The following is a 55935-nucleotide window of genomic DNA, read 5'->3' as shown; positions in this document are numbered from 1 at the left end:
CCCGGTGGCGAACACCTCGGTGACGGTGCCGTCCTCGGCGCCGCCCCGCAGCTCGGCGAGGGTGATCGGGCGCTCCACCGGGGTCAGCCCGAACTCGCCCGCCAGGGCCAGGATCGAGTCCCGGGTGACCCCGTCGAGGATGCTGCCGAGGGCGGGGGTGACCAGTTCGCCGGCCGAGGTGACCAGGCACAGGTTCATCGTGCCGGACTCCTCCAGGTCCCCCTCGCCGCCGGTGTCGTCCAGGAACAGCACCTGGTCGCAGCCGTTCTTCCGGGACTCGATCTGCGCGGCCAGGCTGGAGGCGTAGTTGCCGCCGCACTTGGCGGCGCCGGTGCCGCCCCGCCCGGCCCGGGTGAAGTTGCTGCTGACCCACAGCGTGATGCCGGTGACCCCGCCGGCGAAGTACGGGCCGGCCGGGCTGGCGATGACCGAGTAGGCGATCTGCTCGGCCGGCCGGACGCCGAGGAAGGCCTCGGTGGCGAACATGAACGGCCTCAGGTAGAGGCTCTTCTCGTCGGCGGTGTCCGGCACCCACGCCTCGTCCGCGCGCACCAGCTCCTCGACGCTGGTGAGGAAGTCCTCCTCCGGGAGCACCGGCAGGGCGAGCCGTTCGGCGGAGCGGGCGAAGCGGCGGGCGTTGAACTCCGGGCGGAACAGCCAGACGGAGCCGTCGGCGTGGCGGTAGGCCTTCAGCCCCTCGAAGATCTCCTGGGCGTAGTGCAGCACGGCGGCGCTGGGGTGCAGCGAGTACGGCACCAGCGCGGAGACCCTGCGGTCGTGCCAGCCCTCGGCGGGCGTCCAGGTGGCCGAGGCCATGTGGTCGGTGAAGAACCTGCCGAAGCCCGGCGCGGCGAGGATGGTGCGTCGCTCCTCCTCGGAGACGGGACCGGTCGTCCGGGACAGAGGGAAAGCGCGACTCATCGTCAACTCCTCGAAACCGCTGTGGAATCTGTACGAACCGGCGCCAATCATCAGCGCCATACCCGTCATGCTAACGGTCGTCAGTCGAACGTGATACGGCACGACCCGGTCGGACCCGGAGCCGCCGCCCCCGGGGCGGGGCGGCTCCGGGGCGTGCGCCCTACCGGTGGCCGGCGTGGAGGTCGCCGACCAGGCCGTCCAGGGTGTCGCGCAGGGCGCCGGAGTTCGCCTCGCCGAACCAGGTGGTGCGCACCCGCTCGTTGCTCCCGCCCGGGGTCTCGTGCTCGGCCGCGAGCCGCTCCAGCGACCGCGTCGCGTCGCCCAGCGAGCGGCCGACGTCCTGGTAGAGGCCGCGGACGAAGCGGTCGGCGTCCGCGGCGGGGATGCCCTGGTCGGTGGCCCAGGAGACGAGCGTGGCGAGGAACGCGTAGTGGGTCGTCTGGGTCGACGTCACCGCGGACAGCACGTTGAGGGCCGCCTCGTCCGCGACCGGCAGCGCCCCGCCCAACAGCTCGAACAGGGCGTCCGCGTCCGGGTGGGAGGGCTGGACGACGGTGAGGCAGCGGCGCTCCCGGACGGTGGGCAGCGGGATCGCGTGGGTCAGCGCGGCCCCGGTGGCCAGCACCCGGCGCAGCTCCTCGGAGGAGACACCCGGGATCACGTTGACCACGACCCGGTCGTCGGGGACGACCAGCCCGGTCAGGGCCGCGCGCCAGTCCTGGCGGCGCAGTGCGACGATCACCAGCTCCGAGCCGTCCACCACCTCCTGGTTGTCGGCGCACACCCGCACGCCCTCGTACCGCCCGGCCAGCTCGGCGGCGGTCCGGGCGCCGCGCGGGGAGAGCAGCACCTGCGGCCCGGGCTCCTCCCCGTACCGCAGGCCCGCCACGATGGCCCGGCCGATCTCGCCCACTCCGATGATGCCGACGCGCTTCACGGTGGTCTCCTCCGTCAGTCGTGATGATCTTCTCCGTGAGCAGTGTGGCCGGTGCGGCGGCCGGTGCACAGGGCCTCCGGCCGCTCCCGTCCGCCGTCGTACCGGCGCGAGCCGCACGGGAACCCCAACGGCGGTGCGCGACCACCCGGGTGCGCGGCGTGGTGTGCCGCCCGGGCAGCGCTGTGAGCAGGGTGGTCCCGGCCCCCCAACTCTCCGAAAGGGCAGGGACCATGGGCATATCGCCGTCCCGCCGCTCGATCTCCTCCGCCGTCACGGTGGCCCTCGCGGCCTGCGCGGTCGCGGTCGCGGTGTCCCCGGCCCTGGCCGCCGAAGCCGGTGGCCGACCGGGCGGCGGGGGGAAGCCGACGGTGGTCCTGGTGCACGGCGCGTTCGCGGACGCCTCGGGCTGGGACGACGTCGCCGAACGCCTCCTGGACGACGGCTGCCCCGTCGTCGCCCCGCCCAACGAGCTGCGCGGCCTGTCCGGCGACGCCGCCGACGTGGCCAGTGTGCTGAAGAGCATCAGCGGGCCGATCGTGCTGGCCGGGCACTCCTACGGCGGCGCCGTCATCACCCAGGCCGCCGCCGGGAACCGCAACGTGAGGGCCCTGGTCTACGTGTCGGCCTTCATGCCCGACGTGGGCGAGTCCCCGGCCGGGCTGTCGACCAGGTTCGCCGGCAGCGACCTCGCCACCGCGCTCAACCCCGTGCCCTACACGGACCGCGGCGGCAGCGGGACCGACCTCTACGTCCAGAACGGGAAGTTCCACTCCGTCTTCGCCGCCGACCTGCCGGAGTCCCGGACCAGGCTGATGGCCGCCGAGCAGCGCCCCGTCACCCAGGCCGGGTTCGCCGAGAAGGCGACCGCCGCCGCCTGGCACGACATCCCGTCGTGGGTCGTGGTCTCCCGGCAGGACCGGGCCATCGCCCCCGACCTGGAGCGCTTCGAGGCCAAGCGCGCCAACGCGCACACCGTCGAGGTCGACTCCTCGCACGTGTCGATGATGTCCCACCCCGACGTCGTGGTGCGACAGATCCGCGAGGCCGCCGGGGCCACCGGTGACGGCGGCGCCTCCGACGGCTCGGCCCCGGCCGAGCTCGCGGCGACCGGCTCGCACGGCCGGGCCGTCACCGCGGTCGGCGCCGTCGGCGCGGCCGCGCTGGTGTCCGGCTCGGTGCTCACCCGCGTCGCCCGCCGCCGCGTCGCCCGCTGAGCGGCCGGCCCGCCGACGGCCGGGGGCAGCCGCCTCCTCCCGGCCGTCCGGGCCGGTCAGCCGTGCGGGACGAGGGCGACCGGGCACCGTACGTGGTGGATCGCGGCGTGCGCGACCGGGCCGAGGTGGGCGCCGAGCAGCGTGCGGCGGATCCGCCGGCCGACGACCAGCAGCCGGGCCTCGGCCGCCGCGTCCACCAGGGCGACGGAGGGGCTGCCCTGGACCAGGTCCGAGGTCACCGCCACCTCGGGGCGGCGCTCCAGCCACGGGTCCAGCTGCTCGACGAACCGCGTCCGCTCGACGGCGGAGAGCTCGCCCGCCAGCCCGCCGATCGCCTGGAGCGCCATGTACTCGGTGCCCACCGGCGGCGACCAGACGTGCACCACCCGCAGCGGTGCCCGGCGCCGGGAGGCCGCGTCGAAGGCGAAGGCCAGCACGTCGTCCATCGGGTGGGCCAGGTCCAGGCCCACCAGCACCGGCCCCTGGGACTCGACCGGGTCCGCCCGGACCAGTACCACCGGGCAGCCCGCCCGGCGCAGCACCTCCTGGCTCACCGAGCCGACCAGGAACCCCCGGACGGCGCCCAGCCCGCGCGAGCCCAGGACGAGCAGGGCGGCCGAGTTCCCGGCCGCCTCCAGGGCCTCGGCCGGGTCGGTCGGCACGACCGCCCCGGTGACCGGCCCGTCGCCGGCCGCCGGGCGCAGCTCCCGGGCCCGCCGCTCCAGCCGGTCCAGGGCCCCGCGGTACGTCTCCTCGCTGCCGACCACGTCCCGGTGCGGCCACGGCCAGGCCTCCAGGAGGTCCAGCGGGCAGCCCCGGCGGCGCGCCTCGTGGGCGGCCCACTCGGTGGCGGCGAGGCTCTCGGGCGAGCCGTCGAAGCCGACGACGACGGATCCGGTCATGCTCTGCTCCTCGCTCCTCATCCGCGCAGCGCGTCGAGGGCGGCGCGCAGCCGGCGCGCCGCCTCGTCGGCGACCTCGGCCAGGGCGTCCCCGGCCAGCGCGACCAGGGTCTGCGGGTCGACGGCCTCCACCACCGTGGCGTCGCCGTCCGCCCGGACCACCACGTTGCAGGGCAGCAGCAGGCCGATCCGGGGGTCCGCCCGCAGCGCGCGGTGGGCGAGGGCGGGGTTGCAGGCGCCGAGGATCAGGTGGTCCCCGACCTCCACGCCGAGCTTCTCGCGCAGCGTCGCCCGGACGTCGACGGTGGTCAGGACGCCGAAGCCCTGCTCCCCGAGCGCGGCGGTGACCGCCTCCACCGCCTGGGCGAACGGCCGGTCGAGCCGCACGCCGAAGCCGTACTGCGCCATGGTTCCTCCCGGGGATCGCAGCCCCGCCGCCGGGCGCCCGTCCGCGGGCGGGCGACAGGCCCCAGTATCGGCGGGCCCCGGGCCGGCCGCCTCTCGGCGCCCGCCTCCAGGCTCCTACCGCGGGCGGGCCGGCCCCGCTGCCCGCCGGGCACTGTCCGAGGCGGTTCCTAGGATCGGCCGTGCCGCCCCGGGGAGGGGCGGAGGGACACCGGGGAGGGTGTGGTGACGGTGCGCAGGCCGGTCGACGGCGAGGTGTCGGTCCACTACGGGCAGATCTACGTGGAGAGCGATCCCGACGACGACGGGCCGGATCTCGCGGAGGCGTTCGGCGGCCAGCGCAACGGGCTGTGCGGCGCGGCCGTCCCCGGCCGGCTCTGGCTGTCCACCGGGCTGCACACCGGCCAAGTCGGCTTCACGGTGGAGGTCCACGACCAGGCCCCGCCGCTGGACCAGGTCTGGGAGGACGTGGTGGAGGCGTCGTTCCGCCCGGCCTCGGCCCGGAGCCTGCTGGTGGAGTGGGGTGGCCACCGTGCCTGGGAGCTGGACCTCGCGGAGGCCGACCACCGGGTGCGCTACTGCGCCCGGGGCATGGACGAGGGCCGGCGGAGCGACACCCGGGGGGAGGGCGAGCCTCCGGCGGACCGCTATCTGCTCCAGTTCTGGCCCGCCCCGCCCGCGCCGGACCGCGTCCTTCGGCAGGGCTCGCGGGACGCGGCGTACTGGCACGGGTACGCCCGGCAGCTGCCCCCGCCGCCCACGCCCGAGGAGCGGGCGGCCGAGGAGCTGCGGGCCCGCCTCGCCCGGGAGCGCGTCGAGCGGGAGAACCGGGCCGCCGCCGAGCTGTGGGAGTGGGGCGGGCGGCGGCCGAGCGAGGCGCTGCGCAAGGTGTCGGGCAACGTCCGCGGGCTGCTGGCCTTCGATCCGCAGCTGCTGCACGCCCTGGACGACGCCGGCCCCCGGGCCCAGCGCGCCACGGCGCGGTTCGCCGCCCGGCGGGCCTGCATCGCGGCCGGCCTCGCCGGGCTCGACTGGATCGACGCCGCGCTCGCCGCCCTGGACGAGGACCGCCCGCTGCCGCCGCCCTTCGACGGGCTGTCCACGCCCTGGAAAGCCCTGGCTGCCGACCGGCGGGTGCCCGACCGGACGGTCGGCAGGGCCGTCCCGCCCGAGCGCGAACTGTTCCGGCCCCCGCACCGGGACCCCCACGCGCCGCAGCCCCACCCGGGGCCGCCGCCGGAGCCCGGTCCGCAGCCCGCGCCCCCGGCGCCGCCCGCCGGGGGCGCGGGCTTCCGGGGGGCGACCCTCACCTTCGGCCCGCCCGACCCCGGGCTGCGGATGTCGCAGCCGCACATGGCGCTGCCCGCCGTGTTCGGCGCGGCCGAGCCGGACCCGCTGCGCGCCGCCATCGACGCGGTGTACGCGGCCGTGGTCACGTACGGCGAGGACCACCCGGCGCTGCTGGCGCAGGTGCGGGCTGCCCTGGCCGGGCACGGCTGAGCGCCGGGCGGCGGGCGGGGCCGGGGCCGCTGCCCCGTGCACCCGGGACAGCGGGCGGCGCAGTCTTCAGGGGTCCGGGGGCTCGTGCGGCGAGAGGGCGGACGTGGCGGCACAGGGCACGCGAGGAGTCCGACGGGGGCCGCGCTCTGCTCCGGCGGAGCGGCACCTGGGCCGCGGCCGGGCTGTGCGCGCTCGTGAGCCTGGCGGGCGGGGCCCTGTGGGTCGGCTACGTGCTGAGCCACCTCGGCACGCCCGGGGTGCCGGTGCACGACCTGGTGGTGCTCGGCTACGGGCTGTCCGCCGTCGTCGGCGGGGTGGTGCTGCACGGCCCGCCCGGGCGAGCAGTGCCGCGGTGTCCGTCCGGGTGGACGGGGGCCGGCTGGAGCTCGACGTCGAGGACGACGGGCAGGGCCCGGGCCACCGGCTGTCGGCGAGCGCGGGTGTGGGGCCGCAGCCGGTGTCCGAGCGGGCCGCGGAGATCGGCGGCAGCTGCACCGTGTACGCCCTGCGGCAGGGGACCAGGGTGCACGCGGTGCTTCCGTGCCGGCCCGCGAGCGGTTGACGGGCCGTCGCGGGGCCGCAGGGCGGCGCGCGTGACAGGGAGGGCCCCGGCGCGACGGGCGCGGCCGGGGCGGGACGGGGTGCCGGAAGAGGGAACGGGGGCCGGCGCCGGGACGGCTCCGCCCCGTTCCGGCGGTGCCCTCGGCGCCCGGGGCAGGGCCCCGGCACGCCCGGAGGGCGGCGACGACGCTCACCGCGGCGCAGACCGCGGCGACACCGGCGGCCACCCGTGCCGCGTCGGTGGTTCTGTCGGTCACGGGATCCTCCACGGGGGTCTCCGCCGGCGGGTCCGCTCGGACCTGCCCCTCCATGCCACCGCCGTCGGCGGCCCCAGCCGCCTGGGGCCACGGGCCCTTCCCGGTCCCGTCCTGCGCGGGAACGGCGGTCCGCGGCCGGCCGCCGACGCCCGGGGGCCCCGCCGGCCAGGCGCCGGGGAGCGGCACGGCGGGGCGGGGTGTCGGCGGGAACGGGTTCGTTCACTAACATCGACAGTAGTCCCGGCGATGTCCGCGAGGTGCGGCACGCTGCCCCGTGCACGCGGCTGACCAGGGAGTTCCCCGAAGGGCCGCGGGGCGACGCACGGAGCGCGCGAAGCGGCGGGGACCGAGGAAGGGCGATCGGAGAAGGTGCACGACCATGACCGCTGAGACGACGGACGCCGGGCACGGGCCGGTGACGGGCGCTCCGCTGCGGCGGCGCGGCGAGGCGCTGGAGAGCGCCATCTACGAGGCGGTCCTCCAGCAGCTCACCACCGACGGCTACGCCCGGCTGACCATGGAGGGGGTGGCCGCCGCCGCGCAGACCGGCAAGGCCGCGCTCTACCGGCGCTGGTCCTCCAAGGAGGAGCTGGTCAAGGACGCGCTGCGGGCCAGCCTGCCGCCCTCCGGCCCGGCCCCCGACACCGGCAGCCTGCGCGGGGACCTGCTGGAGGTGGTCACCAGGCTGCGTGCCGCGATGTTCAGCGAGCTGGGCGCGGCGGTGCGGGCCGTCATGAGCGAGCTCGACCACCAGCGGGCGCGCGCCTTCGTGGAGATCGTGCTGGAGCGGGTGGTCGAGCCGACCACGGCGCTGATCGCCGAGGTGCTGGACCGCGGCGCCGCGCGCGGCGAGGTCCGCGCCGGGGCCGTCACCCCGCTGGTCACCGACCTGGTGCCGGCGCTGATGCTGTACCGGATCAAGATGTGCGGCGGGGACGTGGTGCAGCTCGATCCGGCCGAGATCGTGGACGAGCTGCTGCTGCCGGTCGTCCGCCCCTGAGCGGGGCGGCCCCGGGGCGGACGGCCGGCGGCGGGCAGCCGGGGCTCAGGCCCCGCTGTGGCGGAGCATGTCCTCGCGCTCGACGACCTTGACCCGCTCGCGCTGCTCGGCCTCGCCGAGCGCGCGCTCGTGGGCGTCCAGCAGCTTCCAGCCGTCCCAGGTGGTGAAGCGCACGCCCTGCGCGCGCAGGTGCTCCTCGACGGCCGCCGGGTCCGGCTCGACGGCACCGGGCAGGCGGTCGGCGGCGTGGTCCTCCAGCAGGCAGGCGACGGTCTCGTTGGCGTCGCCCTTGGTGTGGCCGATCAGGCCGACCGGGCCGCGCTTGATCCAGCCGGTGACGTACGTGGCGGGGCGGTGCGAGCCGTCGCCGTCCAGGACCCGCCCGGCCCGGTGCGGGACGGTGCCGGAGGCCGGGTCGAAGGGCAGCTTGGGCAGCTCGTCCGAGTAGTAGCCGACGGCGCGGTAGACCGACTGCACGTCCCAGTCGGTGAAGCTCCCGGTGCCGCGCACGTTGCCGGTGCCGTCCAGCTCGGTGCGCTCGGTGCGCAGGCCGACCACCCGGCCGTCCTCGCCGAGCACCTCCACCGGGGACTCGAAGAAGTGCAGGTACACCCGGTGCGGGCGGTCGCCGACGTCGCGGATCGCCCAGTTCTCCAGCGTCGAGGCGACCAGGTCGACGTGCTTGACCGCGCGGCGCTCGGCGATCGAGCCCTCGTCGTACTCGATGTCCTCGGGGGCGACGATCACCTCGATGGTGGGGGAGTGGTCCAGCTCGCGCAGCTCCATCGGGCTGAACTTGGCCTGGGCGGGGCCCCGGCGGCCGAAGACGTGCACCTCCACGGCCCGGTTGCGCTTCAGGCCCTCGTAGACGTTCGGCGGGATCTCGGTGGGCAGCAGCTCGTCGGCGGTCTTGGCGAGGATCCGGGCGACGTCCAGGGCGACGTTGCCGACGCCCAGCACGGCGACCTTCTCGGCCTCCAGCGGCCAGGTCCGGGGCACGTCGGGGTGGCCGTCGTACCAGGAGACGAAGTCGGCCGCGCCGTAGGAGCCGTCGAGGTGGATGCCGGGTATGTCCAGCGCGCGGTCGGCCATCGCGCCGGTGGAGAAGACCACGGCGTCGTAGAAGCGGTGCAGGTCGTCCAGGCCGAGGTCGCCGGGGTAGTCGACGTTGCCGAACAGTCGGACCTGGGGCTTGTCGAGGACCTGGTGCAGGGCCGTGACGATGCCCTTGATGCGCGGGTGGTCGGGGGCGACCCCGTAGCGGATCAGCCCGAACGGGGCGGGCATCCGCTCGAACAGGTCGATCGAGACACCGGGCTCCCGGGCGGCGTCGGACTTCAGCAGGGCGTCCGCGGCGTAGATGCCGGCGGGGCCGGCTCCGACGATCGCGACTCGGATCGGGCGGGGCATGACGAGTGGTCCTCCGGTCGGGCGCGATGCAAACGTGGTCTGAACCTTTGTAGCAAACCCTACGGATGACCTGGGAAGTAGGCCGGGGTGATCTATGGGGCCATAGAGTCCGCCTATGGCCCGGGGCGGGTGGGGACGGCCGGAACGCGGCCTACCGCAGGCCGGGTGCGGGCCGGTAGCGTCGCCGGGTGACCACGACCCTCGACTCCGCGGCGGCGGGCCCCGGTCGCTCCCGGCCGCCGCTGGTGACGAGGGCGCTGCTGCTGCGCCTCGTCTCCCTGTTCGGCTGCACCACCGGGTTCAACCTGCTGCTCTCCGCCGTCCCGCTGTACGCCCAGGAGTCCGGCGGCGGCGGGCACGCCGCGGGACTGGCCACCGGTGCGCTGATGCTGGCCACCGTCGTCGGCGAGCTGGCCACCCCGTCGCTGGCCGCCCGGTTCGGCCACCGCCCGGTGCTGGCGGTCGGGCTGGTGCTGCTGGGCGCGCCCACGCTGGTGCTCGTCTGGAGCGGCGGCATGGCGGTGGTGGTGGCGGTCAGCCTGTTGCGCGGGCTCGGTTTCGCCGCGGCGCTGGTGGCCGGCGGGGCGCTGACCGCCGCGCTGATCCCGGCCGAACGGCGTGGCGAGGGGCTCGCCCTGGTCGGGCTGGTCTCCGGGCTGACCGCCCTGGCCGGTCAGCCGCTCGGCGTCTGGCTGGCCCAGCACGTGGGCTGGAGCTGGGTGTTCGCGATCGGTGCGGCGGCGCCGCTGGTCGCGGTCGGGTCCGTCCCGGCGCTGCCGGACCGCACCGGCGCGGCCGGGCCGGCGGTGGGGCTGCGGGAGGGGCTGCGCAGCGGCGCGCTGCTGCGGCCGTCCCTGGTGTTCGGGGCGACGGCGCTCGCGGCCGGGGTCCTGGTCACCTTCCTGCCGCTCGCCGTGCCGTCCGCCACGGCGGTGGCGGTGGCGCTGCTGGTCCAGCCGGCGGCCGCGACGGCGACCCGCTGGCTGGCCGGGCGGCACGGGGACCGGCGCGGTTCGGCCGGGCTGGTGGTGCCCGGCCTGCTGGTCTCGGTGGCCGGGGTGCTCCTGCTGGCCTCGACGGGCAGCCCGGCCGCGGTGGTGGCGGGGGCGGTGGTGTTCGGAGCGGGCTTCGGCGCCACCCAGAACGCGACGCTGTCGCTGATGTACGCCCGGGTGCCGCCGACCGGGTACGGCACCGTGACGGCGCTGTGGAACGTCGCCTTCGACGGGGGCATGGGGGTCGGCGCCGTCGCCTTCGGAGCGGTCGCGGGCCGGACGGGCTATCCGTGGGCCTTCGTGCTCACCGCGGCGGTGATGCTCGCCGCGCTCGTCCCGGCCCGGCTGGACCGGGGGCGCGCGGAGCGGACGCGGGCCGGAGGATGACCTCCCAGGAGGTCGCGGCGCGGTCGGAGCAGGGCCGGGCCGTCACTCCCGCGGGAGGGTACCGACACGCACGGCGCCCTGCTGTTGCTCGACTTGCCACCGGCCGGGCGCTTGGATGGCTGCGTCCTGGTCACCGCCCGGACGCGGCCAGAAGGCCCCCGGCCAGCCGAGGAGTCACCACCGTGCACGACACCCCCGACCCCGCCGCCGTGGCCCGTCGGATCGCCGAACGGCGCGAGCGGCTGGGCATGAGCGAGGAGGCACTGGCCAACCGGGCCGCGATGGCTCCCCGCTACCTGCGGTGCCTGCTGGACGCCGGGCCCGGCTTCGACCCGCCGGGCTTCGTGCGGATCGCCGCCGCCCTCGACAGCACCCCCGGCGAGCTGGTGTCCGGACGCGCCGACGCCCCGCCCGGCCAGGGCGGCCCCGGGCCGCGCCCCCGGCTGCTCGACCTCACCGAGCCGGAGTGCTGGGAGCTGGTCGGCGGCCACGGCATCGGCCGGATCGCCCTGCCGGTCGAGCCGGGGCCCGTGGTGCTGCCGGTCAACTACGTGGTCGACGACGGCTCCTTCGCCTTCCGCACCGGCGAGCACGGTGCCGCCGCCCCGGAGGAGGGCGCCGCGGTCTCCTTCCAGGTCGACCACGTCGACGAGTACCTCGGCCGCGGTTGGAGCGTGCTGGCGCTCGGCCCGGCGCACTACGTGCACGACCCCGCCGAGCTGGAGCGGCTGGCCGGCCTGCCCGGCGCCGCGCCCTGGGCGGGCGGGGCGCGGCCGTGCTGGGTGCGGATCCGTCCGGAGGAGATCAGCGGGCGGCGGCTGGTCACCGGCTGAGGCCTCCGCCCGCCCCCGCGCGCCCCTCCCGCGCACCCGCTCCCGGCGCCCCGGTACGGCCCGTGGACGGGCGCCGCGAGGACTGGTAAGCAGGCCGCAGGCGGCCGGGCCGTCCAGGCCGCCGTCCGCGACGTACCAGCAGGAGAGCAGGGGCGATGCGCAGAATTCTGATCGTCGGCGCCGGGCAGGCCGGGCTCCAACTGGCTCTGGGGCTCCAGGCCCACGGCTACGACGTGACGGTGCTGACCGACCGCGGCCCGGAGGAGGTGCGCGGCGGGCGGGTGATGTCCAGCCAGTGCATGTTCGACTCCGCGCTGCGCACCGAGCGGGCCCTCGGCCTGGACCTGTGGGCGGACCTCGCGCCGCGGATCGAGGGCCTCGGGGTGTCGCTCCCCGGGCCGGACGCGCGGCGGGCCGTCGACTGGGTCGGGCGGCTGGACGGCTACGCCCAGTCCGTCGACCAGCGGCTGAAGATGTCCACCTGGCTGGAGCTGTTCGCCGAGCGCGGCGGCCGGGTCGAGCTGCGCCGGGTGACCGCGGCCGACCTGCAGAACCTGGCCGGCTCCTACGACCTGGTGCTGGTCGCCTCCGGGAAGGGCACGCTGGCCTCGCTGTTCGAGCGCGACCACGAGCGCTCCCCGTACGAGCGGCCGCAGCGCGCGCTGGCCGCCAGCTACCTGCACGGGCTCGGGCCGCGCCCCGAGCACGACTACCCGGCGGTGCGCTGCAACCTGGTGCCGGGCGTCGGGGAGCTCTTCATCGTCCCGGCGCTGACCGAGGCCGGCCCGTGCGACGCCGTGGTCTGGGAGGCCCTGCCCGGCGGCCCGGCGGACGCCTTCGACGGGATCCGGGACCCGGCCGAACACCTGCGGGTGACACTGGAGTTGATGAAGACGTTCACCCCCTGGGAGTACGACCGCACCCGTTCCGGCGTCGAACTCACCGACGCCCGAGCCACCCTGGCCGGCCGCTTCACCCCGGCGGTGCGCCGCCCGGTCGGCGAACTGCCCGACGGCGCCACGGTGCTGGGCGTCGCCGACGTGGTGGTCCTCAACGACCCGATCGCCGGCCAGGGGTCCAACAACGCCGCCAAGTGCGCCGCCTCCTACCTGGCGGCGATCCTCGCCCACGGGGAGAAGCCCTTCGACCGGGCCTTCCAGCAGGCGGCCTTCGACGGGTTCTGGCGGATCGCCGCCCCCTCCACCGCCTGGAGCAACGAACTGCTCGCCGGCCCGCCCCCGCACGTCCTGGAACTGATCGGCGCCGGTGGCGAACTGCCCGCCGTCGCCCACCGGTTCGCCAACGCCTTCGACGATCCGGCCGACCTGGAGGCGTGGTACTTCGACCCGGCGAAGGCCGCCGCCTACCTCGCCTCGGCCGCGGCGGGCGGCTGACCCGACCGGCAGGTCAGGACTCGGCCAAGTCCCGTACGGACGTGCGTCGTTCGTGGTGGGTTCTGCTTGCCCCCGTCGAGGGGCCCCGGCCCGGACCCACGGGCCGGGCGAGCGGCGCGGACAGCGGGAGCAGAGCAGTGACGGTCGACGGGGGCGCCATGGCCCAGGCTGTGATCGACTCGGCGTACAACGAGCGCAGACGGCTGCACACCGGCCGCAGCCGGACCGTCGCCGTGGTGGTGTTCGGCCTGCTGATCGCGCTCGGCTTCTTCCTGGCCCTGGTGGTCGGCAAGGCGGACCCGGACACCGCCCCGACCTGCAACGGCACGACCATGACCCCGCACGATCAGTGCCGGATCTGGTCGACCCGCGGCGGAGGGGGCGTCTACTCCTACGACGAGATGATCGACCGCAGGGAGTCCGGGAGCGGCGTGTGGCGGGTGGTCGGCTTGGGCGGTGCGGGCGTGGCCGCCGTGCTGATGGCCGTCTGCGTCGCCAGGCTCAACCCCGGCCGGCCCTGGGGCGCGCCGGTCGCCGCCGCCTGCCCGCGCTGCCGGGAGCCCAACCTGCGGGAGAAGCGCGCCACGCACAGTGTCACCCGGGGCCGCACCACCCACCGCTACAGCGGCATCGTCACCCTCTGCACCCCGGCCTGCGGCTTCTGCGCGATCCGTCCGCGCTGACCTGCGGCGCAGCGGAGGGGCCGGGGCGGGCCGGCCCGCCCCCACCGACTACGCTCGGCCCGTCGAACGAACGAGGGGACGGACCGCGTGGGCAGGTGGGAGCGGGCGCTGGACGCGGCCGGGGTGCGGGAGCCCGGGCTGCGGGCCGACTACGGGCGGCAGCGGGAGCAGGTCCTCCGGTACCGGCGGGAGGTCGCGCTCGCCGCCGGCCTGCTGCTGCCCGCCCGGACGGTCCCGCACGTGATCGCCGCCGCCGCCTTCATGCACCGCACCGACACCCTGCTCGACAGCGGCCCGCTCGCCGAGCGCCGGGAGGCCTGCGCCCGCTGGCAGCGGCAGGTCGCCGACTGCCTCGCCACCGGCCGCACCGACGACCCCGAGCTGCGCCCGCTGCTGCACAGCGCCGACGCCCACCCGGTGCTGCGCAGCCGGGTGCCGGAGTTCCTCGCCGCGGCCGGCGTCGACCTGGACTTCACCGGGTTCGCCACCGAGCAGGACCACCAGGCCTACGTCGACGGGTACTCGCTGCCCGGCTTCATGGTGGTCGCCGCGGTGATCGGCCCGGACGGCGACCAGCGCGACTACCGCGCCGCCTGCCGCACCTTCATCGACGGCAGCCAGCGGCTCGACTTCGTCAACGACCTCGCCGAGGACCTCGCCGAGGGCCGGCTCACGATCCCCGCGCAGACCCTCGCGGAGCACGGCGTCACCCGCGCCGACCTGGAGCAGGCCCGCGACCTGCCCGCCGTCCGGGCGCTGCTCGCCGACCAGCTGGACCGGGCCGACCGCGCCCTCGCCGAGGGCCGGGCCGTGATCGACCTGGTGCCGCCCGCCCACCGGCCGATGGTGCGCTGCATCGTCGGGGTGGAGGAGCTCACCAGCGCCGCCGCCCGCGCCGACCTCGGCGCCCTGCTGCGCCGCTCGGCGAGCCCGGCCAAGCCCGCCGCGCTGCGCCTGGTGGCCCGCGAGTACCTCCGGGCCCGGCGCCTGCGCGGCTGACCGGCGGTGCCGCGCGGGCGGGGACGGCCGGTGTCCACGGCGTTGCCGGCCTCCACGGCGTTGGCGGCTTCCACGGCGTGGGCGGCCTCCACGGCGTTGGCGGCCTCCACGGTGTGCACGGCGTCCACAAGCGGAACCTCCCTTTGTCGTAGGCGATCCGGCGGTCGTGTCAGCGCTCTGTCCCGGGTCGGACGGCCTGGCTAGCATGAGCCCGCTCAGCTCGTAGGAGCCAACGACACCAATCATTGGGAGGACCCATTGAGTGCCCTGGTGACCGACATCCGCGACGCCGGCCCGCTGGAGATCGACGAGGAGGCCATCGTCTTCGAGGACGAGCTGGACGCCGACCTCACCCCCGTCGCCTGCCTCGCCGACCCGTGGGTGACCTACGTCCCGACCCGCTTCCCCTGTGAGTTCAACTCCTGATCCGGCCGGATCCCGACCGCGCGGACCGGGGGAGGACGCAACGATGAGCGCACCGCCCGACCCCGGTTCCGCCGCGGCCCGCCGACCGGCCCTGCCCCGGGACGACGCCCGGGACGAAACCCGGGAGCAACTGCGGCGCAGGGTCGACGAGTCGGCCGCCCGCGCGCCCGGCCCGCGCCACCCGCTGCGCACCGACGGCCGGTGGTGGTACCTGCGGGACGCGCGGATGCCGGAGCTCGCTCACGGCTGGAAGCTCCACCTGTCCGCCCGCCCGGAGGGCTTCGCGGCGCTGCTGGACACGGCGCTGCCGATCCTGCTCGGCCGGGTCTGCGACCTGAAGTTCGCGGTGGACCAGGCGGCGCTGCGGGAGCTCAACAGCGGCCGGCACGGTGCCGCGGCCGTCGGCAAGGCCGTGACGGTCTACCCCCGGCCGGAGGAAGTCCGGGCGCTCGGCCTGGAGTTGGCGCAGGCGCTGGCCGGGCGGGAGGGCCCCGCCGTGGTCAGTGACCGCCGCCTGCGGCCGGACGCGCCGATGTACTACCGCTACGGCCCGTTCCGGGTCACCGACGACGAGGCGCAGGCCGGCATGGCCGGCCCGGACGGCTCGCGCTTCCCCGGCCTCGCCGAGGCCCGCTACCGCCGCCCGCCCTGGGCGGACGACCCGTTCGAGGCATCCGGCGCCGCCGCCCGTCCGGCGACCACCCGGATCGGCGCCGGCCGCTACCGGATCACCGCCGGCATCACCCGCACCCCCGGCGGCCACGTCTACCGCGCCGTCCAACTCGCCACCGGCCGCGCGGTGGTGGTCAAGCAGGCCCGGGCGTTCGCCGCCGAGGACGGCGCGGGCGTCGACGCCCGCGGCCGGCTGCGGCACGAGCGGCGGGTGCTCGACGCGCTGGCCGGCATCCCCGGCGTACCCGCGGCGGTCGACTACTTCCGGCACGGCACCGACGAGTACCTGGTCAGCACCGACTGCGGGCGGACGGACCTGCGCCGCGCGGTGCTCACCGCCGGCCCGTACGACGCCGACCCCGGCGCCGCGGGCGGCCGCGACGGGTGGACGCTGGCGCGCCGGCTGCTGCGGGTGCTGGACGCGGTGCACGCGCGCGGCGTGGTGGTCTGCGACCTCAAGCCCGCGAACGTGGTGCTCGCCCCGGACGGTCGGCCCGCGCTGGTCGACTTCGGGGTGAGCGCCCTGGCCGGCCGGCGGCCCCCGGGCGCCACCGCCGGGTACGGCCTGCCGGGCGCCACCGGGGAGGACCCCACCGAGGACCACTACGCGCTGGGCGCCACCCTCCACCACGCCCTCACCGGGCTCGACCCGGTGGTGATCGACCCGGACCCGGCGACCAACCGCGACCGCACGCTGGCCTGCCTGCGCGCCGCCCTCCCGGAGCCCGGGCACCCGGCGGCGCTGCTGGTCGAGGACCTGCTGAGCTTCGACCCGGCCCGGCGCGCGGCGGCGGCGGCGCGCCTGCGCGAGGACGCGCCGCCGGGCCGGGCGGGCCGGGGGCGCGCGCGGGCCCGGCGGAGCCCGGTGGCCGAGGCGTTCGACCACACCGTCACCACCTGCGTCCGGATGGCCCGCGAGCTGACGGCCGCCGATCCCGGCGCCGAGCGGCCCCGGACCCTGCTCTCGCTGTACGACGGCGCCGCCGGCCTCGGCCTCGAACTGCTCCGGCACCCGGACCGCCCGGACGCCGCGTCAGCCGCCGCCGACCTGGCCGCCTGGACGGCCGCCCACCCCGCCCTCGACCGGCTGGACGGCTCGCTCTACCAGGGCCGGGCCGGCGTCGACCTCTTCCTCGCCGAGGCCGCCGCCGGGCTGGGCACCGAGCCCCCGCGGCCCCGCCGGTACCGGGGCACCGGCGTGGACCAGATCGCCGGCACGGCCGGAACGGGCACCGCGCACCTGCTGCTCGCCGCGCTCGGCGGCCCGGCCGCCGCCGCCCACCGCGCCGCGGCGGAAGACTGCGCCGCCGCGCTGGCCGGGCACCCGCTGGACGACCTCGGCGAGGAGCCCAACCCCGGCACCGCGGCCCTCGCCGAGGGCTTCGCACACGGCCGCGCCGGCGTCGCCCACTTCCTGCTCGCGATGCCCGATGCGGCGTCCCGGCAGGCCGCCCGGGCGATCGTGGACGGCCTCGCCGCCGACCTCCCGGGCATCCTGGCCGCCGCCCGCGCACCCGGGGCGACCCGCCGTTACCTCGCCTGGTGCCGGGGCCTGGCCGGGCTCGGCACCCTGCTGGTGCAGGCCGGCCGGCAGTATGGCGACGACGCGCTGCTCGCGCTCGCCGCCGAGGCCGCCGGCACCTGCCGCACGCTCGCCCCGCGGACCGCGCAGGTCTTCCGCTGCTGCGGCCTGGCGGGCGTCGGCGAGCTCTTCGTCGACCTCGCGGCGGCCACCGGCGAGGCCCGGTACTGGGCCGCCGCCGAGGACCTGGCACGGCTGCTGCTCACCCGCGCGGGCGGGCCGCCGGACCGCCCGCTGCTGCCCGGCCGCCGGCCGGACGCGCAGGCGCGGGCCTGGGCCGTCGGCACTCCGGGGGTCACCACCTTCCTGCGCCGGCTGGTCCGTCGCGGCGGGACCGTCCCGGGGCTGCTGCCGCCGGCCTGAACCGCCGCCTGCTGCACCCGGCCGCGGGCGCGGCGCGCCCGACTGGTCGGCGGGGGCCCGGCTCCACCCCGGCGGGCCACCGGTACCGTTCGGCGGACGTTCGTGAAGGCGGCCCGCTCACAGCCGCATGAGCCCGGCGGCGGTCGGCCGGAACCCGCACCGGCCGTAGAAGGACTCCAGGTGCGGTTCGTAGTCGACGTGCAGCCACTCGGCACCGCGCGCCCTCGCCTCGTCGGCAGCCGCCTCGACCAGCCGCAGCCCGAGCCCCCGCCGGCGCTCGTCCGGGTGCACGGTCGTGTCCAGGACGAAGGCGTGCGCGCCGCCGTCGCCGGCGACGTTGACGAATCCGACCAGCCGGCTCCCTCGACGCGCTGCGATCCAGGCCAGGCTGCGGGCCAGCACCGGCGCGAAGGAGGTCGACCGGTGAGCCGGCCACGACGCGCTGAACAGTTCGTCGAGCTCGGCATCCGTCAGATCGGGACACACCGCCAACACCACATCGCCGGCCTGCGGCGAGTCACTGATCACCATGCGGAGCAGCCTGCCACACAGCCACGGCCGTGATCACCCCGCCATGCGCCCGGGCCGCCCGCGGAGCGAGCACGCCGCCGGTCGGCGGCTGCGCGAAGTCGCCACCCGCCCGGACGTCGGCCGATGCGCACCGGTGTCCTGACCGGGGACGTTGGTCGAACCGGTCCCGGCCCGGGCGGCGGCCGGTGGGTAGCCTTCGGCGTATGTCTACTGTGATCACGGTGTGTCGCGTTCCCGTGCCGAGTGCCGTCCACGGACTGGGGGGACTGCTCGCCGCCCACGCCGCGTACGAGGAGGCGTCCTTGGGCGGCCCTGTCGCCGAGGTCCTGGACCGTCTCGACCAGGCGTGCGCTGCCGGGCGGGTCGAGGTCTTCGTCGCGTTCGACGGCGACGACGCGCTGGGGTACGCCTCGCTGACGACGGACCTCGCGACGTGGAGCGGCCGCGAGTTCGGGCACCTCGACTGCCTGTTCGTCCGTGCGGGGGAGCGGGGCCGCAACGTCGGGCGCCTGCTCGTCGACGCCGTGCGGGAGCGGTGCCGCCTGCGGGGTCTGCGGGAGCTGCAGTGGCAGACGCCGGTGGGGAACGAGGACGCGATCCGCTTCTACCGGCGCCTCGGCGCACGGGACGCGACGAAGGCGCGGTTCACCTGGGAGCTGTGAGCGGCCCGGGCCCGGAGAGGGCACGGGCCGGCGTGAGGGGCCGGGTCGGCAGCGGGCTGGAGTAGACGACGCTCGTGGTGATCGAGCCCAGGGTCGCCAGCCGGCCCGTGATGCGCTCCAGGTCGCGCATGCCCTGCGCGAGGACCTTGAAGATGAAGCAGTCGTCGCCGGTGACGTGGTGCGCCTCGATGACCTCGGGAGTCGCGTCGATCAGGTCGTGCAGGGGCTTGTAGTTCCCCGAAGGGTAGGCGAGGCGGACGAACGCGGTGATCGTGTAGCCGAGGGCCTCGGCGTCGAGGGTCGCGGTGTAGCCGGTGATGACACCGGCGTCCGTCAGGCGCCGGAGCCGGTCGCTGGTGGCAGACGGCGACATCGTGACCGCGCGGGCGAGGTCGGCGATGCTCGCGCGACCGTCCCGCTGCAGCTCGGCAATCAGTGCCTCATCGGTGATATCGAGGCTGACCCGTTCGTTATTCGGCATGGGGCGGATAATACCGGTGAATCATCGGTGGACGCAGCTTCACGCCGTCGGTTGCCGGTTCCCCGCGGGCGGCGGAAGCGGTCGAATAGAGCCATGAACGAGAACACCACGGCAGACCGGCCCGCCACCCCCGCCGGCGCAGGCCTGCGCGGGACCGCGGGCGCCGTCGCCCACTTCAGCGCCAAGCTCGCCTACGAGACCGACCCGTCCGACCTCGCCGCCGCCCGAGCCGGCGCCGAGCCTCCCGTCGTCGTGGACACCCGGTCACAGGAGTCCTGGGACCAGGGCCACATCCCCGGGGCCGTCCACCTGCCCGGCAACGAGATCCCTGCGCGCGCGGCACAGCTGCTCCCCGACCGGTCGGCCGACATCGTCGTGTACTGCTGGGGCCCGGGCTGCAACGGCTCCACCCGGGCGGCGCTGGCGCTGTCGCAGCTGGGCTACACGCGGGTGCGCGAGCTGATCGGCGGGTTCGAGTACTGGGCCCGCGAGGGCATGTCCATCCGTACGAGCTCCGGGCGCACCCGCCGTCCCGTGGACGACCTCACGGCCCCCGTCCAGTGACGGCCGTGTCCCACCCCAACGCGGCACTCAGCCCGCGCCACCGCCTGGAGGCCGCCCGTCTCGTGGTCGAGGACGGGTGGCCGGTCAGCGAGGTCGCGGCCTGGTTCCGGGTGTCCTGGCCCACCGTGAAGCGCTGGGCCGACCGCTACCTCGCCGACGAACCCATGACGGATCGCTCGTCCCGCCCCGGGGCCTCACCGGCCAGGACGGGCAGGGCTGTGGCGCAACGTTGCGTCGGTCCGTGCGGCGAGCCCACCTGACGGTACGAGCACCCACGCCACGGACACGGCGCCCGCCCCGGCCCTCCGGGGCGGGCGCCGTGCCTGCCGGCACCACCCGGCCGCGGGCCGTCCCGCCCGCGTGGTCAGGCCATTTCGACGTAGCGGTGGACCCGGTCGAAGCGCCGGGCCGCCACGTCCCGGCGGCGGACCACCCAGTGGGCCACGCCGGAGTCCAGTTCCGTGACGTCGTCGCCGCACCTCCAGGTGGCCAGCAGCACCCAGTCGTCGGCGCCCTCCCCGGGGGCCGCACCGCCCTGCTCGCGGTGGGCGGTGTCCTCGGTGTCCCGGACGTCGTGGACGGGGTCGTTCTGGGGCGAGACGGGATGCCCGCCGATCTGCAGGGCCCAGGGCGGGCGGTGGCCGCCCCCGTGCGCCCAGGCGTCGGCGAGTGCGTCGGCGAGTTCGGACTGCTCGTCCTCGGGGAGGTCCCCCCAGCGGTCGAGGGCGAAGCTCTCCGGCATCGGAACGCTCAACTGGTGCCACACGGTGCGCAGTTCATCCGGCCGGTACGGCTCGCGCCAGCTGTGTCCGAGGGGGGTCGGGGCGGTCGGGGTCCCGGCGGGGACGTACAGCACCGCGTCGGACACCTGCTTCCCGGTGCCGTGCACCACGACGTCGGAGAACAGGAGCAGGTGGCCGTCGGCGGGCAGCGGGAGGCCGGTCGCGCCCGGGGGGAGGGCCGCGAGGTCGACGGAGGCCACGAAGTGCTCGGCCGGCTTCGGCGCGCCGTGCGGCAGCAGCGGGTCACCGCCGATCCGGGCCACCAGGGGGCCGTCACCGCCCCGCGCCAGGTACACCGCAGGACGGGCGGTCCGTATCCATTCCTCCACCTCCTCTGACGGCAGGCCCAGGGATGCCGCTTCGGCCCGGAAGTGGTGCGCTCTGTCCATGCTCGTGTCGGTCACGCTGGTCATCCTAGGGGCTCGTGGCCGGGCGGCGCCCGGCCCGGACTCGCTTGGGGTCAGGGCGGTTTGGCGCTGCCGGGCGGCCCGCCCGGTTCAGCTCCCGAGGGTGGCGAGCCACTCGGTCAGCAGGCGGTTGACCTCCTCCGGGCGCTCCTGCTGGATCCAGTGGCCGCAGCCGTCGAGGAGGTGGGAGGCCGACAGGCCGGGGAGGGTGGCGGGGTGGGCGTCGATGGCATCGGACATCCAGGTGGTGGAGGCGTCCAGGGCGCCGCCGATGAACACGGCCGGCTGCTCGACCGGGGCTCCGCGGTGCGGGGCGAGGTCCTCCCAGTCCCGGTCCATGGCGCGGTAGCGGTTGAGCGCGCCGGTGAACCCCGTGCGCTCGAACTCCCCGGCGTAGACGTCGAGGTCGTCCTCGCTCAGCCAGGCCGGAAGCACCCCCGAGGGGAAGCGGTCGCGCAGCCGGCCGCCGCCGCGGGCGACGAAGTGCGGGTCGGGCTCGTCCCGGGCGGGCATGGTGTCGGCGGACAGGGCCGCGTAGAAGCCCGCGAGCCAGCCCCGGACGTCGGGCTCGATCTCCGCCTCGGCACGGCCGGGCTCCTGGAAGTAGGAGACGTAGAACTCCTGCTCGGGGCCGCCGATCCGGCGGAAGACGTCGGTGGGGCGGGGGCCACCGGGCGGGGAGTAGGGGACGCTCAGCAGGCCGACGGCGCGGAAGACCTCGGGGTGGAGCAGGGCGGAGGCGGAGGCGATGGTGGAGCCCCAGTCGTGGCCGACGACCACCGCGGTCTCCTCGCCGAGGGCACGCACGACGGCGACGTTGTCCTCCACCAGGTCGAGCATCCGGTAGGCCTCGGTCGCCTCCGGCCTGGAGGAGCGGCCGTAGCCGCGTACGTCGACGGCGACCGCGCGGTAGCCGGCCGCGGCGAGCGCCGGGAGCTGGTGCCGCCAGGAGTACCAGGACTCGGGGAAGCCGTGCACGAGCAGGACCAGCGGGCCGGCGCCCTGCTCGGCCAGGTGCAGGCGGCCGGCCGGGGCCTCGACGGTGCGGTGGCGAAGCTCGGTGGGCGGCTGGGTCTGCATGGGGCTTCTCCTCGGTTCGCGGCGGATGCGGCTACCCGTGGATCATGCGACGCGGCACCCGCGCGGCGCGATCGGCCTTGCCGATCTGGCAAACTCGCGGCACGGGGCGGTGGAGCGGCACGGCACGGAGGAGGACGAAGGTGGCAGCCGACGACGTCGAGGGCACGCTGGCCGCGATCGGGCCCCGGCTGCGGGCCGCGCGCGAGCACCACGGCGCGACGCTCGCCGCCGTCGGCGGTGCGACGGGCCTCTCGACCAGCACGCTGTCCCGGATCGAGACCGGCCGGCGCAAGCCCACCCTGGAGATGCTGCTGCAGCTGTCCAGGGAGTACGGCGTCTCCCTCGACGAGCTGGTCGGCACGGCACCCGCCCCCGCCTCCGCCCCCGAGCCGCGCACCAGGGCGCCGCTGAGCTTCGGCGACGACAAGGCGGTGCTGCCGCTGACCCGGTACGTCGGCGGCCTGCACGCCCACAAGCACGTCCTGCCCGCCGTCGAGGGCCGGCCGGTGCGGCCCCGCCAGGCCTCCCACGACGGCCACGAGTGGCTGTGCGTCCTGTACGGGCGGCTGTGGCTCGCGCTCGGCGACCAGGACCTCCTCCTGGCCCCCGGGGAGGTCGCCGAGTTCGACACCCGGACCCCGCACGGGGTGGCGAACGCCGGCCCCGGCGCGCCGGTCGAGTACCTGGTGGTGTTCGGACCGCAGGGCGAGCGGCTGCGGCCCCGCACCCCGCCGCGCTCCGTCCGCGGAGCCGCCGGTCACGCGGCCGCCGACGGAGGGGCCGGCGGCGGAGGGGCCGACGAGTGAGCAGCCGTCCCGGGCCGCGGATCCGACCGGGAGGAGTCCGTGGCGGCCAACGCCCGGTTGTCCGCGGGGCCTCGTGGCCTTCCGCCGACGGGCCGGCCGCCGCCTTCGGCCGGCCCGTCGACTCCTCGCCCCTCGAACCGGCGCCGGCCGACCGGCTGCGAGCGGCCAGTGCGTGCGGTGCGCCGGCCTGCCTCCCCACGGGTGACTGGGAGGGCTCTGCGGCGGGACGGGACCTGTCGGCGTTCCTGGACGGCACCGACCCGGTCGTCCGGTGACCGCCTGACGGCCTGCGGGGGGCGTGACCGGGACGCGGCGACGGGCCGGCGTGGCCGGCGCCCCGTGCCCGCGCGTCAGCCGAAGGCGCGGCGGTAGGCCTGCGGGCTGACTCCGGTGGTGCGCTTGAAGCGGTCGCGGAAGGCGGTGGGGGAGCCGAAGCCGACCTGGGCGCCGATGCGTTCCACGGAGTGCCCGGTGCTCTCCAGCAGGTGCTGGGCCTGGCGCACCCGGGCCCGGTGCAGCCACTGGAGCGGGGTGGTGCCGGTCTGGTCGCGGAACCGGCGGATCAGGGTCCGGGTGCTGGTCCCGGACCGCGCGGCGATGTCGGCCAGGGTGAGGTCGCGGGCCAGGTTCTCCCGCAACCAGACCAGCAGGGGCTCCAGTTCGGATCCCTGCGGGGTGGGCGCATGGTCGGCGACGATGAACTGCGCCTGCCCGCCCTCCCGTTCCAGGGGCATCACCGACAGCCGGGCCGCGTCGGCGGCGACGGCCGAGCCGTAGTCGCGGCGGATCAGGTGCAGGCACAGGTCCAGGCCCGCGGCTGCGCCCGCCGAGGTGAGGAACTGGCCGTTGTCGACGTAGAGGACGTCCGGATCGACCTCGATCTCCGGGTGCCGCGCCGCCAGCAGCGGGGCCGCGAGCCAGTGCGTGGTCGCCCGCAGCCCGTCGAGCAGGCCGGTGGCGGCCAGCGGGAAGGTGCCCACGCAGAGGGAGGCGATCCGCGTGCCCTCGGCGGCGGCCGACCGCAGGGCCTCACGCACGGACGGCGGGAGCGGCGCGAGGGGGTCGCTGGTGCCGGGCACGATGACCGTGTCCGCGTCGCGCAGGGCCTCCAGGCCCCACGGGGCGCGCAGCCGGAACATCCCCGTGTCGATCTCCTCGTGTTCCGCGCACACCCGGATCCGGTAGCCGGGGCGCCCGTCGGGCAACCGGGTCCGGCTGAACACCTCGATCGGGGTGGACAGGTCGAACGGGATCACCTGGTCCAGCGCGAGCACCGCGACGGTGTGCATGGCCGGAACCCCCCTCTCCTCGGCCCGGCCGCATCCCGGCCGGTGGTGCCGGACCATCATGTCAGCGCAGTGGGCGGGCGCGCGGAAGGGGCTGGCGTTTTCCCGTCGAAGACTGTCACTCGCGCCACTGGGCGATCACCGCGGCGGCCGGTTGACTTCAGGCGTCCGTCAACGAGAGCCCGAACCACCCGGGACCGCCCGAAGGGATCCGTCCTGCCATGAGCTACGTCGCGCCGATCATCGTCGGCATCGTCTACTGCCTGCTGATGTCCCTGATCAGGGAACCGCACCGGCGCCGGTTCAACGCCGTCATGGTGGCCGGGGCCGGGGCCGCCTACCTGAGCGGCGGCGGCTTCGGCCCCTGGGAACTGCCGTTCGTCGCCCTCACGGCCTACGTCGCCTACCGGGGGCTGGAATCCTGGACCTTCGTCGGCATCGGATGGCTGCTGCACACCGCGTGGGACGTGGCCCACACCCTCAAGGGCAACCCGATCCTGCCCTTCGCCCACACCTCCTCCCTGGGCTGCGCCATCTGCGACCCCGTCATCGCCCTCTGGTGCTTCCGCGGAGGCCCCACCCTCACCGCCCTCGTCCGCCGCCGGACCGGCCCCGCCTCCGGTTCCGTCCCCTCCTGACGGGGGAGACCGCCGCCTGGCGGCGCCGCCGGTCGCGTCGCCGCGGGGTGGCGCGGCCGTCAGGCGGCCGGGGCGGCCCAGTCGATCCGGTGGTGGAGGTGGGCGGAGAGCTTCTCCGGGTTCACCAGCTTCATGCCGACCGGCATCAACGCATCGCGCAGCACCCGGCCGACCGGGCCGGCCGCCTTGGTGCTGTTGGTGCGCTCGGTCTGCCTGATGATCCGCTCGACGCGCGGGCGGCGCAGCGCCTCGTACCGGGTGAGCGCCCGGTCCAGCGGCAGATCCCTCGTGCAGCGCGCCAGTTCCACCGCGCTCTCGACGGCCAGCGAGGCCCCCTGGCCGGAGCTGGAGGAGGGTGCGTGGGCCGCGTCCCCGACCAGCACCATCCGGCCGCGGCTCCAGTGCGGCAGCAGGGGCATGGTCTCCATCGGCCCGGTGACCAGCAGTTCGGCCGGCTCGGTGTGCCGGATCAACTCCAGTGCGGGGGTGCGGTCGTCGGCGCAGGCCTCGGCCAGCACCGCCAGCCAGCGCTCGGCTCCGTAGGCGACCGCCTCGGCCTGTGTCATCGGCCGGGGGTGCGGCAGGTTGACGAACCAGACGGCGTTGCCGCCCAGCACCTGGAGGCCGAAGAAGGCCCGCTTGCCGAAGGTCATGAGCATCTTCCCGCCGGTGTCCGGCACCGCGCCGGCCAGGGTGCTCACCGAGCCGAAGCCCTGGAGGCCGGCGTAGCGGGGCTGCGGGGCGGCCGGGTCGATCAGGTTCCGTACGGTGGAGCGGATTCCGTCGGCGCCGACCAGCAACTCACCGGTGGCGGTGGTCCCGTCGGCGAACCGGGCGGTGACGGTGTCCGTGCCCTCCTCGACCCCGACGAGCCGCTTGCCGTGCTCGATCCGGATGCCGCGGGCCCGGGCCTCGGCGTAGAGCGCCCGGTAGAGGTCGCTGCGCATGACCAGCCGGGTGGCCTCCAGCGTGCCGGGGTTGCCGATCTCGGCGAGCCGCTTGCCGTTCCAGCTCTGCAGCACGATCGAGTGCATCGGATCGCCGAGGCCCCGGACCAGGTCGCCGGCGCCGATCGCGTCCAGCGCTGCGAGCCCGTTGGGCGCCAGGCCGAGCGCGGCGCCGACGCCCTCGGCGGTGCCCTCGTACGCCTCGTAGACGGTGGCCTCGACGCCGGCCTGCCGCAGGGCCATCGCGGCGACGGGGCCGGCGACCCCGCCGCCGATGACCAGGGCGGTGGTGGTGCGGTGGGACATGGCGGGTGCTCCTTCGGGAGGGGCCGGGTCGTCGGCAGGGGATGCTGCCGACCCGCTCATAGTTGCACTGAAACTAGATGCAAGGCAACTAGTTCCATCGGCCGTAGTATCGGGATCATGAGTACTGCCGCCAAGGCCCCCAAGAGCTCGCCGATCACGCTCACCGTGCTGTCGCTGCTGCACTTCGAGCCGCTGCACCCGTACGGGATGCAGCGGCTGCTCAGGCAGTGGGGGAAGGACCAGGTGGTGAACGTCGGCCAGCGCACCAGCCTCTACCGCGCCATCGACCGCCTGCTGGGCGCGGGCCTGATCGCCGTCCGCGAGACCGGGCGCGACCAGCAGTACCCCGAGCGGACGGTCTACGAGATCACCGACGCCGGCCGGGAGGCCACCCGCACCTGGCTGCTGGAGATGCTGCGCGAGCCCAGGGCGGAGTTCCCGGAGTTCCCGGTCGCGCTGTCCAACCTGATGCTGCTCGCACCCGGCGAGATCGAGCAGGCCCTGGCCGCCCGCCTCGCCGCGGTGCGCGCCGGCCGGGCCGCCCACGAGCGCTCGCTCGCCGAGACGGCGGCCGTCGGCGTGCCCCGGGTCGCCATGCTGGAGAGCGAGTACGCGGTCGCCCTGGCCGCCGCCGAGGCCGACTGGCTGGAGGGCGTCATCGCCGATCTCCGCTCGGGCGCCCTCACCTGGAGCGCCGAAGAGCTGATCGCCGCCGCCCGGGCCGGCGAGGCCCGGGCGCCGCGGTAGGCGCGGGCGCACCCGGAGACCAGCCGCCGGGCCCCCGCGGGCGGTCGGCCGCGGCCCTCAGCCCCGTACGGACGGCACGGGGTTGGCCGGCTCGTCCAGCCACGCCCGGTGTCCGCCGTCCGCGTCCACGGTCAGCCCGAACCGCTCGTAGCCCGGGCGGCCCTGCTGCTCCCACCACCGGACGACGTCCTCGACCTGGGACCACACCCGCCGAGGACCCGACTGGCGGACCTCGTACCGCTGCGCGCCGTCCACGAAGTCGACCGTCGCCCAGGATGTGACAGCGGTGTCGAACAGCCACAGGGTGGTCATCCCGCCCCCGTCGCTTCGCCGGTAGTAGACGTCGGGCAGCCCCAGGCCCACGACGAAGGAGGCCAGCCAGTCGTCGACGACATCGAGCGGGCTGAGGGCCGTGTACTCCTGCGGGGCGCCCCCGGGCCAGTCGCCGGGCAGGTAGTCGTCGACGGGCGGCCCCTCGTAGCGCTGCTGACGCATGCGCATGAACGCCGACGAGCCGGTGAAGGGGCCCCGGGCGGTGCGGCCGGCGACGGTGAGGCGGGCGACGGCTCCGCCGCCGAAGAGCGGCGCGAAGGGCAGCACGAGCACGCCCTGCGGGCGGATCTGCCCGATCACGGCCGCCGGGACGTCCCGTACCGAGCAGGTGAGGATCCCGCGGTCGTACGGCGCCCGGGGCGGGTAGCCCTCCGCGGCGTCGCCCACCACCGCGGTCGGGGCGGCGCCGAGGGTCCGGAGGTTGGCCGCGGCCCGGGCGGCGACCTCCCGGTCCAGCTCCACGGTCACCACGTTGTGCGCACCCTGGCGCCGGGCCAGCAGCCCGGCGTTCCACCCGGGGCCCGTCCCGCCCTCCCAGACCGTGTGGCCGTCCTGGACGTCCAGGTCGCGCAGCATGGAGGCCACCATCGTCGGCATGGAGACCGAGGACGTGGGCTCCCGCCGCCCGTCGTCCGCGCCGTCGTCCCACTGCGTCACGATCGCCACGTCGGAGTACGCGAGCTCCAGCCACCTCCCGGGGCTCTGCGCGCGGTCGCAGCGCTCGTAGCCGTCCTCGGTGCTCGCCCAGACGACGTCCGGCAGGAACAGGTGACGGCCGACGTCGAGGAAGACCTGCCGCCAGCCCGGGCCCAGCGCACCCGAGGCCTCCAGCCGGTCGACCAGCCGGTGCCGGAGGCCGGCGGCCGCCGTCACCTGTGCTTCGGATCGGGAGCCGGGCCCTGGCCGTCGGGGTTGGGCTTGGGGCCGATCTGCGGGCCGCCGGGCTTGGCGTGGGAGCCGCCCTTGCCGTCGTTCGGGCCGCCCTTGTTCTCGTCGCCCACGGTGCTTCCCCTTCTGCGTGACGCTTCGACAGCGCCGACCGGGTGACCATCCTGGCGCAGCCGCGCCCGTGCGGGGTACGGCGCGCGGGAGCAGCAGGGAGCGTGCGCGCGCCGTACGGCGCCGATGCCGGCCGACTGCCGGCTGCCCGCCGAAGGCCCGGCGGCGGCCCGGACTACCGGGAGCCCGCTGCCGGGCGCGCCTTGTAGAAGGACTCCTCCAGGTAGGCGACCTCGTGCGGTCGGTAGGGCTCCTCCAGGTAGGCGGCCTCGTCCTCGTCGAGCTCGACGTCCACCGCGGCGAGTGCGTCGGCCAGCTGGGCCGCCTTGGTGACCCCGACGACGGGCGAGGTCACCGCCGGATTGCGCATGACCCACGCCAGGGCGACCTGGGCCGCGGACAGTCCCCGCCTGCCCGCGATCTCGTGGACGCGCTCGACCACGGCCTGGTCCTCGTCGCGGTAGAGGATCCTGCCGCCCTCGTCCGTCCCGGCCCGCGCCGTGGCGGTGTCCCGGGCCCGCGTCAGCCTGCCCCGCGCCAGCGGGCTCCACGGGATCACGCCGATGCCCTGGTCGGCGCAGAGCGGGAGCATCTCCCGCTCCGCTTCCCGGTGGATGAGGTTGTAGTGGTCCTGCATCGACACGAAGCGGGTCCACCCGTTCAGGTCGGCCAGGAACAGGGCCTTGGCGAACTGCCAGGCGTACATGGAGGAGGCTCCGAGGTAGCGGACCTTCCCGGACCTGACCGCGTCGTGCAGCGCCTCGAGGGTTTCCTCGATCGGAGTGTCGTAGTCCCAGCGGTGGATCTGGTACAGGTCGATGTAGTCGGTCCCCAGCCGCTTCAGGGAGGCGTCGAGCTCGGTGAAGATCGCCTTGCGGGACAGCCCGGCGCCGTTGGGGCCGGGGCGCATCCGCATCCAGACCTTGGTGGAGAGAACGACCTCCTCGCGCCGGGTGAAGTCCCTGACCGCCCGGCCGACGATCTCCTCGCTGCTTCCGGCGCTGTACCCGTTGGCGGTGTCGAGGAAGTTGACGCCGGCTTCGAGGGCCTGCCTGATGATGTCCCGGCTGGCGTCCGCGCCCAGGGACCAGGGCTCGCCGCCCCGGTCCGGCTCGCCGAAGCTCATGCAGCCGAGGGTGATGGCGGAGACTTCCAGTCCGGTCGTTCCGAGTCTGACGTATCGCATGCCTGCGAACCTAGGGCGTGAAGTGCACTCCAACGCAAGTCCTTTCGGTCCGGAATCCGGAGGCGGGCGCCGGGTGCGCCCGGTCGGATACCGGCCGTCCGGGTGAAGGCACGCCGTCACCGGCCATGCCGGTCCACGAGCCGGGTAGGCGCAGGCCATGCGAGCACTCGTCATCAACTGCACTCTCAAGCCCTCTCCCGCGGCGTCGAACACCGAAGCCCTGGCCGGTGTCGTCGCCGACGCGCTCACCGCCCGCGGGGTGAGCGTGGAGGCCGTCCGCGCCGTCGACCTCGACCTGAAGCCCGGGGTGAAGTCGGACATGGGGGACGGCGACCAGTGGCCCCGGGTCCACGCCAAGCTCCTCGCCGCCGACATCCTCGTCGTCGCCTCCCCGACCTGGGTGGGCCGCCCCTCCTCCGTCGCGCAGCGCGTCCTGGAGCGGATGGACGCCATGATCTCCGAGACCGACGACGACGGCGTGCCGGTGGCGTACGGCAAGGTCGCCGGGGTCGTGGTCACCGGCAACGAGGACGGCGCCCACCACGTGATCAGCGAGATCTGCGGCGGACTCGTCGACATCGGCTACACCATCCCGGCCCAGGCCTGGACGTACTGGCACCTCGGCCCCGGCCCGGGCCCGGACTACCTGGACGACGACAAGGGGCACGACTGGGCCCACTCCACCGGCCGCACCATGGCCGCCCACCTCCACCACGTCGCGTCGGCCCTCGCGGCCCGCCCCTGGCCCGCCCCGTAGCGCGCCGCCCCACCCGCACGGCCCGGCGCGGGAGGACTGAGTCCGGGCGATCCGGGTTAGACGGCAGCCGTGCTGAGATTCCTGTGGGTGGCCTGGCTGGTGGGCGGAGCGGCGGCTGCCGCGGTGGCGGCGGTGGCGGTGTCGCCGTGGTGGTGGATCCCGGCGGCGCCGCTGCTGGCGGCGGCGGCGCTGGCGGTCGCGGACGTGCTGCAGACCAGGCACTCCGTGCTGCGCAACTACCCCGTGCTGGGACACCTGCGGTTCGCCCTGGAGGGCATCCGGCCCGAGGTGCAGCAGTACTTCGTCGAGCGCAACGTGGACGGCCGCCCGTTCGACCGGGACACCCGGAGCATCGTCTACCAGCGGGCCAAGGGCACCGACGCCGAGGAGCCGTTCGGCACCGAGCTGGACCTGTACGAGCCCGGGCGGGAGTTCCTCGTCCCGTCGCTGGCCCCGGTCGCGGTGCCGCAGGAGGCCCCGCGGGTGCGGGTCGGCGGCCCGGACTGCACCCGGCCGTACGACATGGCGCTGCTGAACGTCTCCGCGATGAGCTTCGGCTCGCTGTCGGCCAACGCGGTGCTGGCGCTGAACGCGGGGGCGGCGCTGGGCGGCTTCGCCCACGACACCGGGGAGGGCGGCCTGTCGGAGTACCACCTGCGGCCGGGCGGCGACCTGGTCTGGGAGCTCGGCACCGGCTACTTCGGCTGCCGCACGCAGGACGGCGGGTTCGATCCGGCGCAGTTCGCCGAGAAGGCCGCGCACCCGCAGGTCAGGTGCGTGTCGTTGAAGCTCGGCCAGGGCGCCAAGCCCGGCATCGGCGGGGTGCTGCCCGGCCCGAAGGTCAACGCCGAGATCGCGAAGGTGCGCGGCGTGCCGCAGGGGCGGACCGTCGTCTCGCCGCCGTACCACCGGGTGTTCTCCACGCCGCGCGAACTGGTGCTCTTCCTGGCCCGGATGCGGGAGCTGGCGGACGGCAAACCGGTCGGCTTCAAGCTGTGCGTCGGCTCGCGGCGGCAGTTCCTGGCGGTGTGCAAGGCGATGCTGGCGGAGGGCGTTACCCCGGACTTCATCGTGGTCGACGGCGCCGAGGGCGGCACCGGCGCGGCCCCGCTGGAGTTCGCCGACCACGTCGGGATGCCGCTGACCGAGGGCCTGCTGACGGTGCGCGACGCGCTGCTGGGCACCGGCCTGCGGGACCGGATCCGGATCGGCGCCAGCGGCAAGGTCGCCACCGGCAGCGACCTGGTGAAGCGGCTGGTCCAGGGCGCCGACTACACCAACGCGGCGCGGGCCATGATGTTCGCGCTCGGCTGCATCCAGGCGCAGCGCTGCCACACCAACACCTGCCCGGTCGGCGTGGCCACCCAGGACCGGCGCCGGGCCCGGGCCCTGCACGTGGGCGACAAGTCGCAGCGGGTCGCCCGCTACCAGGCGGCGACCGTCAGGAGCGCCCTGCAGATCATGGCGGCGATGGGCGTGGACGACCCGGCCGCCCTGCACCCGGGGATGCTGCGCCGCCGCACGGACGGGCAGACCGTGCGCTCCTACGCGGACCTGCGCCCGCCGATGGCGCCGGGCCGCCTGCTGGACGACCCGCCGGAGTCGTGGGCGCGCGACTGGCGCGGGGCCGATCCCGACCGCTTCACCGTCTGAACCCCTCACTCGCGAGAAGGAGAAACCCGTGGCACGGACCGTGGCCCGCATGATCGTCGACGCCCTCCGGGAGCTGGAGGTGCGGCACGTCTTCGGCGTGGTCGGCGACGCCCTGAACCCGTTGACGGACGCCATCCGCACCACGGAGGGCATCGCGTGGGTGGGCTGCCGGCACGAGGAGGCGGCGGCCTTCGCGGCCGGCGCCCAGTCGCAGCTGTCCGGGAACCTGGGCGTGTGCATGGGCACCGTCGGCCCCGGCTCGGTGCACCTGCTGAACGGCCTGTACGACGCGGCGAAGAGCCGCACGCCGGTGCTGGCGATCGCCGGGCAGGTGCCGTCCGCGGAGATCGGCGGCGACTACTTCCAGGAGGTCGACAACGACCTGCTGTTCCGGGACGTCGCGGTGTTCCGGGCCACCGTCTCCTCCCCGGACCAGCTGCCCCGGCTGCTGGAGGCGGCCGTGCGCACGGCGCTCGCCGAGCGCGGCGTGGCGGTGCTGACCGTCCCCGGCGACCTGGGCGACCGGGAGCTGACCGACGACCGGCCGGCGCGCTTCCCGCGCACCCGTCCGGTGACCCGGCCCGACGACGAGGGCATCCGGCGTGCCGCCGAGCTGATCAACGCCGGGCAGCGGGTGACGCTGCTGGTCGGCCGGGGCGCCCGGGAGGCCGCACCCGAGGTCCGGGAGCTGGCGGAGCGGCTGGCCGCGCCGATGGTGCTCACCCTGAAGGCCAAGGAGGGGTTCGAGGACGGCAACCTGTACCAGGTCGGCCAGACCGGTCTGATCGGCAACCCCGCGGCCGCCCGCGCCCTGGACTCCTGCGACACGCTGGTCATGCTCGGCACCGACTTCCCGTACCGCGACTGGTACCCGCAGGACCGCAAGGTCGTGCAGATCGACCTGGACGAGCGCCACCTCGGCCGGCGCACCCCGGTGGACGTGGGCCTGGCGGGCGACACCGCGGCCACCCTGCGCGCGCTGCTGCCGCTGCTGGACGCGGTCAAGGACCGCTCGCACCTGGACGACGCGCTCGGGCGGTTCGCCGACTGGCAGGAGGGCCAGCGCAAGCTGGCCGACACCCGGCACGACCACCGCCTGCTGGGCAGGCTGCGCAGCGCGTTCGACAACCGGGACGGCGACGTCCGCCCGGAGGCCCTGGCGGCGGCGGTGGACGCGGCGGCCGCCGACGACGCGGTGTTCACCTCCGACACCGGCATGGCGACCGTCTGGCTGTCGCGCCACGTGACGATGCGGGGCGGGCGGCGGCTGCTGGGCTCCTACAACCTGGGGTCGATGGCCAACGCCATGCCGCAGGCGCTGGGTGCCCAACTGCTCTTCCCGGAGCGGCAGGTGGTGGCGTTCTGCGGGGACGGCGGGCTGAGCATGCTGCTCGGCGACCTGATGACGATCAAGACGTACCGGCTGCCGGTGAAACTGGTGGTGTTCGACAACCGGCGGCTCGGGATGATCAAGCTGGAGCAGGAGCAGTCGGGGCTGCCCGAGTTCGGCACCGAACTGGACAACCCGGACTTCGCGGCGGTGGCGACCGCGCTCGGCCTGACGGGCATCCGGGTCACCGGCCCGGACCACCTGGCGGAGGGCGTCCGGCGGGCCTTCGACACGCCCGGACCGGTGCTGCTGGACGTGCTGACCAATCCCCAGGAGATCGCCGTCCCGGCGAAGCCGACCGTCGAGCAGGGCTGGGGCTTCGCCATCGCCAAGGTCAAGGAGACGCTGCGCAGCCAGGGCGAGTGACGCCCGCTCCCCACGGGTCGGCCTTCGGCCACGGCGGTCGCCACCGGATCGGCGGCGCGCTCGCGGCCGCCGTGGTGCGGAACGCGCCGACCGCGTTCCGCCGTGCCCGGCGGCCGCCGTGGCCGTTCGGCTCCCGACCTGCTCGAAAAGGAGGTTTGGCAACGGCCGGAGCGAGTAGACGAATGGCAGAAATCGGCACTACAGGAAGGGCGGCCCCATGGGCGTCATCGCGTGGATCCTCATCGGCCTGCTCGCGGGAGCGATCGCCAAGGCCATCATGCCGGGTCGTGACCCGGGCGGCGTCATCGTCACGATGCTGATCGGCATAGTCGGAGGACTGCTGGGCGGCTGGCTCGGCAAGGTCATCTTCGGTGTGCACTCGATCAACGGCTTCTTCCACCTCTCGACGTGGATCGCGGCGGTCGTCGGGTCGCTGATCGTCCTGGCCGTCTACCGTGTCGCGGTGGGCCGCCGCTCCTGACGGGAGTCCCGGCCGAACGCCACGCCTCGGGCCCGCGTCCGCACCGGACGCGGGCCCGGGCGCGTCCGGGCCCCCGACGCCCGCGGCCTCGGCGTTCCGGCTGCCGGAAGGACCTACGCTGTCCACGGGCCCGCCCGACGGGGCGGGAGGGCCGAGGCCGGGTACCACCGGCACGGCGGCACCCGGCCGCGCGCCCGGCGGGCCCCGGCCCACCCGATCCCGTACGAGAACCGGAGCGCGGCGTGCGACTGCTGCTGACCACGGACACCCACGTCCCCGCCCGGGCGCGCGCCCTGCCCGAGCCGCTGCTGCGGGCGGTCGACGAAGCCGATGTGGTGTTCCACGCCGGCGACTGGATCGACACCGCCACGCTCGACCTGTTCGAGGCCCGCGCCCGTCGGCTGGTCGCCGTGTACGGCAACAACGACGGGCCGGCGCTGCGGGAGCGGCTGCCCGAGGTGGCCCGCGCCGACGTGGAGGGCCTGCGCTTCGCCGTCGTGCACGAGACCGGCCCGGCGCGCGGCCGCGAGCAGCGGTGCGCGGAGCGCTTCCCCGGCACCGACGTCCTGGTGTTCGGCCACAGCCACATCCCGTGGGACAGCCAGGCCCCGGGCGGCCTGCGGCTGCTCAACCCGGGCTCGCCCACCGACCGGCGCCGCCAGCCCTTCGCCACCTACCTGACCGCCCGCGCGGAAGGCGGCCGCCTCACCGACCTCCACCTCCACCGGCTGCCGCGCCGCTCCTGAGGCGGCCCCGGACCGGGCGGGGCAGTGCAGCCGTGGGCCCGGTGCGCGGCGGACGCGGGGCGAGCCGTCCCGAGGAACGCCGCGAGGAGGAGGACCAGGGAACCGGCGCCCGCCGCGAGCCGCCGCCGTACCGCAGTGCCACGTATCCCGCACCCGGGCATGGTCGCCTCCCCCTGATGGGACCGCAGAAGCTGTCAGCACGAGGGAACCAGTCGGCCGGGACTCGCGTCCCGGGCGGTGGCGAAACCCCACCAAGGGGTGAACCGGTCCGGCCGGGGCTCCGGCGCCGGGAGCCGCCGGTGGCCCGCGCGTCAGCCGCGGGCCACCGGCGGGCCGTCAGGATGCCAGGCGGTAGGCGCGCAGCACGGTCTGGTCGACGGTGGCGCCGTCGGCGGCGCGGGCGGCGGCCTTGAGCGAGACGAAGCCGGTGGCGCCCGACGGCGGTTCGACGGTGACGCGGTAGCCGCCGTCGGCGGCGGCCACCGGGGCGTCGTGCCAGGTGGCGCCGTCGTCGAAGGAGACCTGCACGCCCAGGTGCTCGGTGGCCGAGGCCGGGGCGCCGCTCTGCCGTTCGACGGCGGCGAGCAGGGTGTGCTGCCGGTTCGCCACCCGGTTGTCCGGGTCGACGGGGGCGGTGAGGCGGACGGTGTCGAGCGGCAGCGCCGTGCTGCGGGTGCGGCCGTCGGGGCCGGGGGCGACAGCGGCCGAGCGGAAGGTCCAGGCCGCCTCGACCGTGCCGGACAGCATCGCCCAGGGTTCGGAGCGGACGGCCTTGGCGGTCAGCCGGTAGGCGGCGTCGCCGGCCGGTACGGCGAAGCGGGCCTGTTCCCGGTCGCCGGAGCCCACGCGCTGCCCGTCGCGCTCCAGTTCGAGGCGGACGGTGTCCTCCAGCCGCAGCGGCCACGGGGAGCCGTAGTGGCCGGGGGAGGCGTCGCTGAACAGCTGCGGGGCCACGGTGAGGTAGCCGTCGCTGGAACGGGCCATGGTGGCGCCGCCGCCCTTGCCCGGGCCCGGCCCCGGGCCGGTGACGGCGGCGTTCCAGCGCTCCGCGCAGGTCGCGCCGGCGGCGCAGCGCACCGTGCCGGCCTGGGTGACGGCGGTGGGGACCGTCTCGCCGCCGGGGCCGGCCGTCTGGCCGAAGCTCGTCTCGCGGTACTGGTCCTTCACGGTGAAGTACTCGGTGCGGGTGGCCGGCAGCGCGAAGGTGGGCTGGCCGATGCTGAAGAGGCCGATGCCGGCGGCGGACGCGAAGCTGCTGAAATCGCCCGCGGTGCCCGGGCCCTGGGCGAAGTAGCGGGTGTTGAGCGTGGCGAGCTCGCCGGCCTCGACGGTCAGGGCCGGGTCGGGCAGCCCGCCGGTGGTGTGCACCAGCAGGTCGTAGCGGTCGGGCAGGCGGCCGGCCCCGGCGGCCGGGCCCTCCTGGATGCTCTGGGCGGCGAACTCGACCCGGCCGGTGGTGGTCCGGGCGCCGGGGACGACGTACAGGTTGCCGGGCCGGGCCAGGGAGGCGAGGGAGTCCGTGCAGCCGGCGCCGTCGGCGCTCCCGGCGGGGCGGTAGCAGTAGCCCGCGGCGAGTGACCAGCCGGTGGTGGTGCGGCCGGGGACGGTGACGGTCAGCTGCCGGCCCTCGCGGGCGTCGACGGCGAGCCGGGTGTCGGCGCGCAGGTCCAGCTCGGGTTGCAGGAACAGGGTCGCGGTGCGGGGCGCGGTGTCCGTGCCGGGGGTGACCAGCTCTCCGCCGAGGTTGTAGCGGCCCTCGGGCACGCGGGCGGTGGCGGTGCCGCCGGTGAACTCCAGCCGGTAGGCCTCGCGGGTGTCCAGGTTGACCAGTCCGATCGTCGACCGGGTGTTCCAGCTGCCCGGGCCGAGCGGGGCCCCGTTGCGGTCGACGGCCGTCACGGTGACGTCGTGCCGGACGGCCTCGCGGGTCAGCGCGTAGGCGGTGGTGACGGCGGCCCCGTCGGGCCCGCCGGCGCGCACCCGTCCGGTCAGCGACGCCCCCGAGGGGATCCGGGCCTGGTCGACGGTCACGGTGGCCGACGCCGCGGCGCCCGGGGGCACGGTCAGGCGGGCGGGGGCGACGGTGAACGCACCGGAAGCCGCGGTGTCCTCGGCGGCCAGCTCCAGCGTGACCGGGGCCCCGCCGTCGTTGTGGTACTCGACGGTACGGGTGAGCGGCGCGCCGCCGGGCGGGCCCTCCAGGCGGATCCCGGTGCCCTCGGCGGTGGCGTACACCTGCTGGGCGGTGGCCCGGGCGAGGTCGACGCGCCCGGCGCCCTGCTCGTACGCGCCCTGGCCGGCGGCCGGCGACGCGGAGGAGGTGAGCGCGGCCTTGAGCTGGGGGCCCTTCCACTGCGGGTGCTGCTGGGCGAGCAGGGCGGCGGCCCCGGCCACGTGCGGAGCCGCCATGGAGGTGCCGGAGATGGCCGTGTACCGGTCGCCGACCGGCTCCTGACCGCTGGTTCCGGCGGCCCGGGCGGCGACGATGGCGACGCCGGGCGCGGTGAGGTCCGGCTTGACGGCCTGGTCGCCGACGCGCGGACCCCGGCTGGAGTTCTGGGCGAGCGCGCCGTCCCGGTCGACGGAGCCCACCGTCAGGGCGGCGTCGGCCGATCCGGGCGTGCCGACGGTGCCGGGGGCGCCGCTGTTGCCGGCGGCGGCGACGAACAGGGTGCCGTAGCGGGCGGAGAGCGTGTTGACGGCCTGGGCCATCGGGTCGGTGCCGTCGGTCGGGGGGCCGGTGAGGCTCATGTTGACGATCGGCGCGCGGGCCGCGGCCCACTCCATGCCCTGGAGCACCCAGGACTCCTGGCCGTTGCCCTCGTCGTCCAGCACCCTGCCGACCAGCAGCTGGGCGTCGGGGGCGACCCCCTTGAACCGGCCGTCGGAGGCGGCCCCGGTGCCGGCCACGATCGAGGCGACGTGGGTGCCGTGCCCGTCCGGGTCGGCGTTCACCGGCGCGGTGGCGGGCCCGGTGAAGTCGGAGGTCTCGCCGAGGGAGGCGGCCACGTCGGGGTGGCCCCGGTCGATGCCGCTGTCGAGCACCGCGACCTTGACGCCCTTGCCGGTCCAGCCGGAGTTCCAGGCCTGCGGGGCGCCGATCTGGGCGGTCGAGCGGTCGAGCGCCGCCGTGACCTTGCCGTCCAGCCAGACCTTGTCCACGCCGCCCGGCCCTGCGGCGAGCCCGGCGCCCGGCTGCGCGACCAGCTGCCACAGCTCGCCCGCCCGCGCCTTCGGGGCGCGCAGAGCCGCGCCGTGCACGCTCTCCAGCGCCCGTACGGAGGTGGCGCCGGCGGGTGGCGCGGCCGCGGCCAGGCCCGGGGCGCCGGCCTGCTCCGAACCCAGGATCAGCGGCAGGTCGGTGGTGTGCGCGTCGTCGTAGCCCTGGGCGATCAGCCCGGCGACGTCGAACAGCCGCGGGTCCAGCCGTCCGGAGTCCAGCGGCCCGGCCGCGTCCGAGGGGACGAGGTTCAACGAGCCGGGCGCGCCGGAGCGCCGGACGAAGGCCACGTCCTCGCGGCCCGGCCCGGGCCGCACGCCGACCAGCGCCACGGCGCCGTCGGCACCGACCCGGGCCGTGACGGTGTCGCCGGTGACCAGGGTGACCTGCACCGGGCGGCCCGTCGCCGGCCCGTCGCCCGCCGCGTCGGGAGCCGGGGCGGGAGCGGCCCAGCCGGCCGGAGCGGCCAGCGAGGCGGCCAGCGCCGCGCCCAGTACGGCGGCCGGCCACCGCCGGTCCGGCCGTGGGCCCCGCCCCCGGCCGTGGTTCCTGTGGGGTGCTCGCACGGGTGTCCTCTCGATCGGGCGGCACCTCGGTTCCGGGGGCCGCTCACCGCTTCTGTCGAGGAATCGACGGAGCGGAGGGCCATGGAGGATGTCATCCGATGATCGGAAAACCAGTGGACCTTCCTGCCCTCCGCGACCGGCGGCGCCTCCCGCCCCGGACGGCCTGCGGATTTTCTTCGCCACCCGTGACATCCCGGCACCGGGTGCGCTCCGTCGAGTGGGCAGAGACGAACGGAGGCACGCCCTGTGCGTAGCGCAGACCTGGAGGAGTTCCGCGGCTTCGCCGAGGACCGGTTGCCGCACCTGCGGCGGACCGCGTACCTGATGTGCGGCGACTGGCACCACGCCGAGGACATCGCGCAGACCGCATTGACCAAGCTGTACGCGGTGTGGGGGAGACGGCACCGGATCGTCAACCTGGAGGCCTACGCCCACCGCGTACTGACCCGCACCTGCATCGACCACACCCGGCGCCGCTGGCGGCGGGAGGACCCGACGCCCGTGCTGCCCGACCGGCCCGGCCCGGGCACCGACCCCTCGCTCGGCCTCCAGGTCCGCACCGCGCTCGCCGCCCTGCCGGCGCGTCAACGGGCCGTGGTGGTCCTGCGGTTCTGGGCCGACCTGGACATCGCGGACACCGCCAGGGCCCTCGGCTGCACCGCCGGGACCGTCAAGAGCCACACCTCCCGCGCACTCACCAGACTGCGCTCCCTGCTCGGCGACACCGACCCGTTCGACGAACTCGCCGCCGGCCCCACACCCCTGAAGGAACTGCTGTGACCCACCACGACCACCGCCTCGACCCGCAGGACGACCTGCGCACCCTCCTCGCGACCGGGCTCGGCGCCGAACCCCCGCTGCGCCCCGGCACGGTGGACGCGGCGGTCTCGGCCGGCCGTCGCCGCCGCGGCACCCGCCTGGCCGTCCGCGCCGGCGCCGCGGCGGCCGTCACCGCCGCCCTCGCCGCCGTGGTGGCCACCGGGCCCGGCACCGCCCCGCCCGCCCCGGGCACCCCGGTCGCGGCCGCCGACCCGCTGACCGGCCCGCTCTCCCTCGCCGGCGCGGCGGGCGCGAGCGCCGAACCGCTGCGCCCGGACACCTTCGGCCCCGGCACCGGCCGTGCCACCGACTGGACCAGCGAGCACCTGGCGGCGACCCTGGCCGGGCTGCTCCCGGCCGGGCCCACGACCGTGCGCGCGGGCGACATCCCGGGCCGCAGCTTCCGGGTCGCCTGGCAGTCCCCGGCCGGCCCGGTGGACTTCGTCGGCGGCGCCGACCGCACCGCCGACGCGCCGAAGGTCCCGTTCTGCGCCGCCATCGCCCTGCCCGCCGTCACCCCCCGCGCCGGGGTGCCCGGCCCGCAGGAGGCCGCCCCGCGTACCAGCTGCCACCTGGTCGACCTCCCCTCCGGCGCACACGGCGAGGCCGTCACGCTGACCCACCCGCAGAGCGGCCGCACCTCCCAGTACGTCCGCCTCCAGCGCGCCGACGGCCGTACGGTGACCCTCCAGCAGTGGAGCGAGCACCCGGACGCCGCCCTGGCCGAGGCCGCCCTCCTGGCGATCGCCGACGACCCCGCCTGGCAGTTCTGACCCGCCGCCTGCCCGACCCGACCGTGGCGCCCCGGCCGAGGAGCCGGGGCGCCGGGGTGCTGCGCAGACCGGGCCGTCGCGGCATGGGCCGGCCCCGCGCGGGCGGGGCCGGCCCGGGCCGTGGGCCGCCCTTCCGTCCCGTCGCCGCTCAGCGCTCGTGGCCCGCGCGCAGCCAGGCGAGGTAGTCGGCGGCGGCTCGTTCGGTGTCGTACTCGGGCCGGTAGCCGGTGTCCTGCCGCAGGCGGCCGATGTCGAGGACCAGCTGGGGCGCTGTTCCTCCGCTGGGCAGGTCGACCCGGGCGTCGGGGGCCGTCTTCCTGATCGCGTCGGCGATCTCGGCGTTGGTCGTCGCCCGCCCCGAACCGACGTTGTACGTACGGTGGTTGAGTCTCTCCGCGAGCTGGAGGAGAGCGAGCGCCCGGCCCGTGTCCCTGACGTAGTTGAGGTCGAGTCCGTCGTCGGCGTGAGCGGGCCCGAGCAGGTGGGAGAGGTCGGGCGCGGTGCCGCGGGCGGCGGCGTGGACGAGGGCGGGCGCGGCGAAGAACGGGTCGGGGTGGCCGAGCGGGCCCCAGGTGCCGGAGATGCGGTAGTGGACGATGTCCAGGCCCGTGGTGTCGGCGAGGAAGCCGCCCAGCAGCTCGCCGACCTTCTTGAAGGTGGGGATCGAGACGGACGCGGTCATGGACAGCGGGGCGTCCTCGCGCAGCGGCAGGTCCTGGCCGGAGCCCGGGTAGACCCCGATCGTGCTGGCGAGGCCGAGGCGCCGGACACCCCACTCCTGGGCTGCCTGCGCGATGTTCAGCAGCCCGTCGAGGGCCCGCCGGGTCGCCTCGACGGGTGCGGCGGGGACGGGCGGCCAGGGGTAGGACCCGGCCAGGTGCAGGATGCCGGTGATGCGGTGGCGGCGGCCGATCGCGAGCAGGGCGTCCCGGTTGCCGACGTCCGCCTGCTGCACCGCCACCGGAGCCCCGGCCAGGACGGCCGGTGGCGGGCGGGTGCCGCGCTGGACGACGACGCAGCCCTCGCCCAGGTCGAGTAGGGCCCGGACGGTGTGGGAGCCGATGAAGCCGAAGCCTCCGGTGACGAGGATCATGGTCGGTGTCCCCTCCTCTCTCACTTGCTCCGCAGCGTGCCGAGCGGGCTGGGGTCGTTCTCCAGCGCGGCTGCCGCGGTCTGCCAGTCGGTGTCCTGGCCGCAGAGCGCGCTGCGCAGGAAGGCCGTGGAGAGCCGCTGGACCAGGGCGACGCGGGCGGGGTTCTCGTCGGTGGTCTCGGCGACCTGGTAGCCGGAGACGCCGCCGAGCGAGTGCTCCGCGCCGGTGAGCGTGAGCAGGCTCTTACGGCCGGGGCTGTGGGTGTAGGGGTCGGTGAACCAGTCCGGCCCCCGGGTGGACAGCCGGGACTGGTCGCTCTCCCCGGCGACGACGAGGGCCGGCGGGGCCATGGTGGCGAAGGACGGCCTCATGAAGGGGAAGTTCTCGGCGGCGAAGGGGGTGAGGTCGTCGCCCAGGCCGGGCAGCGCGAGCAGCACGCCCGCCGTGACCCGGGGATCGGACAGGTCCTCGCCCGGCACGCCCTCGGCGTCGAGGACGCGCGCCCCGAGCAGGGCGCTCGCGCTCTGGGCGCCCCAGGAGTGGCCGGCCACCGCGATCCGGTCGCGGTCGATCCGGCCCGCGAGGCCCGGCACGGCGGCCTCCAGCACGTCGAGCCCGTCCAGTGCGCGGACGAGGTCCTCGATCCGGATGCGCCAGATCAGCGGCGTCCTTGGGTCCTCGTGCGGGAGGCCGAGGGTACGGGAGTCGAGATGGGTCGGCTGGAGGACCACGAAGCCCTGGGCGGCCCAGTGGTCGGCGAGCGGGGCGTAGCCGTCCATCGACCAGCCGAAGCCGTGCGAGAAGACGACGACGGGCAGGCCGCCGCCGGTCGCCGGGGCCGAGACCCGGATCCGGAGGTCCTCGCCGCGGCCCGGAGCGGGCAGCACGACCGGCCGGGCGGAGACCACCAGGGCGGACAGGGAATTCGATGCGGACATGACAGTGCCTTCCGTCGGAGCCTCGGGTACTGGTCGGAGGTCACGGGTCTGCCATCATGGGCAAAACGGAACCGTGTTCCGCAAGCGACGATACGGAACACGGTTCCGTTTCACAAGATTCCGCAGGGAAGGAATGCCGCAGTGGGCGAGGGCAACGGACAGCAGGGCGCGGCCGGCCGCAGGCGCAAGGACGTCCGGCGCAACCAGCAGACCCTGCTGGACGCGGCCGCGGCGGTCTTCGTCTCCTCGGGCGTGGACGCGCCGGTACGCGAGATCGCGGCCAGGGCCGGAGTGGGTACCGGCACGCTCTACCGCCACTTCCCCACCCGGGCGGACCTCGTCATCGCCGTCTACCGCCACCAGGTCGACGCCTGCGCCGAGGCGGGCCCGGCGCTCCTGGAGGCCGCGCCCACCGCGTACGCCGCGCTGCAGCGCTGGGTGGACCTCTTCGTCGACTTCCTGGTCACCAAGCACGGCCTGGCCGCGGCGATGCAGGGCGACAGCCCCGGCTTCGAGGCGCTGCACGCCTACTTCCTCGACCGGCTGGTGCCCGTCTGCACGCAGCTGCTCGACGCGGCCGCCGAGGCGGGCGAGATCCGCGCCGGCCTGACCGCGTACCAGCTGATGCGCGGCATCGGGAACCTCTGCGTCGGCGCCGAGAGCGACCCGCGCTACGACGCCCGCGCGCTCGTCGCGCTCCTGGTCGCCGGACTGCGCCGACCGTCCTGAGGGAGGCGGTGTGCGGCGCGCCGCGTGCGGTATGGGCGCTCCAGAGGCGGGTCAAGCCCTCGCGGTGCTCGGTGAGGGTGCGGGCGGGGTCGCGCAGCCGGGCGCTGTCCGGGGCGGAGCCGGTCGCCTCGCGGAGGTTCGCGACGGTGGCCCGTGCTGCCAGGGTCCGGTGGGGAACGGCGGGGGCGGCGGCGCGGACCCGGGGGAGGGGCGCCTGGCGGCCCGGGCGTCCAGCGGTTGGGGGCGCGTGCGGTGGGTGGTGACCGGGGGCGCCCACCGCCGCGCCGCTGCGGCGGGCGCCGGGCCTCCCGGCCGGGTGGCCCGGGCCCGGACGGTGGAGGGGGGATGTCCACCGTCCGGGCCCTGCTCTCGCCCGCCGGTCCTCTTCTGACCCCGATCCGCTTCCGCAAACCACCGGGCGCCGATCCCGTCGCGCACGCTCCCCGGTCGGCGGTGCCCGGGGCCGGTGGCGGCCCCTGGTCGAGGCGGACGCGGGGGAGGGCGTGCGGCACGGGGGAGGGGCCGGCGGTCAGGAGGGCGGTGCTGCCGCAGGAGCCGCAGAACGCGAGGCCCGGCGCGTCGCGCGCGCCGGGCCTCGCGGTGGCTCCGTGGCCGGGGCCGTCAGGTGGTCGCGGCGATGCGCGGATCCTGGGCGTAGAGGGGGTTGTCGTCCCGCTCGTACTGGGACAGTGCGAGGCCCATGCAGAAGAAGGTCGGTGCCCACTCCCCGACGAAGATGCCCCACCGGTCGGCGCGCTCCACCCCGGCCGGCTCGGCCTTCGCGGACACCATCCAGGACAGGAACGACAGCCCGATCGAGGCGGCGCCGGCCAGGTAGGCGTGCTCGGACCGCACACCGGCGTCATGCAGCTTCTTCATGATCATGATGAGTCTCCCTTCGGGAACGGGTACCGACACCCGGCGGCTGCCCACCGACACGGCCGCAAACCCACGTCCGGCCACGAATATCGGAACCACGGCGAATCGCCGGGCCCGCCGGCCACGGCCCCGCCGGGCCGTGGCCGGCCGCTGGTTCCCGCGGTGCTTCCCGCAGCGGCCGGGCGGCGCCTCGGCCGGGGGAGGAATTCCGGGCATCCGCGCCGTCGTGGGTGGGCGTGGAAGCTACTCGGACAGGCCTCCCCAGGCGACGACCACGTAGGTCTCGTCCGGCCCCGGCGGGCGGGTCCAGGAGCGCGTCGTGAAGGTGTGCAGCCGGCCCTCGGTGATCGCGAACCGGGGCAGGCTCACCCCGAACTCGGCCGCGATCGCCGCCAGCGCCCGCCGCTCGCCGGTACGGTCCGGCGCGCCCTCGCCGGGCACGGCCGGGGCGGGGGCGGCGAACAGGGTGTCCGGGTCGAGCCCGGGCGGTATCGGGCCGCCGCTGCGGCTGATCTCGGGGCCGTCGATCGTGAAGGCGTACCGCTCGATGCCCCGCTCGGCGACGGAGAGGTGGAACAGCGCACGCTCCGGTACGCACCACACCACCACGGCCCGGGCGCCGGACGGCACGGCGTCGTCCGGCAGGACCGCGGCCGGCGGTGCCAGTGAGGCGGCGACGGCGGGGGACACGAAGCGGGAGGCGACGCAGTCCGTCGCGAACGGGTCCAGGGCGAAGCTCCAGCCCGAGTCACCCGCGTGGCCGACGGTGACGACCGCGCGGTCCTCGTAGGTCGAGCTCGTCCCTCCCCGGAACCCGCGCCGGTTGAGTTCCCAGAGCGTCACCGGCGCATCGAGCACCGCGTCCGGACCGCCCAGCCGCGCCGGCAGCTCGGCCGGTGCGGCCCCCTCCACCAGGACGAAGCGGTACGGCTCGGGACGGCGGTTGCCCGGCGGCGGATCGGCCAACCACACCAGCCCGTCCGCCGGTCCGTCCACCCGGGCCCCGCCGGCCTCCCCGCCGAGCTCCGCCGCCTCCGGGCCCCGAGGGGTGGCCAGCAGCTCCCGGCCCCGGTCCGGTGTGATCAGCGGTCCGAGCAGCGGGTCGGCGAGCAGGCCGACCGGCGCGAGGTGGTCGGGCCCCAGCGGCCTCCACCCGGGGGCCGCGGCGAGCAGCGTCCGCCAGGCCGCCTCCGTCCGCCCCCAGCGGGCCTGTTCGCGGGCCCGCTCGACGGCCTCGCCGAACGGGCCCCGCGCGGTGTAGCGGAAGGTCCGCTCCGTCACCTCGCGCAGGATCTGTTCGGCCTCCTCCAGGTGCGCGTCGGGCCCGGAGCCCGCCTGACGGGTCCAGGAGGCGGCGTCCCACCTGCGGTCCACGTGCTCGGTGGCCAGGAGGGGGACGAACTCCCGGCGGTAGGCCGGGTCCTGCGCCAACCCGCCGTAGGACGCGCTGTACGCCTGCCCGTGGAAGCGGCGCAGCTGGTCGGCCATGCCCCGGGCCCGCGGCCGGCCGAATTCGGCGGCCTCGGCGAGCGCGGCGGCCGCCCGCTCGTGCTCGCCGCGCAGCGCGTCCAGGCGGGCCGTCTCCACCTGGGCGTCCAGCCGGCGGGTGGTGTCGTTGACGAACTCCGGGCCCAGGCGGTGGGCGGTGAGGCTGTGGAACTCGCGGTACATGTCGAGCATGAACTCCCGGAAGGAGCCGTACCTGGTGGGTGCGCTGTGCGCCCACGACTTGTGGCAGTAGACCGCCCACTCGCCGTCCTCGTCGACGGCGAGCGGATCCAGCAGGACGGTCGTCAGGTCCGACTCGACGTCCAGCTGGACAGCGCGCGCCCACATGCCCTCGAGCTCGCCCTCGCCGAAGTACTCGCTGAGCCCGAACGCGTCCTCGTGCCGGCGGGCCTCCTCGCTGCCGGCCAGCCGGTAGACGAAGCCGCCCGCGTGCCGCCAGCCGTCGGTGACCTCCAGGAACGCCCGGTAGGACGGCGGAAGCCGGCACCCCAACCGCTCCTCGGCCGCCGTGATCCGCTCCCCGGACGCGGGCGCGCGGCCGAGCCACCGCGCCTGCCACGCCGCCTCGTCACCGGCGGCCGGCAGGTCGTCCGGGCTCCCGTACGCCCCGGCCCACTCCTCGCTCCACCGCGTCAGGAACGAGCGCCACTCGAAGTTCTCCTCGGTCATGTCGGCGACCCTTGCACGCACCACTGACACGGATCGTGTTCACGGGTTCCCGATGGCCGCGGCTCCGCCACCGGCGACCCGGCCCGCGGCCGGGTCCGGCCCGGGCGGTGCGGCGGGCGCGCGGCGGCCCGCGAGGTCCCGGCTGGTCGGGCGGCCGCGCCGGGCAGCAGCCTTCCGGCCTCGGCGATCACCCCGGCCTGCCGCACCTGCGACCGCGGCTCCGGGCACGGCGGGTCGTCACGGACGGCGAAGGCGGGCGGCGCCGCCGGCGCTCGCGGCCGGGCCGCGCTGCGGTCGGGGGCCCGTGGGGGGCCGCTGGAGCGGCGCTGGAGCCCGGCGGGGCTTGAGCCGACGGGGCGGGGGCTCCCGGCCAAGGTGCCGGCCGCCCGTACCGGCGGCTCCCGCCCGCTGCCTAGAGTCGTCCCCGGGCGGCGCGAAGCCCGGGCCCGAACGGCCCGCGAGCGGCGCACCCACGGGGGACCCGGCACGTTCCGCAGCACCCGCTTCGCAGGCCCACCCCTCCGGCCCGACCGGAACCGCCTGCCCATCCGAGGGAGTTCGCCATGTCCGACAGCAGCATGCCCCGCACCGCGGCCACCGAGGGCCTCGACCTTCAGGACCTCGACCTCGACGAGCTGACCGTCACCTCCCTGCGCGACACCGTCGCCCTGCCGGAGAACGGCGCCTCCTGGGGCTCCTGCTCCTGCCAGGGCTCGTCCTCCTGCGCGCAGCCGCAGCTCCCGGACGTGCCGGCCGCCTGACGCCCCGTCTCCGGGGGCGGGCACCCCGCCGAGCCCCGGTCGGCTGACGCCCCGTCGACCGGCTCGGAACCCGGCGCGTCCACCCCGGACGCGCCGGGTTCCCCGCATACCGGGGGGCAGGACCACCCCCGGCCCCGCACGACCCGCCCAGGCCCCGTCGGAGGGAACCGCCATGCCCAACCGTGCCGCCCCGCCCCGGGGCGCCCTGGCGCCCGCGCCCGCCCCGGCGTCCGCCGTGCCCGTCCCGGCGTCGACCGCGCCGTACGCGCTGGTGCGCTCCACCGTGCTCGCCCGGCCCGCCCCGTCCGCCGCCTCGGCGGACGCCCGGGCGCTGCTGGGCGCCCTGCACGCCGCCGAGCGAGCGGCCGAGGCCCTGCGGACGGCCCTCTGCGACGACCTGTACGCCAGCCGGTCCGGGCACGACGGGGAGTTCCACCGCCGCGTCGTGCTGCCGCTGCGCCGCGACCTGTACAACGGGCGCCCGCCGGGGCCGGCCCTGCTCGACCGGCTCGGCGGCCTGCCCGGCCGCGTCCCCCGGCTCGCCGAGTGGCTGGAGCTGCGACGGCTGCGGGCCCGGCTGCTGGCCGCGCTCGCCGACGCCGTCCCGCCCGCGCTGGAGGCCGAACGGGCCGCTCTCGCGGCCGTCTGCCGGGAGCCGGCCTTCACCCGGGCCGTCGCGCTGACCAGCGCCGACCTGCTGCGCGCGGTGGCCAACACCGCGGCCGCGGCCGGGGAGCCGCGCGGCCGGGCCGGCAAGGAGGAGGCGGCCGTGCTGCGGCACGCGCTGCGGGCCACCGCCAAGACCAGCCCGCTGTCCTGGTACACCGCCGTCGGCTGGGCCTCCGACGGCGCCGGCGCCGTACCGGGCGAGCCGCGCGCCGTCGTCCGGGAGAACCGGGCGCTGGTCGCCGCGCTGGTCCGGGCCCTGCTCGACGACCCCCGCCGCAGCCGCAGCCTGCCGCACCGGATGACCAGCGCCGCCCTGGTCGCCGACGGACGGGCCCGCTACGCCCGCGCCGCGGTGCTGTTCGCGGGCGGGCGCTACCTGGTCACCCGGGAGGAGGAGGTCGAACTCTCCGCCCGGCCCGAACTGGCCCTGCTCGCCTCGCTCGCCGAGGCCCCGGCCCCGCCGGAGCGGCTCGCCGCCCGGCTCGCCGGAGCCCTCGGCCGCCCCGGCGACGACCCCGCCGCCCACCGCTTCGTCGACCAGCTCCTGGCCGCCGGGCTGCTGGTGCCCACCGAGCCGGTCGACCCGCAGGACACACAGCCGCTGCGGAGCCTGGCCGACTGGCTGCGCCGGTGGCCGGAGGACACCGAACTGGCCTGCCGGATCGACCGGTTGGAGCGCGGCACCGCCGAGCTGGCGACCACCCCGGGCGAGCGCCGCCCCGCCCTGCTGGCCGCCCTCGCCGAGGACTGGCGGCGGCTGCTGGCCGACGCCGGACGGCCGGTGCCGGACGGCGCCGCGCCGCTCAGCGTCCTCAGCGAGGACGTCCTCACCCCGGCGCCGCCGCGGCCCGCGACGGGCCCGGCCGACCGCGCGGCGCTCGCCGAACTCACCGCGCTCGCCGAGCTGTTCGACCACGGCCACCTGGTGCGCCGGGCGGCCCGCGACCGCTTCGTCGCCCGGTACGGCCCCGGCGAGGTGTGCGAGGCGCCCTGGGATTTCGGCGCCGACGCGGCCAAGGCCTGGGCGAGCCCGCCGGTGCCGGACGAACTGGCCGCGCTGCGGGCGGAGTTCGCCGGCCTGCCGGAGCGGGACGGAGAGGTCGTCCTGCCGGCCGAGCGGGTGCGCGCCCTGGCCGCCCGGCTGCCCGGGTGGACGGCTGCCCGGCCGCTCAGCTACTCCTGGTTCCTCCAACGGGACACCGCGGGCGGCCTGGTGTGCGTCAACCACGTCTACGGCGGCTGGGGCCGCTTCACCAGCCGCTTCCTCGACGCCCTGGACCCCCGGGCCGCCGCCGAGGTCGCCCGGCAGATCCGCACCGGGCTCGGCCCGGGCGCCCGCGCCGCCCAGATCCGCCCGGTCGGCGGCTTCAACGCCAACCTCCACCCCCGGCTGCTCCCCGACGAGATCGGCCCCGACCACCGGTGGACCGGCCTCGCGGAGAGCGACCTCGACCTCCTCCACGACCCCGCCGACGACCAGCTCCGGCTGCGGCTGCGCGCCACCGGCGACCTTCTCGACGTCCTCTACCTGGGCTTCCTCGCACCGGTCATGCTGCCCCGACGGCTCGGCCCGCTGCTCGCCGACCACCCCAACGGCGCCGTCGACTTCCGGCCGCTGCTGCCCCGCACGCCGCTGCCCGCCCCCGGCGGGAGCGTCACCCGCACCCCGCGGCTGCGCCACCGGCACCTCGTCCTCGCCCGCCGCCGCTGGCACCTCCCGGCCGGGGTGGTGGACGCCCTGCGCACCGACCTCGCCGCCGACCAGGGCCCGGACGGCGTCCCCGCCGCCGCCGTCGCCCGCTGGCGCGCCCGCCTCGGCCTGGCCGAACAGCTCTTCCTCCACCCCGCCCGGCCCGCCCCCGGCCCCGGCGGCACCCCCGCGGACGCCTTCGTGGCCCACCTGCGGGCGCCCAAGCCGCAGCCCGTCGACCTCGGCAACCCGCTCCACCTGCGCCACCTCGCCCGGTGGCTCGCCCGGCACCCGCGCGGCGCGGTGCTGGAGGAGGCCCTGCCGCTCGTCGCCGGGCAGCCGGAGCCGACCCGGGCCGTGGAGGTCGTGCTGGAGACCTACCGGCCGGGCCGGAGCCGCGCCCGTACCGTCAGCGCCGCCGCTACCGCCGAGGGGGCGTCCGATGCGTGATCGGGCCGAGAGCCAGGAGGCCGTGACCGCCTGGGACGTGGTCCTGTACCGGTACCAGCCCGACAAGGCCCACGCGCTGCGCGAGGCCGTGCTGCCGCTGGCGCGGCGGGCGGGCGCCGGGGGCCTGGCCGCCCACGTGGAGCGGCACTGGCGGTTCGGGCCGCACCTGCGGTTGCGGCTGGCGGGGCCGGCCGGGCGGGTGGCCGTCGTGGCGCGGGAGTCCGCCGAGGAGCTGCGGGCGTGGGCGGCCGCGCACCCGTCCGTCGCCGACCGCACCGAGGAGCAGCTGCTCGCCGAGGCCGCCGCGGCCGGACGGGCCGAGCTGGTCGCCCCGCCGTACGGCCCGCTGGTCCCGGACGACACCGTCGTCGCGGCGCCCGCCGACCGTACCGCCGACCACTGCCTGCGGGCGCTGATCGGCGCCGAATCCGCCGAGCTGCGCGAGGAGTTGCTGCGGGCCGGCCTGCCCGCCCTCGACGCGGGCTGCCGCTTCCTCGGCGCCCACGGCGACACCCCGCAGGCGCGGGTGCAGCTGGTGGTGACGGCGCTGGCGGCGCACGCCACCGCCCACCCGGACGGGCTGGTCGGCGCGCACTACTCGGTGCTCTCGCACCTGGAGGACTTCCTCGTCCACGAGGACCCGGACGGCAGCCTGCGCGCGGCCTTCGACCGGCGCTGGGAACGCACCGGCCGGGCGGTGACCGCGCTGGTGGGCCGGATCGCCGAGGGCGGCGCGCGCGGCTGGGAGCGGGACTGGGCGCACTGGTCGGCCACGGCCTGGAGCCTCGCCGAGCGGCGCCTGGCGGCCGGGGCCGACCTCGGCGGCCGCCACGCCGCGTACCGCGAGCGCGCCGAGGCCCTCGGCGACCGGGCCGCCGCGGAACGCTGGAACGCCGAACTACGCACCCGCTACAGTGAGTTCCACCGGCTGCTGCACCGCTTCGACCCGGACGGCACGATGTGGCTCCGCCCGGACTACCTGGTCAACCGGGCCGGCACCAACGGCCTGTACCGGCTGCTCGCGATCTGCGACGTCCGCCCGGTGGAGCGCTACCTCGCGGCCCACCTGCTGGTGCGCAGCGTCCCCGAGCTGACCGGGCACCGCTGGCAGGCGCTGCTCGGTGCCGCCGGGACGGCGAGCGCGAAGGAGACCGCCGTGGGCGGGACGCGCCGGGAGGCAGCGGCATGACGGCCGAACCGGACGCCGCCCGGCCCCGGCTGCGCCCCGGGGTGGCGGTCACCCCGCTGCGCGAGGGGCTGCACCTGCGCGGCCGCGCCACCAGCCTCACCCTGGAGGGCAGCCGGGCGCTCCCGGCGCTGTGGCGGGTGCTCGCCCTCAGGCTCGGGCCGGACGCGGCGGCCGCCGCCACCACCGCCGGTCCGGAGCTCGGGCCCGAGGCGGCCGCCGCGCTGGCCGCCGTCACCGCCCGGTTGCGCGAGCACGGACTGCTGGTGGACCACCCGGACGGGCAGCGGCTGCCGCCCTGGCCCGGCGCGGTGGCGGAGGACCCCGGCGGCGCGGCGGCGGCCCTGGCGGCCGCCCGCCCGGTGGTGGCGGCCGCGGACCCGGACGGCCCGGCGGCCCGCGCGGTGGCACGCGCCCTCGCCCGGGGCGGGACGGCGGCCCCGGCGGTGCGGGCCGAGCCCGGGCTGCCCGCCGAGCGGGTGGTGCTCGCGGCGGAGGGCCCGACGGGCCGCCCGGTCGCGGTCGCGGTGCAGACCGGCCCGGACGCCGGCTTCGTCACCGCGCCCGCCGACCCGGCCCGCGCCCGGGCGGACGCCGCCGCGCTCGCCGCCCGGCTGGGCCTGGACGAGGACGCCGCCGCAGGCGGCAGCGCGGCCCCGCCGACCTCTCCGGCGCCGCCGGCGCCGCCCACCCTGCGCGCGCTGCTCGCCGCCGCGGCGGCCCAGCGCCTGCTGTGCGCCGTCGCCGGCCTGCCGGACCCGGGCGACCCGGCGCAGGACCCGCGGCTGCTCGCCGGTCGCCCCTCCGTGCTGGTCGCCGAGGCCCGCCCGCCGCACGCCGAGCACCGCCCGTGGGCGGCCGGTCCCGGAGGCGTCGCGGCGCCGCCCCGGGACCTCGCCGAGGCGCTGCGCCGGGTGGACGCCCTCGGCGACGCCCGGCTGGGCGTCGTGGACGCACCCGCCCCGGGCGGGCTCCCGCAGCTGCCCGTACCGCTGGTCTCCTGCGACACCCCGTCCGGCCCGCTGGTGGCCGGGGCGGTGCGCACCGACCTCGCCCGGCTGGCCGCCGCCTGCCGCTGCGTCGAACTGCACCTGGCGGCGGCGGGCGGGGGAGCCGCACCCGTGGTCGGCGTCGACCCGGACCACGCGCTCGGCCGGGCCCTGCGCCGGGCCGTCCCCGGCCGGCCGGGCCGGGGCGCCCGCGCCGTGCCGGAGGCCGCCTGGCGGGAGCACCCGCAGGCCGGGCACTGGTACGGCGTCCTGGCCCGCCGGCTCGGCCGCGCACCGGACCTGGCGGTCCGTCGACTCGGCGGCGAAGAGGTGTACCTGGCGCAGGTCCAGGGCGCCCGGGCGGTCGAGGCCACCGCCGCCGACGCGGTCGCCCACGCCGCGCTGGCCGCGCTCACCCGGCTGCTCGCCCGTGGTGCCGGCCTCGTCGCCGTCCACCACGCCACGCCCTGCGGAGCCGCCGCTCCGCTCGCCGCCGCCGGGCGCACCCCGGCGGCCTGGGCGGACCCGGGCTGGGCCGACCGCTGGCTCGCCGACGCCGCCGCCCGGGAGCCGGACCTGCACGCCGCCCTGGTCAGGCTCACCGGCCTGCGCACCGTCCGCTGGCGGCCCGTCACCGCCGAGGCCCGCCGCTACGCCGACGCCCTGGACGGCTGTGGCTTCACCGCGCTGCTCCCGGTGGAGCACCGGCCGTGAGCGCGCTGCCGGTCCTCACCCCGGCCGAGGCGCTGGCCGTCACCGGCGGCGCCGCCGTCGTGCACCTCGCCGACTGGACGCTCGGGCTGGCCGAACGGCTCAGCCGGCACGCCCTGGCCCACCCGGTGCGGCTGGTGCCGGTGCGCGAGGACGGCGCGCTGACCGTGGTCGGCCCCGTCCTCCACCCCGGGGCGCCCGCCTGCCTGAGCTGCGCCGAGGTCCAGCGGCTCGCCAGCGCCGGCGGCCGGGTGCCGTGGCAGAGCCCGTCACTGGCGCTCGGGGGCACCGGCACCCCGGCCTTCGCCGAGGCGGTGGCCGCGCTCGCCGAGGAGCTGGCCGCCGAGGCCGACGACGCCGCCGGGGCCGACGACGCCGCCGGGGCCGACGACGCAGGCACCCGAGCGGCGGCCGCCACCGTCCACGTGGTGCACGGCGGCCGGGCCACCTGGTCCACCCACCGGGTCCGCCCGGTCGGCGGCTGCGAGGTCTGCGCCCCCCTGCCCCCCGACACGCCCGAAGCCGCCCGGCTGCCCGCCACCCCGCGCCCGCTGCCCGACCCGGGCGTCCTGCGCGGCGCCAACGGCCGGACCACCCCCGAGCGGCTGCGCGCCGAGCTGTACGACGAGCGCTTCGGCCCGGTCCGTCGGCTGTTCCGCGCCGAGGACTCGGCCTTCGCCCTCACCAGCGCCTGGGTCACCGACGGCCGGGCGCTGGACGACGGCGGCTACGGGCGCTCGGTGGACTTCCGCTCCAGCGAGCGGGTCGCCCTGTTCGAGGCGGTGGAACGGTACGCGGGGATGCGGCCGCTCGGCCGCCGGACCGTCCTGCGGGCCTCCTACGCCGAACTGGCCGCCGAGCTCGGGCCCGGGGCCGTCCTCGACCCCGTCCGGCTCGGCCTGCCGGACGACGCCCACCCGGGGAACCCCGCCGTGGCCACCGTCCCGTACACCCCCGGGCTGGTGCTGGACTGGGTGCACGGCTGGTCGCTCACCCACCGCCGCCCCGTCGCCGTCCCCGAGCACGTCGCCTACTGGGACGTGCCCGGGCGCGACCGCCCCCGGGTGGTCTACGAGTCCTCCAACGGCTGCGGCCTGGGCAACAGCCCCCAGGAGGCCGCGCTGTACGGCCTGTTCGAGGTCGCCGAGCGCGACGCCTTCCTGATGGCCTGGTACGCCCGCACCCCGCTGCCCGGCCTGGCCGTCCCCACCGAGGACCCGGAGGTCGCCGAACTCGCCGACCGCGCCCGGCTGTTCGGCTACCGCCTGACCCTGCTCGACGCCACCAACGACCTCGGCATCCCCGCCGTGCTCGCGCTCTGCCGCCGCCGGAACGCGCACCCCGACGCCCCGCGCACCCTCCTGGCCGCCGGAGCCCACCACGACCCCCGGGCGGCGATCCGCTCCGCCGTCGCCGAGGTCGTCACCAACGTCCAGGACGCGCCCCACCGCGCCACCGCCCCCGGCGGCGCCCGCGACCCGCACCGGCTGCGGCCGATGCTGGCCGACCCCGACCTGGTCCTCACCCTGGACGACCACGTCGGCCTCAACGCCCTGCCCGAGGCCCAGCCCCGCCTCGACTTCCTCTTCGCCGGGCCGCCCCCGGTGCCCTGGCAGCAGCGCTGGCCGGGCGCCCCAGCACCGGTCACCGACCTCACCGCGCTCCTGGAGCGGACCGTCCGGCGCCTCGCCGCCGAGGGCCTGGAGGTGCTGGCCGTCACCCAGGACGAGCCGGGTGCCCGCGACCGGCTCGGCCTGCACAGCGCCAAGGTGATCGTCCCCGGCACCCTCCCGATGACCTTCGGCCACGCCAACCGCCGCACCCGGGGCCTGCCCCGCCTGCTGGACGTCCCGCACCGCCTCGGCCGCACCCCGCACCCGCTGCGCCACGCCGACCTCACCCTCCACCCGCACCCGTTCCCGTAACCGCCCGGAAGGAACGCGATGACCACCCACGCACGGCCGGTCACCGGCTGGCACAGCCTGCACCTCGCGCTGCCGCTGCCCGCCCAGGAGACCGACGCCTTCCTCACCGGGGACCTCGCCCCGCTCATGGACGGGCTCGCGGGCGCCGACTGGTTCTTCATCCGCTACGGCGAAGGCGGCCCCCACCTGCGCATCCGCTTCCGCGACACGGGCGGCGCCACCGGCGCCCTCAGCGAGGAGCTCACCCGGCGCGCCGCCCGGTACACCCCGCCCGCCACGCCCTGGACGGCCCGGCACGGCGAGGTCACCGGCGTCCCGTACGCGCCGGAGACCGAACGCTACGGCGGTGCGGCCCTGCTGCCGATCGCCGAGGAGCTCTTCACCCACTCCACCCGCGCGGCCCTGCACGCCCTGCGCACCCCGGGGGACCGGCTGCCGCTCGCCCTCGACCTCGCCCACACCACCGCCCACGCCCTCGGCCTCGACCCGCTCGCCGCCTCCGGCTGGCTGCGCCGCCACGCCGCCTCCTGGCGCTGGGTCACCGAGTTCCCGGCCCTGCCCGGGGCCGCCGTCCACAGCAGGGTGAACGCGGTGTTCGCCCGGCAGCGCCGGACCCTGGCCCGCCGGGCCGCGGCGCTGCGCGAGGCCCTCGACGCCGGCACGGCCGCGCCCTGGCTCGCCGACTGGTCGGCCCGCGTCACGGACGCCGCCGCCCGGATGCGGGCCGCGGCACCGGGGGACTCCGGGGAGCGCCTCGCCTGGGTGTGGGCCTCCCAGCTGCACATGCTGTTCAACCGGCTCGGCGTCGGCCCCGACGAGGAGCGGGCCGTGTGCCGCCTCGCCGCCCGCACGCTGCTGGAGACCGAACAGCCCTTCACGTTCTTCCCCGAGGGCCACCACGCCGCCGACCACCAGTACCTGGAGCGCAGCAAGTTCCAGATCGGCCGCGGCGAGGACACCGCCCTGCGCGACCTGCCCCACCACCCGGCCCCGCGCCCCCGCCCCGGCGACCTGCCGCTGCCCGCCGACCCGCTGCCGCCCGTCACCCTCACCGACGCCCTGCGCACCCGCCGCTCCACCCGGGGCCGGCTGACCGGCCCGCTCACGGCCGGCGCCCTCGGCGGGCTGCTCTGGTCCGCGTACGCCCCCGACCCGGACAGCGGCCACCGCCCGTACCCCAGCGCGGGCGCCCTGCACACCGTGGGGCTGCGCCTGGTCGCCCTCGCCGTCGACGGCCTGCCCGCCGGCACCTACGAGTGCCTCCCGGGGCACCGCGGCCTGCGCCCGGTCGGCCCGGCCCCCGCCCTCGACGACCTCAGGGCCCTCTCCTCCTACCTCTCCCGCCCGGCCGGCGCCCCGGACGCCATCGGCATCGACCGGGCCCCCGCCGTCCTCGCCGTCTACCTCGACCTGGCCCACCTGCGCCGCCGCTACGGCCTGCGCGCCCTGCGCCTCGGCCTCCTCGAAGCCGGCCACCTGACCCAGAACCTGCTGCTCACCTCCGCCGCCCTCGGCCTCGGCACCACCCCCCTCGGCGGCGTCCAGGACGACCTCGCCCACGAACTCCTCGGCCTGGACGACCTCGGCGAGCCGATCCAGTACCTCCTCCCGCTCGGCCGCCCGGCGGCGGCCGGGTGATCCCGGGGCGAGCGGCGCGCCCGGGCCCCGGCCCCCTCAGAAAGTGTTGGGTTAACAGATGACTACTGGTTGTTGAGGTCGTCGGCGAGGCGGCGGGCTGCTTCGGTCTCGATGGGGCCGTGCGGTTCGATCT

General features: G+C 76.7%; 49 protein-coding genes and 1 pseudogene (1 of these 50 only partly in view). 31 read left to right on the top strand and 19 right to left on the bottom strand.

Annotated features, from left to right (window positions below; translation table 11 throughout):
• Both ACH5AR_RS09510 and ACH5AR_RS09505 read right to left on the bottom strand, forming a co-directional pair.
• A protein-coding gene (locus ACH5AR_RS09510; protein WP_396300788.1) for a branched-chain amino acid aminotransferase crosses the window boundary here: on the bottom strand, window positions 1–921 show its 5' portion. 168 nt of this gene lie to the left of the window's left edge; 921 of the gene's 1089 nt are visible here — the first part of the coding sequence; the start codon lies at window positions 919–921; the stop codon falls past the left edge of the window.
• Window positions 922–1081: 160 nt separating this feature from the next.
• Window positions 1082–1858 (bottom strand): NAD(P)-binding domain-containing protein, encoded by a 777-nt coding sequence (locus ACH5AR_RS09505; RefSeq protein ID WP_396300787.1) that lies wholly within the window; start codon window positions 1856–1858, stop codon window positions 1082–1084.
• A 230-nt stretch (window positions 1859–2088) separates the two neighbouring features.
• Here ACH5AR_RS09505 and ACH5AR_RS09500 point away from each other — a divergent pair, with 230 nt between their 5' ends.
• Window positions 2089–3072 (top strand): alpha/beta fold hydrolase, encoded by a 984-nt coding sequence (locus ACH5AR_RS09500; RefSeq protein ID WP_396300786.1) that lies wholly within the window; start codon window positions 2089–2091, stop codon window positions 3070–3072.
• A 56-nt stretch (window positions 3073–3128) separates the two neighbouring features.
• Here the strand turns inward: ACH5AR_RS09500 and ACH5AR_RS09495 are convergent, their stop codons facing one another.
• Both ACH5AR_RS09495 and ACH5AR_RS09490 read right to left on the bottom strand, forming a co-directional pair.
• Window positions 3129–3974: a universal stress protein gene (locus tag ACH5AR_RS09495; protein ID WP_396300785.1), complete on the bottom strand. Its 846-nt coding sequence runs from the start codon at window positions 3972–3974 to the stop codon at window positions 3129–3131.
• A 17-nt stretch (window positions 3975–3991) separates the two neighbouring features.
• Window positions 3992–4381: a DUF302 domain-containing protein gene (locus tag ACH5AR_RS09490; protein WP_396300784.1), complete on the bottom strand. Its 390-nt coding sequence runs from the start codon at window positions 4379–4381 to the stop codon at window positions 3992–3994.
• Window positions 4382–4603: 222 nt separating this feature from the next.
• Between ACH5AR_RS09490 and ACH5AR_RS09485 the strand changes: the two genes are divergently transcribed.
• The 3 genes from ACH5AR_RS09485 to ACH5AR_RS09475 all read left to right on the top strand — a co-directional run bounded on the left by ACH5AR_RS09485 (window position 4604) and on the right by ACH5AR_RS09475 (window position 7696).
• Window positions 4604–5878, top strand: a complete 1275-nt coding sequence (locus ACH5AR_RS09485) for a hypothetical protein (protein WP_396300783.1) — start codon at window positions 4604–4606, stop codon at window positions 5876–5878.
• A gap of 352 nt (window positions 5879–6230) precedes the next feature.
• Window positions 6231–6440, top strand: coding sequence for a hypothetical protein (locus ACH5AR_RS09480; RefSeq protein ID WP_396300782.1), 210 nt, complete (start codon window positions 6231–6233; stop codon window positions 6438–6440).
• 635 nt (window positions 6441–7075) lie between these two features.
• Window positions 7076–7696, top strand: a complete 621-nt coding sequence (locus ACH5AR_RS09475; protein WP_396300781.1) for a TetR-like C-terminal domain-containing protein — start codon at window positions 7076–7078, stop codon at window positions 7694–7696.
• 45 nt (window positions 7697–7741) lie between these two features.
• On the opposite strand, the gene ACH5AR_RS09470 is transcribed toward ACH5AR_RS09475, so the two are convergent.
• The gene (locus ACH5AR_RS09470) at window positions 7742–9106 is read right to left on the bottom strand and encodes an FAD-dependent oxidoreductase (protein ID WP_396300780.1); all 1365 of its coding nucleotides are present in this window, start codon (window positions 9104–9106) and stop codon (window positions 7742–7744) included.
• Window positions 9107–9294: 188 nt separating this feature from the next.
• On the opposite strand from ACH5AR_RS09470, the gene ACH5AR_RS09465 reads away from it, so the two are divergent.
• The 7 genes from ACH5AR_RS09465 to lanL all read left to right on the top strand — a co-directional run bounded on the left by ACH5AR_RS09465 (window position 9295) and on the right by lanL (window position 17440).
• Complete coding sequence (locus ACH5AR_RS09465) at window positions 9295–10488, top strand: MFS transporter (protein ID WP_396300779.1); 1194 nt, start codon at window positions 9295–9297, stop codon at window positions 10486–10488.
• A 182-nt stretch (window positions 10489–10670) separates the two neighbouring features.
• A complete protein-coding gene (locus tag ACH5AR_RS09460) occupies window positions 10671–11321 on the top strand; it encodes a pyridoxamine 5'-phosphate oxidase family protein (RefSeq protein WP_396300778.1) in 651 nt (216 codons plus the stop codon).
• Between the two features lie 155 nt (window positions 11322–11476).
• Entirely contained in the window at window positions 11477–12715 is a 1239-nt protein-coding gene (locus ACH5AR_RS09455; protein ID WP_396300777.1) for a styrene monooxygenase/indole monooxygenase family protein, read from the top strand.
• A gap of 137 nt (window positions 12716–12852) precedes the next feature.
• Window positions 12853–13398: a hypothetical protein gene (locus tag ACH5AR_RS09450; RefSeq protein WP_396300776.1), complete on the top strand. Its 546-nt coding sequence runs from the start codon at window positions 12853–12855 to the stop codon at window positions 13396–13398.
• 87 nt (window positions 13399–13485) lie between these two features.
• Complete coding sequence (locus tag ACH5AR_RS09445) at window positions 13486–14397, top strand: phytoene/squalene synthase family protein (protein WP_396300775.1); 912 nt, start codon at window positions 13486–13488, stop codon at window positions 14395–14397.
• 270 nt (window positions 14398–14667) lie between these two features.
• Window positions 14668–14823 carry an SflA family class IV lanthipeptide gene (locus tag ACH5AR_RS09440; protein WP_396300774.1) on the top strand — a complete coding sequence of 52 codons (156 nt, stop codon included), beginning with the start codon at window positions 14668–14670 and terminating at the stop codon, window positions 14821–14823.
• A 43-nt stretch (window positions 14824–14866) separates the two neighbouring features.
• On the top strand, window positions 14867–17440 hold the full coding sequence (gene lanL / locus ACH5AR_RS09435; protein WP_396300773.1) for a class IV lanthionine synthetase LanL: 2574 nt from the start codon (window positions 14867–14869) through the stop codon (window positions 17438–17440).
• Window positions 17441–17557: 117 nt separating this feature from the next.
• Here lanL and ACH5AR_RS09430 read toward each other — a convergent pair whose 3' ends face one another.
• Window positions 17558–17971 (bottom strand): GNAT family N-acetyltransferase, encoded by a 414-nt coding sequence (locus ACH5AR_RS09430; protein WP_396300772.1) that lies wholly within the window; start codon window positions 17969–17971, stop codon window positions 17558–17560.
• 203 nt (window positions 17972–18174) lie between these two features.
• Between ACH5AR_RS09430 and ACH5AR_RS09425 the strand changes: the two genes are divergently transcribed.
• Window positions 18175–18633 (top strand): GNAT family N-acetyltransferase, encoded by a 459-nt coding sequence (locus ACH5AR_RS09425; RefSeq protein ID WP_396300771.1) that lies wholly within the window; start codon window positions 18175–18177, stop codon window positions 18631–18633.
• Here ACH5AR_RS09425 and ACH5AR_RS09420 read toward each other — a convergent pair.
• A complete protein-coding gene (locus ACH5AR_RS09420) occupies window positions 18617–19114 on the bottom strand; it encodes an Lrp/AsnC family transcriptional regulator (protein ID WP_396300770.1) in 498 nt (165 codons plus the stop codon). The genes ACH5AR_RS09425 and ACH5AR_RS09420 overlap by 17 nt on opposite strands.
• Window positions 19115–19207: 93 nt before the next feature.
• Between ACH5AR_RS09420 and ACH5AR_RS09415 the strand changes: the two genes are divergently transcribed.
• Window positions 19208–19678: a rhodanese-like domain-containing protein gene (locus tag ACH5AR_RS09415; protein WP_396300769.1), complete on the top strand. Its 471-nt coding sequence runs from the start codon at window positions 19208–19210 to the stop codon at window positions 19676–19678.
• Window positions 19675–19914, top strand: a pseudogene (locus ACH5AR_RS09410) (helix-turn-helix domain-containing protein); the annotation flags it as partial. The gene ACH5AR_RS09415 and the pseudogene ACH5AR_RS09410, both read left to right, overlap by 4 nt.
• 128 nt (window positions 19915–20042) lie before the next feature.
• Here ACH5AR_RS09410 and ACH5AR_RS09405 read toward each other — a convergent pair.
• Both ACH5AR_RS09405 and ACH5AR_RS09400 read right to left on the bottom strand, forming a co-directional pair.
• Window positions 20043–20873 (bottom strand): DUF1963 domain-containing protein, encoded by an 831-nt coding sequence (locus tag ACH5AR_RS09405; RefSeq protein WP_396300768.1) that lies wholly within the window; start codon window positions 20871–20873, stop codon window positions 20043–20045.
• Window positions 20874–20957: 84 nt separating this feature from the next.
• Window positions 20958–21947, bottom strand: a complete 990-nt coding sequence (locus tag ACH5AR_RS09400; protein ID WP_396300767.1) for an alpha/beta fold hydrolase — start codon at window positions 21945–21947, stop codon at window positions 20958–20960.
• 140 nt (window positions 21948–22087) lie between these two features.
• On the opposite strand from ACH5AR_RS09400, the gene ACH5AR_RS09395 reads away from it, so the two are divergent.
• Window positions 22088–22753 carry a helix-turn-helix domain-containing protein gene (locus tag ACH5AR_RS09395; RefSeq protein ID WP_396300766.1) on the top strand — a complete coding sequence of 222 codons (666 nt, stop codon included), beginning with the start codon at window positions 22088–22090 and terminating at the stop codon, window positions 22751–22753.
• Between the two features lie 350 nt (window positions 22754–23103).
• Here the strand turns inward: ACH5AR_RS09395 and ACH5AR_RS09390 are convergent, their stop codons facing one another.
• Window positions 23104–24042 (bottom strand): GlxA family transcriptional regulator, encoded by a 939-nt coding sequence (locus ACH5AR_RS09390; RefSeq protein WP_396300765.1) that lies wholly within the window; start codon window positions 24040–24042, stop codon window positions 23104–23106.
• A gap of 218 nt (window positions 24043–24260) precedes the next feature.
• Between ACH5AR_RS09390 and ACH5AR_RS09385 the strand changes: the two genes are divergently transcribed.
• A complete protein-coding gene (locus ACH5AR_RS09385) occupies window positions 24261–24677 on the top strand; it encodes a DUF6010 family protein (RefSeq protein ID WP_396300764.1) in 417 nt (138 codons plus the stop codon).
• Between the two features lie 59 nt (window positions 24678–24736).
• On the opposite strand, the gene ACH5AR_RS09380 is transcribed toward ACH5AR_RS09385, so the two are convergent.
• Entirely contained in the window at window positions 24737–25930 is a 1194-nt protein-coding gene (locus tag ACH5AR_RS09380; RefSeq protein ID WP_396300763.1) for an FAD-dependent oxidoreductase, read from the bottom strand.
• A 117-nt stretch (window positions 25931–26047) separates the two neighbouring features.
• On the opposite strand from ACH5AR_RS09380, the gene ACH5AR_RS09375 reads away from it, so the two are divergent.
• Window positions 26048–26677 carry a PadR family transcriptional regulator gene (locus ACH5AR_RS09375; protein WP_396300762.1) on the top strand — a complete coding sequence of 210 codons (630 nt, stop codon included), beginning with the start codon at window positions 26048–26050 and terminating at the stop codon, window positions 26675–26677.
• Window positions 26678–26734: 57 nt separating this feature from the next.
• On the opposite strand, the gene ACH5AR_RS09370 is transcribed toward ACH5AR_RS09375, so the two are convergent.
• The 3 genes from ACH5AR_RS09370 to ACH5AR_RS09360 form a co-directional block, all read right to left on the bottom strand.
• Window positions 26735–27883 carry a protein-L-isoaspartate(D-aspartate) O-methyltransferase gene (locus ACH5AR_RS09370; RefSeq protein ID WP_396300761.1) on the bottom strand — a complete coding sequence of 383 codons (1149 nt, stop codon included), beginning with the start codon at window positions 27881–27883 and terminating at the stop codon, window positions 26735–26737.
• Entirely contained in the window at window positions 27880–28011 is a 132-nt protein-coding gene (locus tag ACH5AR_RS09365) for a hypothetical protein (RefSeq protein WP_396300760.1), read from the bottom strand. Before ACH5AR_RS09365 ends, ACH5AR_RS09370 begins: the two co-directional genes overlap by 4 nt.
• 173 nt (window positions 28012–28184) lie before the next feature.
• A complete protein-coding gene (locus ACH5AR_RS09360; protein WP_396300759.1) occupies window positions 28185–29195 on the bottom strand; it encodes an aldo/keto reductase in 1011 nt (336 codons plus the stop codon).
• Between the two features lie 157 nt (window positions 29196–29352).
• Between ACH5AR_RS09360 and ACH5AR_RS09355 the strand changes: the two genes are divergently transcribed.
• The 5 genes from ACH5AR_RS09355 (at window position 29353) to ACH5AR_RS09335 (ending at window position 34588) form a co-directional block, all read left to right on the top strand.
• Window positions 29353–29952 carry a flavodoxin family protein gene (locus ACH5AR_RS09355; RefSeq protein WP_396300758.1) on the top strand — a complete coding sequence of 200 codons (600 nt, stop codon included), beginning with the start codon at window positions 29353–29355 and terminating at the stop codon, window positions 29950–29952.
• A gap of 69 nt (window positions 29953–30021) precedes the next feature.
• Entirely contained in the window at window positions 30022–31605 is a 1584-nt protein-coding gene (locus ACH5AR_RS09350) for an FMN-binding glutamate synthase family protein (protein ID WP_396300757.1), read from the top strand.
• Between the two features lie 28 nt (window positions 31606–31633).
• Window positions 31634–33361 (top strand): thiamine pyrophosphate-dependent enzyme, encoded by a 1728-nt coding sequence (locus tag ACH5AR_RS09345; protein WP_396300756.1) that lies wholly within the window; start codon window positions 31634–31636, stop codon window positions 33359–33361.
• A 217-nt stretch (window positions 33362–33578) separates the two neighbouring features.
• On the top strand, window positions 33579–33842 hold the full coding sequence (locus ACH5AR_RS09340) for a GlsB/YeaQ/YmgE family stress response membrane protein (protein WP_396300755.1): 264 nt from the start codon (window positions 33579–33581) through the stop codon (window positions 33840–33842).
• Between the two features lie 242 nt (window positions 33843–34084).
• Window positions 34085–34588, top strand: a complete 504-nt coding sequence (locus tag ACH5AR_RS09335; protein WP_396300754.1) for a metallophosphoesterase family protein — start codon at window positions 34085–34087, stop codon at window positions 34586–34588.
• Window positions 34589–34924: 336 nt separating this feature from the next.
• On the opposite strand, the gene ACH5AR_RS09330 is transcribed toward ACH5AR_RS09335, so the two are convergent.
• Entirely contained in the window at window positions 34925–38374 is a 3450-nt protein-coding gene (locus tag ACH5AR_RS09330) for a S8 family serine peptidase (protein WP_396300753.1), read from the bottom strand.
• A gap of 246 nt (window positions 38375–38620) precedes the next feature.
• On the opposite strand from ACH5AR_RS09330, the gene ACH5AR_RS09325 reads away from it, so the two are divergent.
• Both ACH5AR_RS09325 and ACH5AR_RS09320 read left to right on the top strand, forming a co-directional pair.
• The gene (locus tag ACH5AR_RS09325; RefSeq protein WP_396300752.1) at window positions 38621–39154 is read left to right on the top strand and encodes a SigE family RNA polymerase sigma factor; all 534 of its coding nucleotides are present in this window, start codon (window positions 38621–38623) and stop codon (window positions 39152–39154) included.
• Window positions 39151–39966 (top strand): hypothetical protein, encoded by an 816-nt coding sequence (locus tag ACH5AR_RS09320; protein ID WP_396300751.1) that lies wholly within the window; start codon window positions 39151–39153, stop codon window positions 39964–39966. Before ACH5AR_RS09325 ends, ACH5AR_RS09320 begins: the two co-directional genes overlap by 4 nt.
• A 148-nt stretch (window positions 39967–40114) precedes the next feature.
• On the opposite strand, the gene ACH5AR_RS09315 is transcribed toward ACH5AR_RS09320, so the two are convergent.
• Window positions 40115–41059: an NAD-dependent epimerase/dehydratase family protein gene (locus ACH5AR_RS09315; RefSeq protein ID WP_396300750.1), complete on the bottom strand. Its 945-nt coding sequence runs from the start codon at window positions 41057–41059 to the stop codon at window positions 40115–40117.
• A 20-nt stretch (window positions 41060–41079) separates the two neighbouring features.
• Complete coding sequence (locus tag ACH5AR_RS09310) at window positions 41080–41997, bottom strand: alpha/beta hydrolase family protein (RefSeq protein WP_396300749.1); 918 nt, start codon at window positions 41995–41997, stop codon at window positions 41080–41082.
• 141 nt (window positions 41998–42138) lie between these two features.
• On the opposite strand from ACH5AR_RS09310, the gene ACH5AR_RS09305 reads away from it, so the two are divergent.
• Complete coding sequence (locus tag ACH5AR_RS09305; protein WP_396300748.1) at window positions 42139–42726, top strand: TetR/AcrR family transcriptional regulator; 588 nt, start codon at window positions 42139–42141, stop codon at window positions 42724–42726.
• 621 nt (window positions 42727–43347) lie between these two features.
• Here the strand turns inward: ACH5AR_RS09305 and ACH5AR_RS09300 are convergent.
• Both ACH5AR_RS09300 and ACH5AR_RS09295 read right to left on the bottom strand, forming a co-directional pair.
• Window positions 43348–43605: a hypothetical protein gene (locus ACH5AR_RS09300; RefSeq protein WP_396300747.1), complete on the bottom strand. Its 258-nt coding sequence runs from the start codon at window positions 43603–43605 to the stop codon at window positions 43348–43350.
• Window positions 43606–43848: 243 nt separating this feature from the next.
• Window positions 43849–45783, bottom strand: a complete 1935-nt coding sequence (locus ACH5AR_RS09295; protein ID WP_396300746.1) for an SMI1/KNR4 family protein — start codon at window positions 45781–45783, stop codon at window positions 43849–43851.
• Between the two features lie 563 nt (window positions 45784–46346).
• On the opposite strand from ACH5AR_RS09295, the gene ACH5AR_RS09290 reads away from it, so the two are divergent.
• The 6 genes from ACH5AR_RS09290 to ACH5AR_RS09265 all read left to right on the top strand — a co-directional run bounded on the left by ACH5AR_RS09290 (window position 46347) and on the right by ACH5AR_RS09265 (window position 55802).
• A complete protein-coding gene (locus ACH5AR_RS09290) occupies window positions 46347–46544 on the top strand; it encodes a thiazolylpeptide-type bacteriocin (protein ID WP_396300745.1) in 198 nt (65 codons plus the stop codon).
• Window positions 46545–46716: 172 nt separating this feature from the next.
• Window positions 46717–49353 (top strand): lantibiotic dehydratase, encoded by a 2637-nt coding sequence (locus ACH5AR_RS09285; RefSeq protein ID WP_396300744.1) that lies wholly within the window; start codon window positions 46717–46719, stop codon window positions 49351–49353.
• Window positions 49346–50542 carry a hypothetical protein gene (locus tag ACH5AR_RS09280; RefSeq protein WP_396300743.1) on the top strand — a complete coding sequence of 399 codons (1197 nt, stop codon included), beginning with the start codon at window positions 49346–49348 and terminating at the stop codon, window positions 50540–50542. Before ACH5AR_RS09285 ends, ACH5AR_RS09280 begins: the two co-directional genes overlap by 8 nt.
• Entirely contained in the window at window positions 50539–52242 is a 1704-nt protein-coding gene (locus ACH5AR_RS09275; protein WP_396300742.1) for a hypothetical protein, read from the top strand. The genes ACH5AR_RS09280 and ACH5AR_RS09275 overlap by 4 nt, the downstream gene beginning before the upstream one ends.
• Window positions 52239–54164, top strand: coding sequence for a TOMM precursor leader peptide-binding protein (locus ACH5AR_RS09270; RefSeq protein ID WP_396300741.1), 1926 nt, complete (start codon window positions 52239–52241; stop codon window positions 54162–54164). The genes ACH5AR_RS09275 and ACH5AR_RS09270 overlap by 4 nt, the downstream gene beginning before the upstream one ends.
• A gap of 18 nt (window positions 54165–54182) precedes the next feature.
• On the top strand, window positions 54183–55802 hold the full coding sequence (locus ACH5AR_RS09265; protein WP_396300740.1) for a thiopeptide-type bacteriocin biosynthesis protein: 1620 nt from the start codon (window positions 54183–54185) through the stop codon (window positions 55800–55802).
• The last annotated feature ends 133 nt before the right edge of the window (window positions 55803–55935 follow it).

Source organism: Kitasatospora sp. NPDC018619 (genome assembly GCF_044391605.1).
GTDB lineage: Bacteria > Actinomycetota > Actinomycetes > Streptomycetales > Streptomycetaceae > Kitasatospora.
This window is presented reverse-complemented; position numbering and strand designations above follow the sequence as displayed.

Coding starts and splice junctions, on each gene's coding strand:
- ACH5AR_RS09500 (WP_396300786.1), top strand. CDS start 2,089: ATGGGCATATCGCCGTCCCGCCGCTCGATCTCCTCCGCCGTCACGGTG.
- ACH5AR_RS09495 (WP_396300785.1), bottom strand. CDS start 3,974: ATGACCGGATCCGTCGTCGTCGGCTTCGACGGCTCGCCCGAGAGCCTC.
- ACH5AR_RS09490 (WP_396300784.1), bottom strand. CDS start 4,381: ATGGCGCAGTACGGCTTCGGCGTGCGGCTCGACCGGCCGTTCGCCCAG.
- ACH5AR_RS09475 (WP_396300781.1), top strand. CDS start 7,076: ATGACCGCTGAGACGACGGACGCCGGGCACGGGCCGGTGACGGGCGCT.
- ACH5AR_RS09470 (WP_396300780.1), bottom strand. CDS start 9,106: ATGCCCCGCCCGATCCGAGTCGCGATCGTCGGAGCCGGCCCCGCCGGC.
- ACH5AR_RS09455 (WP_396300777.1), top strand. CDS start 11,477: ATGCGCAGAATTCTGATCGTCGGCGCCGGGCAGGCCGGGCTCCAACTG.
- lanL (WP_396300773.1), top strand. CDS start 14,867: ATGAGCGCACCGCCCGACCCCGGTTCCGCCGCGGCCCGCCGACCGGCC.
- ACH5AR_RS09430 (WP_396300772.1), bottom strand. CDS start 17,971: ATGGTGATCAGTGACTCGCCGCAGGCCGGCGATGTGGTGTTGGCGGTG.
- ACH5AR_RS09425 (WP_396300771.1), top strand. CDS start 18,175: ATGTCTACTGTGATCACGGTGTGTCGCGTTCCCGTGCCGAGTGCCGTC.
- ACH5AR_RS09420 (WP_396300770.1), bottom strand. CDS start 19,114: ATGCCGAATAACGAACGGGTCAGCCTCGATATCACCGATGAGGCACTG.
- ACH5AR_RS09415 (WP_396300769.1), top strand. CDS start 19,208: ATGAACGAGAACACCACGGCAGACCGGCCCGCCACCCCCGCCGGCGCA.
- ACH5AR_RS09405 (WP_396300768.1), bottom strand. CDS start 20,873: ATGACCAGCGTGACCGACACGAGCATGGACAGAGCGCACCACTTCCGG.
- ACH5AR_RS09400 (WP_396300767.1), bottom strand. CDS start 21,947: ATGCAGACCCAGCCGCCCACCGAGCTTCGCCACCGCACCGTCGAGGCC.
- ACH5AR_RS09390 (WP_396300765.1), bottom strand. CDS start 24,042: ATGCACACCGTCGCGGTGCTCGCGCTGGACCAGGTGATCCCGTTCGAC.
- ACH5AR_RS09385 (WP_396300764.1), top strand. CDS start 24,261: ATGAGCTACGTCGCGCCGATCATCGTCGGCATCGTCTACTGCCTGCTG.
- ACH5AR_RS09380 (WP_396300763.1), bottom strand. CDS start 25,930: ATGTCCCACCGCACCACCACCGCCCTGGTCATCGGCGGCGGGGTCGCC.
- ACH5AR_RS09375 (WP_396300762.1), top strand. CDS start 26,048: ATGAGTACTGCCGCCAAGGCCCCCAAGAGCTCGCCGATCACGCTCACC.
- ACH5AR_RS09360 (WP_396300759.1), bottom strand. CDS start 29,195: ATGCGATACGTCAGACTCGGAACGACCGGACTGGAAGTCTCCGCCATC.
- ACH5AR_RS09355 (WP_396300758.1), top strand. CDS start 29,353: ATGCGAGCACTCGTCATCAACTGCACTCTCAAGCCCTCTCCCGCGGCG.
- ACH5AR_RS09340 (WP_396300755.1), top strand. CDS start 33,579: ATGGGCGTCATCGCGTGGATCCTCATCGGCCTGCTCGCGGGAGCGATC.
- ACH5AR_RS09315 (WP_396300750.1), bottom strand. CDS start 41,059: ATGATCCTCGTCACCGGAGGCTTCGGCTTCATCGGCTCCCACACCGTC.
- ACH5AR_RS09310 (WP_396300749.1), bottom strand. CDS start 41,997: ATGTCCGCATCGAATTCCCTGTCCGCCCTGGTGGTCTCCGCCCGGCCG.
- ACH5AR_RS09300 (WP_396300747.1), bottom strand. CDS start 43,605: ATGAAGAAGCTGCATGACGCCGGTGTGCGGTCCGAGCACGCCTACCTG.
- ACH5AR_RS09295 (WP_396300746.1), bottom strand. CDS start 45,783: ATGACCGAGGAGAACTTCGAGTGGCGCTCGTTCCTGACGCGGTGGAGC.
- ACH5AR_RS09290 (WP_396300745.1), top strand. CDS start 46,347: ATGTCCGACAGCAGCATGCCCCGCACCGCGGCCACCGAGGGCCTCGAC.
- ACH5AR_RS09285 (WP_396300744.1), top strand. CDS start 46,717: ATGCCCAACCGTGCCGCCCCGCCCCGGGGCGCCCTGGCGCCCGCGCCC.
- ACH5AR_RS09280 (WP_396300743.1), top strand. CDS start 49,346: ATGCGTGATCGGGCCGAGAGCCAGGAGGCCGTGACCGCCTGGGACGTG.
- ACH5AR_RS09275 (WP_396300742.1), top strand. CDS start 50,539: ATGACGGCCGAACCGGACGCCGCCCGGCCCCGGCTGCGCCCCGGGGTG.
- ACH5AR_RS09265 (WP_396300740.1), top strand. CDS start 54,183: ATGACCACCCACGCACGGCCGGTCACCGGCTGGCACAGCCTGCACCTC.